The organism is Pseudoalteromonas sp. 2CM28B (genome assembly GCF_023161935.1).
Genome location: NZ_JALNTH010000008.1, coordinates 173,014 through 227,056 on the forward strand (window position 1 = coordinate 173,014; position 54,043 = coordinate 227,056).

Here is a 54,043-nt window from a genome sequence, read left to right on the forward strand (position 1 = left end):
GACTCAACAATTAGCCAAATCAACAAAGGTTTACGTATCGCACGTAAGCAACTTGCCCCAGATATGTTAACTCTGCCAGTACACGCAGCAGAATAAGAGGTTGAAGATGAAACTGTTTACTCAAATGACAAAAATGGCCCTTTTTGCTGCAAGCCTAAGCTTTGCAGGCGCTAGTGTGGCAGCTGAGCCTATGGACTTAGACTCACTATTAAAAACACTTGAAGAAGGCAAATCGGCTCAAAGCGCGCAAAACAAGCAACGCGAACAAGAATTTATGGCGCGCCAAAACGAACAAGTGCAAATGCTTAACAACACACAAGCAAAACGTAATCAAATGCTTGCTGAGTCTGAGCGCTTAGAAACACAGTTTGAAGAAAACGAAATTAAACTTGCTAACTTAACAGAAACACTGTCTAAACGAATGGGTTCTTTAAAAGAGCTATTTGGTGTGCTTCAGCAAGTTGCTGGTGATTCTAGCAATAAGTTCGCTACTTCTGTGGTATCAGCTGAAATTGCGGGTCGTAGCACATTTATGGATGAGCTAGCACAAAAAATGGGCTCTACTTCAAAGCTTGCCTCTATCGAAGATATTGAAAAAGTATGGTTTGAGCTACAACGCGAAATGACAGAGCAAGGTAAAGTAAGCCGCTTTACTACCGATGTAATTGTACAAGGTGGTGAAAAAGCACAACAAGAAGTGGTACGTGTAGGTGCTTTTAACTTAATCTCTAACGGTAAATACCTAGAATTTAACCCAGTAACAAATACCTTAAGCGAGTTAAATCGCCAGCCTGTAGCACGTTTTACTGCAACTGCAGAAGAGTTACAAAATGCAAAAAATGGTGTTGTGCAGTTTGCACTTGACCCAACGGGTGGCTCAATTTTAGGTTTATTAGTGCAAGCACCAGATACCGAAGAGCGCGTACACCAAGGTGGCACAGTCGGTTACGTTATTTTAGGTGTAGGTGTTATTGCTTTACTTATCTCACTTGAACGTTTTTTCTCATTACTGATTATGGGCGGTAAAATTCGTCGTCAACTTAAAGATGATGTAGCACGCGATGACAACCCACTTGGCCGCGTAATGAAAGTTAAAGATCAGTTCCCTGATGTTGCCCACGACACATTAGAGCTTAAATTAAGCGAAGCTATTTTACGTGAAATGCCAAAAGTAACGCGTAATTTAACGCTTATTAAAATCATCTCGGTGGTGGCACCACTGCTAGGTTTACTAGGTACAGTAACCGGTATGATCAACACCTTCCAAGCAATCACATTATTTGGTACAGGTGACCCTAAACTAATGGCTGGTGGTATTTCGCAAGCATTGGTAACAACGGTGCTAGGCTTAGTTGTGGCAATTCCTACGGTATTTTTATACACCCTACTTAATACACGCGCTAAAAATATTTTGCTTACTATTCAAGAGCAAAGCGCAGGTATTATCGCACAGCGAAGCGAGAAGGGAGCATAAACCATGGTGCTATTGATTGACTCAATCAATGCTATCCGTGATTTTCTCGACACTGGTGGCCAAGTCCTCTTGGTCATCGGGGTGTTAATCTTCGCGATGTGGTTATTGATACTCGAGCGATTTATTTATTTTTTCAAAGGTTTTCGTAGTTACAAGCAAAACGTAAAAGCGCAGTGGAAAAACCGTGCAGAGCGCAATAGCTGGAATGCTGAGCAAATACGCCAGGCGATGATTTCACGTGCTTCAATGCGTTTAGACACTAACTTAGCATTGATAAATGTAATGGTTGCATTGTGTCCGCTACTTGGCCTGTTAGGCACAGTAACGGGAATGATTGAAGTATTTGATGTAATGGCAATTACCGGTACGGGTAGTGCGCGCTCTATGGCATCAGGTGTTTCTAAAGCAACTATTCCAACCATGGCAGGTATGGTTGGCGCACTTTCGGGTGTATTTGCCTCTACGTTTTTACAGCGCAGAGCCAAGCGCGAAGTTGAACTACTTGAAGACAGCATGGTTTTAGACCATTAAGTAACATTTTGATAAGCGGCTTATAGAGTCGCTCATCCTAGGAGAATAAAAATGAGAGCCCCGTTAGGAAACCTATTACAAGAAGACGAAGCAGAAGAAATTAACATGACCCCAATGTTAGACGTTGTATTTATCATGCTTATTTTCTTCATCGTTACCGCCTCGTTTGTTAAAGAAGCCGGTATTGATGTAAACCGCCCAGAAGCCGCAACAGCGGTTAAAAAAGAACGCGCTAATATTTTAGTGGCTATTTCTGATACAGGCGAGATTTGGATTAATAAACGTCAAATCGATGTACGTGCAGTGCAAGCCAATATCGAACGCTTAAAAGCAGAAAACCCACAAGGGAGCGTGGTTATTCAAGCTGATAAAAAAGCCACCACTGATATGTTAATCAAAGTAATGGATGCGTCGCGTGCTGCAGGTGCGTTTGATGTTTCGATTGCTGCACAAGATGCGTCTTAAGGGTTAGCCATGTTGCGATATTTAGTAGCATTAATAGTAGCGGGTGTAGTGACCTTTATGCTGTTTTTAGGCATGCAGGCACTGATCACCGGTGGTGAAGGTGCCATGTCGGAGCCAGTAAAAGGAAACGTTTTAGACTTTGTACGTTTGAAAAAAGAAGAAACAGTACAAAAGAAAGAGCGTAAACCGCAAAAGCCACCTACACCAAAAGAGCCACCACCGCCTATGGAGTCGCCGCAAATGCAAAATAATGATGCAAACGCGGCCAGCAATAATTTTGATTTTGGCGCGGATGTAGGCAGCGATGTTGACCTAGCGGGTGGCTTAGCGCTTGAAACAAGTGATGGTGAATACCTACCCATTGTAAAAGTAGCTCCAGTGTATCCGCGTCGTGCTTTGTCGCGTGGTATTGAAGGCTATGTAATTGTTGAATTTACAGTAACTAAGCAAGGTACTGTACGTGACCCGCAAGTAGTAAAAGCGGTCCCTGAGTCACTGTTTGATAGAGCAGCGATGGATGCCGCACTTAAATTTAAATATAAACCGCGCGTAGTAAATGGTGAAGCCGTTGAAGTGGCGGGTGTTCAAAACAAAATATCTTTCCAAATTAATGGTTAACTTATCTTAATTGGATGAAATAGCGAGGCGATTATGAAATTACTACCTACAGCTAAAAATTTAAAACTGGCATTATTTTGCACTGCCGCGATCAGTGCAAGTATTGTTGTGCCAAGTACGCTAAGCCTTGTGCCGGGGCTAAACGTAGCAACTGCCCATGCAGAGCAAGAACAAAAAACAAAGCGTGTACCCGCACTGCGCGAGAAGGTCTATAGCCAGCTTGCTCGTGCGCAAAAGCTCGCTGATGATGGCGATGTAAAAGCCGGGCTTGAAGCACTTGATAGCATTCAAGAGCGAGCTTCAAGTATGAACTCGTATGAAATTGCGATGATGCATAACTTTTATGGCTTTATTTATTACAACGAAAATGATTTGCCAAAAGCCATTGCCTCGTTTGAAAAAGTGGTAGCCGAAGAGGCTATTCCTGAGTCATTACGTTTAAGTACCACGTTTAGCTTAGCGCAGCTTGCAATGGCAAACGGCGAGTATAAAAAAGTTATCGCGTTTTTAGATAAGTGGGATGAAATAAATACCAAACCTATTACAGAAGGGTATTACTTACTTAGAGCGCAAACTTACTACCAGTTAAAAGAATACCCAAAGGGGCTTGAGTACATTAATCAAGTTATTGCTCTTAGCGACAGCGAAGGTAAAACCCCTAAAGAAAACTGGCTGGTACTACAGCGCGCTATGTATTACTCACTTAATCAAACAGATAAAGTAGTTGCAGTGCTTGAGCGCATGGTTAAACTTTACAATAAACCAGAGTATTGGGTTCAGCTAGCTGGTATGTACGGAGAAACCGGTAAAGAGAAAGAGCAACTAGCAGTAATCGAAGCGGCGTATCAACAAGGCTTTTTAAAAACCAAGTCTGATTTAAGACAATTATCGCAAACTTACCTTTATAACGGCCTGGCATACAAAGCAGCTAAAACAATGAGTGATGCGATAGAAAAAGGCATTGTAGAAAAATCAGCGAAAAACTATGCCTTTATTGCAGAGGCCATGATTCAAGCTAAAGAAGATGAAAAATCGATTAGCTACTTTGCAAAAGCGGCTGACCTATCAGAGCATGGTAAGTACGATCAACGCCTAGCAGAAGTGTTTGTTAACACTGAGCAATACGAAGAAGCGGCTGATGCTGCGCGTAAGGCGCTTGATAAAGGCGGCCTTGATTTTGAATCAAACGCTTACGTTGCGCTAGGTATGGCACAGTACAATATGCAAAATTTTGATGCGTCTATTTTAGCGTTTGAACAAGCCCAAAAGCATGATAAATCACAACGTTTAGCAAAGCAGTGGATTAAATATGTTAAGCGTGAAAAAGTGCATGCGCAAACACTTAAAGCCGCGTTACTTTAACTTTATACCCTAACGCTATTTTACAAATAAAGAAGCGTTTACCTATTTCATAATCGCAACACCAAAACCGCCTTAGGGCGGTTTTTTTCGTTGTTAAAGTGTTTAAGTTGTTGAATTTAAATTAATTACTATTGTCATCTTATGGTTACTAAACTGTAACTGCTTTGTCATATCTCTACAGTATCTTATTTGCATCCGATAACTCAGGTCACCTTAATGCATGAGTATCGTGCCTTAAAGTGACTTAAGTTTTTACTTAATGCACTAACAAAATAATTAAATACTTTAACGGAGTGAACAATGAAATTATCTGATTTATTTAAGGTCAGCCTAGTAGCAACTGCAATGACACTAGCTGGCTGTGGCGGCGATATCGAAATTACACCTACTGTAAACGATAACAGCTCGTCAACAGATAACAGTGTTAATAATTCAAACAATACAACTGGTTCAACAACTGAAGAAGAAGCTGTTTGTGCAAGCTACGAATCAGATGCAGGTACGGTAACAGGCGTAGTAAGTGGCATTGATTGTTTATACAACGACTCGTTTGCAAGCAAAACAATTTCTATCACAAGCAACATTACTTTCGCTGAGCTACCTGATGGCGGTGTTCACGTTTTTGAAGATGCATTACAAATTGGCGAAGACGGCAGCACTGTAGATGGCTTTGAAGTACCAGCAAATGGTCCAACAATGACTGTTGAACCAGGTGCCGTTTTAGCATTTGGCTCAGGTGAAGCAATTGTACGCATTGCACGTGGTGCAAAAATTCAAGCGGTAGGTACTGAAGAAAAGCCGGTTGTATTTACTTCTGCAAACGCGTTTGACCGTTTTGATACAGCAGGCGAAGGCGCACGCTACGCAGATTGGGGCGGTATCATCATTAATGGTAACGGCATTACTGACCAATGTACTGATGCAGAGCGTGACGGTGGTACGTGTAACGTAGCCTCTGAAGGTATTACAAGCTACTTTGGTGGTAACGATAATGCAGACTCTAGCGGTAATATTAAATGGGCTAAAATTTGGTACGCAGGTTCAGGCCCTCGCGTTGGTGGTGAAGGTGATGATTTGAATTCACTAACACTAAATGCAGTTGGCTCTGGTTCTGAGTTTGATTACCTACACATTCACCAAGGTTTTGATGACGGTATTGAAATTTTTGGTGGTGCTACAACGCTTAAACACGTAGCGGTAACAGATACACAAGATGATTCGTTTGACTTTGACGCAGGTTGGCAAGGTAAAGCTCAGTACTTATTTATTCAACACGGTACTGTGACACTAAACGACGGCACTGTTGTTAACATGGGTAACAATGGCTTTGAGTCTGATGGTGTTAAAGGTTCGTCTACCGAGCAAGTGTCTCCATCTAACCCAACGGTTGCCAATGTAACGGTTGTAACTACAGATGGTAACTCGGTACGTGATGACGACCCTTCACAAGCTTACAAGTTTGATGACCAATTTAATTCAAGCATTTACAACACAGTTATCGTTAAGCAAAACGCAACTAACACGCAATGTATTGAGTTCTCAGGCGACGGTGAAGCACAAGCAGATAAAATCTCATTCACAAGCTCTGTAATGGCGTGTTCTGCAAACTTTACAGATACAGATACGTTTGCAAGCGGCCCATTAGAAGGTCAAACAAAAACAGCGTGGTTTGAAAATGACGGTGCTAACCAAATCTTAACTGATGATGTTGCAGTACTTGCAGATAACGGTTTTGCAACGAACACAGCAGCTGCAGAAGTAACGGTTACTGCAACAGATTTAAGCACAAGCGATTCATTTTTTGAAAGCGTAAACTACATTGGTGCGGTATCGGATCAGGATACAGACTCTAGCTGGTATAAATGGGTTGAAGCGGCTGTTACAGCAGCAAATGCTGACTAAATAGCACACCATTATAACCTCTGATTAAAGGCGCCTTGTGGCTTGTTATTTAAGCGTCAGGCGCCTCTTTTGTATAACCTGATTAGGATTATCTCATGTCTAAAAAGCATAGACTCAATCAAATTACCTGGGCAATTGGTTTAGGTTTAGTCGCTCATTCGACTAGCTTAATTGCTGCACAAGCCGATGAACAGTTAACAAACGAACAAGAAATAGAAGAAGTTGTTGCTGTAGGTACGCGTTTACAAGGGAGCGCTGCGGCAGTTGTAGAAGAACGTAAAAACCAAGCCTTTGTTGCCGATATTTTAGGCTCTGAACAATTATCACGCACGGGCGACAGCGACGCAGCATCTGCGCTTCGTCGAGTAACAGGCCTAACGCTTGTTGATGGTAAGTTTATTTACGTTAGGGGCCTTGGTGAGCGTTACTCTAGTGCGCGTTTAAATGGCGCTTACATCCCAAGCCCAGATTTAACCCGTAACGTTATTCCGCTGGATATTTTCCCTGCAAGTATTATTGAAAGTATGGCTGTTCAAAAAGCTTACTCTCCAGACATGCCAGCAGCGTTTGGTGGCGGTAATATAGATATTAGAACTAAAACCGCACCGAGTGAATTTACAGCAGGCATAGAAGTGGGTGCAGGTTACGATACGGCATCAAGTGACGGCTTTACCTACAATCGTAACGAAAATGGCATTCCAAGTGAGTTATCGCAGGCGATTTCAACATACCGTGGTGATTTTAGTATTGGCAATATTGTTAGTAGTGAAGGCTTTGAAGATGGCGATTTAACGCGTGCAGAACAAGCAACCGCTGTTAATAACGCACTTTTAAAGTCGCTTCCTCGCGATTATGAGTTAAAAGAAGAGTCGTTAGACCCGCGTTATAATATTAAAGCCCACTATGGTGATAGTTTTGAAGAGAGCTATTTTGGCGGCAAGGTTGGGTTTTTACTGGCAGGTGCTTACAAAAACGAATGGGATTTTGAAGAACGTTTTAGCTCAGTTATCACCCAAGATTTAGAAAACGAAGAAGGCAATGTTGATTGTACAACGTCGTTAGCGACCAGTGAAGATGTGAGTAACTCGTGTTACAACACAGTCAAAAATTCGCAAGTGACAACTGAAACCGAAAGTTATAACGGTTCATTGAGCTTGTCATACCGGTTAGGTACGCACAGTATTTCTGCTCAACAGCTTTACATTATTGATAATGAAGATGAGTCTGAAATTGCTATTTCGCAAAGCCCTGCGGGTAGTTCTACGTTTAGTATTGCGGGTGATGGGATTGCAAACCGTAATCATGAGTTTAATTACGAAGAACGCCAATTAAACATTACTCAAGTTATGGGCCAACATACCTTTTTAGATTATTTTGGTATTGGTGCCGATTGGCAGTACACCGAAGCTAAAGCAACGACTGATATACCTACCAGTGCCGACTTTGAGTTTCGTGACACTTATAATAGTGATGGCAGCTATGCCGGCTCAACTATTACAGGGGATGATAACCGTGTAATTATGTCATACACCAATATGGAAGAGCGTGTTAAATCGTACGGTGGTAACTTAACGCTGCCGCTTAGCTTTGAGTCTATGGAAGTTGAGTTTAAAGTTGGTTACGATTTTTCTGACAGAGCTCGAATATTTAATACCTCAAGCTTTGCTATAAACAACAGTGGCGGCTCAGGTATTTCAATAAACGACGGTAGCACTGATGCGCTTAATAATAGTGGTTTTTTAACTGACGACTTTATTGATAATAACGCTGTGTTAGTTGACTTTAATGAGCCAACAGCCCCTGATGCCGATGATTACATTGCTGCGCAAAAGGTGGATGCAGGTTATGCGTCTTTCGATGTGTTTTATGATCAATGGATAAGAATAAGCGGTGGTATTCGTTATGAGGAATTTAAACAATCTTCTATCGGTACATCGAGCCTTATTTTTGATGAAGACGATTTAAATACCTTTTACGATCCAGATAAAATTCAAGCAGGCTCTGTTATTACCGATGATTGGTATCCGGCACTGTCTGTTACCTATGTAGGTGGCGATGATTACCAGGTGCGCTTAGGTTATGGTGAAACAGTAGTTCGCCCTGATTTTCGTGAAGTAGTGCCTGTTACGTATTATGACCCTTTGACCGACATTAGAACGTTTGGTCGTACGGGGATTAAAAGTAGCCCAATTAAAAACTACGACTTACGTTATGAATATTACGGACAAGCCGGTAATTCATTTAGCGTAGCGGCGTTTTATAAAGATATTACAGCGCCAATTGAAACAGTTTTAAACATTGGTGATGAAGATTACTCAGCATCGTTTATAAATGGTGAAACAGCAGAAGTTTATGGTATTGAAGCTGAATGGCTACAAGACTTAACATTTGTAAGTGAAGGCCTATTTACTAGCGGTAATATCACATTAAGTGATTCTGAAGCGTCTATTGACCCAGCACTGGCGGGTACATTAACTAATCCTAAAAAACGTATGACAGGCCACTCTGAATATGTAGTTAATTTACAATTAAACTACGATTCGTTAGATGGCATGCACAGCAGTTCATTAGTTTATAACGTATTTGGTGAGCGAATTTTAGCAGCGGGTGTTGCTAATAGAGATGACGCGTATGAGCAGCCATTTCACTCACTTGATTTAGTTTATACTTATTACCCTGATTTTAATTCTAAGATTAAGTTTAAAGTTAAAAACTTACTCGATGAAGATCAAGAGGTAACACAATCAGACATTATAGTGCGCTCAAAAGAGCAAGGTGTAACGTTTGATTTAAGTTACAGCTACGAGTTTTAATTTTCTTCCCAAGGAAGGGGGATATAATAAAACCTAACTACCGATTAGCCCTGTATTTAATACAGGGCTTTTTTATGACTATGAAAAATATTTAAGTTTCGCTTTATTCACTAGTTTTAGGGCGCTTGGGGTGTTAGGTTAGCTTTATACTAATCAACTTAAATATCTAGTCATTCTAGTGTGCTAAATAAAGCGCTAAAGGCGTTATAAATTTTTGATGCAGAACAGCTACATATAAAAATTTATGGCTTGTTATCTCGCTATTAATTTGCCGCTATAAATGATTAATAACTTAATATGATTGGTTTTAATAAAAATTAATTCTCACGCAATGAATTTTAATTTTTAATGTATTAAGGCATCTTTTATGAATCAAACAGTGGAAAAAACAATGAAAAAAGTAGGATTAGTCGGTTGGCGTGGCATGGTTGGCTCTGTGTTATTAGAACGTATGCAGCAGCAAAGTGATTTTGCACATATCGACACCACCTTTTTCACCACCTCACAAGCTGGGCAACTCGGCCCTGATATTGCTGGCGACGCAAAACCGTTATTAGATGCAAGTGATGTAAATGAACTTGCTAAAATGGATATTATTGTTACCTGTCAAGGTGGTGATTATACCAAAGCGGTTTACCCTAAATTACGCGAATCGGGTTGGGATGGTTACTGGATTGATGCAGCTTCTGCACTTCGTATGGTTGATGACAGCATTATTGTACTTGACCCTGTAAATAAAGATGTCATTGAACAAGGTTTAGAGCAAGGCGTAAAAACTTTTGTAGGCGGTAACTGTACCGTATCGTTAATGCTACTTGCTTTAGGTGGTTTGTTTGAGCAAGACCTAATTGAGTGGGTAAGCCCAATGACTTACCAAGCGGCCTCTGGTGCCGGCGCTCGTAATATGAAAGAGCTTATAGCACAAATGGGCGCTATTCATTCAAGTGTTGCCGAGCAACTAGATAATCCAAGTTCAGCTATTTTAGAAATTGATAAAATAGTGAGCGAAAAAATGGCTTCAAGCGATTTACCACAAGACCAATTTGGTGTGCCGCTAGCCGGTAGCTTAATTCCTTGGATTGACGTACCAATGCCAAGTGGCCAGTCTAAAGAAGAGTGGAAAGCTCAGGTTGAAGCGAACAAAATTTTAGGCTCTTCTAAACAGCCTGTGCCAATTGATGGTTTATGTGTACGTATTGGTGCAATGCGTTGTCATAGCCAAGCAATGACCATTAAATTACGTGAAGACATTAGCGTAGAAAAAATTGAAGAAATTTTAGCTTCGCATAACGAGTGGGTTAAAGTTATCCCAAATGAGCGCGAAATTAGTGCAACTGACTTAACCCCAGTTAAAGTAACAGGTACTTTAAGTATTCCTGTTGGTCGTATTCGTAAATTAGCCATGGGTCCTAAATACATTAGCGCATTTACCGTGGGCGATCAGCTGTTATGGGGCGCTGCAGAGCCACTTCGTCGTATGCTTCGCATCATTGTAGACGGTGAATAATTTCTGCATTTAAAAGTGTATATTAAAAAGGGGTTAGCGTATTGCTAACCCCTTTTTTAGTTATTTTAGTTAAGTGACATTGCATACTACTTTATTTTTTCCTTCGTGTTTTGCTATGTATAACGCTTTATCTGCTAAATCTATCGCTTTGTCTATTTGAATAGTAGCACATTTAATGCCTATAACGCCAAAGCTTGCTGTAACATTTATAAATTGTTGTTTGTATTCAATGGGCTTGCTTGCAAGAGTAGTACGTAGAGTATCGGCAAATTGCTTTGCTTTTAGCTCTGAATCTCTGGCTATCAGTATTACAAATTCTTCTCCGCCTATACGGGCAAATATATCTTCTTTATTTAAACACGCTCTTACCCGTTTTGTTGCTTGGATTAGTACTTCATCTCCACCTGCATGGCCGTATTCATCATTTATATTTTTAAACGAGTCTATATCCCAATATATAAGTGATACGTGTTGTTCGCAGCTTAATTTATTTTCAAGCTTTTTCTGGCCAACGTCGTAAAAACCACGTCTGTTTATACATTGTGTGAGTACGTCGGTCATGGCGAGTTTTTGCATTTCTTGCGCTAAATCTGAGGCCATTATAAAAATAATAAATACAGCCATACCAACATGTGCAGTTGGGACTGTTATAAAATTAATGAGTGTATATAAATCTAAGTAAGCTTGGTTAACCTGGCTGCCTTGCATTAGTGCGATGGTGGCCGCAATAAATAAACATACGCCGCACAAAGTGTAAGTAATGGCAGCCCCAATTTCAGCGGGTAGCGACTTAGGTTTATGTTTTATTATAATGACGGCGTTTATTAGCAGCAGTAAAATATCGTAATAAATATATAAAGACATAAACAAACCAACATGAACGTTCACGGCTTTATAATAATAAACTGCAGCTAACGTAATCACGGCTAATGCTAACAAATAATCGATTTTGATAGGGCTTCGGGCACGTATACTGTGTCCCCATGTTCCCAAAATAACAGACCCCATAGAAAAGCTAACAGCCAGTAGCCAATATAAGGTTTCTGATTCGAAGTAGGGCCGCAATAATATTGTACCCCATTGACACGCAGAGCACATAAATGCGCAGGCCCAAAATAACGAATATGATTTTTTCCCTAACGTATACCACGCCATTAAAAATATAACTGACCAAACAATACTGGTTAGTAAAAGAGTAATTAAAATAAAAAAGACTGGGCTCATAGGTTATATGTTCTTGTGTTAGTTACTTTTTACTGTAGTTGAGGTTGCTTGGGAATTCGAGTAAAGCTATGTATTTAAAAATTCTATTTGTAAATATTTATGTATTGTGTGTACCCACAACTCCTATGAATTGCTTTTTTTGGTATAGCTTTTGCTCGTACTGATCTATTACACCTTTATTCGCTCGGTTTTCGCTGTTTTGTGGGTACTTAATTCACTTATGCAGGTATTTTTTACTTATGCCGAGATGTTAAGCCTTCACATAAGGATAGATAATGGCTTCTACTTTTAAAAATACACGTAAAAAATGGTTTTATGCTTTAGTGTTTACAGCCTTGGGGTTAATTTTACTCAGAGCTTTAGCCCCTTATGCGGTTCAATATTATGTAAATCAGCAGCTTGAACAAACCCAAGGCATAACAGGGCATGTGGGTGATGTTGATTTGTACTTATACCGTGGCGCTTACGCTGTTGATGAGGTAGAAATTTACGCGGTAGATGCCACGCAGGTGCCTAAGCCTTTACTGTCTATAGATACACTTGATTTTTCGCTTGCGTGGTCTGCTTTATTAAACGGTAATTTTGTCACCAACATGGCTTTTACCCGCCCAGAAATTGTTATTTATGATAAAGACCCAACTACCGCAGAACAAAACCAACAGGTGAAAGATGAAACCACGTGGGTAGGCCTTGCTAATGATCTCGTGCCTTTTTCGATTGATACGCTACGTATAGACAATGGTAAAGTAACCTTAGTTAACGCCACCAGCGAAGGAGAGCAGCCTACTTACGTATCAAATATAAACGCTAACATTAACAATATTACCAATGCACAAAACCTCTCTAAAACTTTAGTTACGAGTTTAAAAGTAGAAGGGCAGCTAATGGGCGAAGCTAAGCTGTCTTTAAATGGTAAATTGGATCCTTTTAGTGATGAAGCTAATTTTGATTTTAATGTTGAAGTGCAGCGTTTTTCGGTTAAAAACCTCGAAACTGTTTTTAAAGTGTATACCCCATTTGACATTGAAGCCGGCGGAATAGATGGCGCAATGGAATTGGCCGCTAACAATAATAACTTAAATGGATATGTAAAAGCGGGTGTGCACGATTTAAGTGTTTTTTCGTGGCGCGAAGATATAGAAAAAGATGATGACGGTCTATTTACCGCTATTTTTGAAGGCAGTATTGATTTACTCAGCTCGTTATTAGAAAACGACGAGTCAAAGCTGGTGGCTGCTCGGGTGCCCATAGACGGGCAGTTAGATAACGCTGATGTATCTACTTTTGAAGCCGTGGTTTCGGTATTAAAAAATGCGTTTTTTGAAGCATTTAAAATGAAGGTTGATAATGTTATTTCGTTTGAAAGCACGCAAGAACAACAAGGTGAGTAACTAAAAGCCCTTTTTATTAACTCAATACAAAGGGCTTTTTAAGTTTTAGCAAGTAAAATAGATCAGCTATTTATTGGAGTTGGTAATATCTGAGGTTTTACTTAATAACGTTTTTAGCTCAGCTATTTGCGCTTGTAGTTCAACCACTTGTCCTTGCGTTGCAGGAAGTGAGTTATTATCCGCTTTTAGCTCACGGGCATTTCGATGCTCCTCGCTCATTACTTCTAAAATGGCACCTACCATCATGTTTAAAAACACAAACGCAGTTAAAAAGATAAACGTGAGGTAGTAAATCCAGCTCAGCTCGTACACCGTCATGGTTTCGTACATAATGTCGGTCCAATCTTCAAAGGTAGCTATCCTAAATAGCGTTAACATTGAAATGGATACATCTTGCCAAAGTACCGGGTTAATATCGGCAAACATCATACTGCCCATGGCTGCGTAAATATAAAAAATAACAAACATAAGCAGTGCTATATAGCCCATTTGCGGAATGGCTTTAAGCAACGAATTTACAAGCAAACGCAGCTCTGGGATCATAGATACTAAACGCAGTACCCTAAATATACGCAGCAATCGGGCAAGTAACATAGTTGATCCTGCAGCTGGGTATAAGCTGCCAAGTACAATAATGGTATCGAATATATTCCAGCCCTTTGAAAAGAAGTCTTTTATTCCTTTACTTGCAATAAAGCGAATAATGAGTTCGATTAAAAAGAAAGCTGTGATCCCTACATCCATCCAATTTAGAATAAATTCTACGGTGGGGTGAAGAGAATATGTATGAGCACCTACGGTGAGGGCAGAAACAACAATGACAGCTATAACAAATGATTGAAATATCTTGCTTTTGTCTATACGCTGAAACAGCTTTTGTAACTGCGACATCATAATTATGGGTCCTATGCAAAGTCAGGTTTTTATGACGCTAATATACAATAATATTGTTGCTTTCGATAACGAAAGTGTAAGGAATTCTAATGTTAATCAGTCAAATAACTAAAAGCGCATTGCTGTTTGTGGGATTTTCGGTACTTGCTGGGTGCAGCTCCGACGCTCGCTTTCACGAAATTCAATCAGCACGTTTAGATGAATGTAATTATAAAGCCGATAAAGAATATTACGAGTGCCTTGAAAATCAAGATAAAAATTTTGAAGAGTATAAAAAACAGCAAAGTGAACAAACACAATAATTTATGACTAAAACACAAAAATTGCGCGATAAACAAATACGCCAAGCCCTCACCAACGCCTGTGAGCAAATAAAAACGACTCATTATGGTTTTGCTTATTTAACACACACCATTGATTTAAAAAATGAAGCAAAGTCACTAAAAATAAGCTGCTATTTTGAAGATGATATAGCCTATAACGACACCGAAGCGCATTTTCCTCAGCTAGTCGATATTATTCACGCTGAGCTTAGCAAAATAAACTTACCGGTAGCGGCTAAGCAAATAGCGTTTTTAGTTGATTAACATTGGTTTGCCTAGCTATGGACGTTATAATTACCAAAATTATTTTTAGGATGTAAAGCATGGCTGTTCCATCGCGCTCGCAACTCACACCAGGTACAACCGTAAATATCGTATTAAAAGAAGATCAACGCAGCGGCACATTAACTCAAGGTGTAGTTGAGCGTTTATTAACTAAATCACCTAATCACCCGCATGGTATTAAAGTACGCCTAGAAGATGGTCAAGTCGGCCGAGTAAAAGAGATTTTATAATGACAGCGTTAACAGAGCAGGAATTTTGGGATTTAGTGACCACGCCTGAGTTAGGGCTCGACCCACAAAGCGTAAGCGACAACTTAAAAGCTAAATTGAGCGAGTTAACCGACGAGCAGCTCATTGCTTTTGATAAATTTTTTGGTATTCACATGCGCAAATGTTTTACCTGGGATTTATTTGGTGCTGCATTTGTTATGGCTGGCTGTAACGACGAATACGGTTTTAGCGAATTTAGGTGCTGGCTCATCTCCCGCGGGGAGACGGTATTTAATAACGCATTAAGCAATGCCGACTCACTTGCACAGTGCTCCCCTGTGTATTATTTAAATGAGCAACCTTACCCTTATATTGATGAATACGACTTAATAGCCGGTTTATTATTTGAAGAGCGCAACGACGACGAATTACCTTTTGTACCCTCAGGCGAGCAACCGGCAGGTAAACGCTTTAAAGACAAACCCAAGTTTTTAAAACAAAGCTATCCGCAATTATTTGCAAAATACTGGCAGTAAAGTCACTCTTAGTGGCTTATTTAGTAAATAAACCACTTTGTTTTATTACTCGTAAAACATAACTACAACACTGCATTACATAATGCTAAGTGCTGCGTCCTTTTTTTAGATTAAATCTCTGTTATAGTTATAAAAGTTAGCGCCGCACGTTACTTATTACGAGGATACGCCCACTTAATGAAAACCTTACTTTGTTTTTTAATTTCGACAACCTTTATTAGTTCATCTGCATTGGCTGCGCCGAGTAATAAAAGCCGTTTTATACCGTTATTAAAAACAATGCTTGGCGATTACCAGGTGGTAACTGCTAACTCCTCTCTGTGTGTGGATAGTCAGTTGAGTTTAATTAACCCAGTTTACCCAGACGCGGGTTTTAAATTAGGCGAGCATATTGCGTTTGAAAGTTTACACAACGGCACCCGTACAACTAAAAAGCCAAATTTTTGTTTTGTAACTAGCTCGTATAAATACAAAAGTGATGGTGTTGATAACAGCTTAAAAATGAGCCGCTGTATTGACCCCAATAACGAAAAAACCATCAGACAAAGCATTAAGTTTACCAGTGTTACAACGCTCAAATATACGCAGAATACCCCCGCAGTAGAGTGCACATTTGCAAGACAGGTTGATTAACTTACTTGCAATGAATTTGCGGTATATCGTGCCAGCGCGTTGTGTATTGGGGCGATAAGTAATCTCTGTTCATATGCCAGCCTTGATTTAGTTTGCTGCTGGCTAGGGTGAGTATGCCTTTTCCGTAGCGGTTGTTTATTGTATCAAGACACTGCATTAATTTAGGGTTATCAGCACTTTGGCTAAATAAATCAGTTTGCTGATACTGCACCGAGGTAAGCTCTAAAGCGCCTACACCACATTTATAAAACCGTACACCTGGCTGGTAAATATGAGTAAATACTTCTGATACAGCATTGGCCATTACGCAGGTATCGTTAGTGGGGGTGGCAAATTTATATATAAACGACTTTTTACAATAGCGGTCTTCGTGTTTGCCAGTGGCGGCAAATATATAAAGCTGTTTTGCTAATGAGCGCTGCCCTCGTAGTTTGCTGGCAACCGTGGTTACGTGGTTAATAAGGGCGGTTTTAAGTGCAGTTGGCTCACTGATCCTCTCACCAAAGCTGCGAGTAGAATATATTTCTCGCTTATCTTGGCGTACATCGTCCCATGTTAAGCACGCTACACTATTTAGCTCACTTACGGTACGCTCTACCACCACACTAAATGCGCGGCGCATGGTTTTAGGGTTTTGCTGTGCCAGATCCCACGCGGTATGTATGTTCATTATATTAAGCTTTTTAGCTAGGCGCTTACCTATGCCCCATACATCGGCGCAGCTCATTCTTTGTAAAATTGCTTGGCGGCTTTGCTCGTTATTTATAACGGCCACCCCATCAAACCCGCTTAGCTTTTTAGCTGCATGGTTAGCGGCTTTTGCCAAAGTAGGGGTTGGGCCAAAACCAACACCCACAGGGAGTTTAGTTTCGCGCCAAACGGTGCGCCTTATTGTATGCCCGTACTCGTGCCAGCTTTGTATAAGGGGGGTGTAGCCATTAAAGTGCAAAAACGACTCATCAATACTGTATATGTATTGTGTGTCGCAAAAGCGGCCAATTACGTTCATCATTTTGGCGCTTAAATCGGCGTACAACTCATAGTTACTCGAACGTACAACCACCTTGTGTTGCTCAAGCAGGTGCTTAACTTTAAAATAAGGGCCAAATTTAGGAATGTTTAAGCGCCGAGCAATCGGGCATACCGCACATACGCAGCCATCGTTATTAGTTAAAACCACCACAGGTTTAGAGCGAATAGCGGGGTCGAACACTTTTTCGGCACTGGCATAAAATGCAACGGCATCGACTAAGGCGTACATTTTAATAGCTCAGGGCTTGGGCGGTGCATTCTAATTGATAGTGTAACCACTCCCTCTAACTGAAACTCATCAGCTGAGGTTAGTTGTACCGGCTTATGTAAAGGCGATGCAGAGAGTAACCGCGCATTGGTTTTATCTAATAGCTTACACACGAATAAGCCATTTAAGTTGGCAACAATAACATCGCCGTTATCGGCTTGCTCAGCACGGTCTACAAGCAGTAAGTCGCCTTCAAAAATCCCCACCTCTTGCATGGAATTACCCGAGGCAATACCAATAAAGGTGGCGTCGGGGTGCTTTATTAATAGCTCATCAAGAGAAACACCGAGCTCGGCGTATTGCGCCGCGGGCGATTCAAACCCACACACACCGGCTTCTATATAAACGGGAATAACAAACATAACACAACCTAAAACGCATATACTGTATAAGTGTACAGTATATGCGTTTTGTGTAAGTTATGCCAAGAAATGAAAGACAGATCACGCCATGTTTTTGATCATTTGTTGCGCGATATCTAAAAAGTCTTTGATTTGCTGCGGGTTTAAGTTTTTACACATTTGATCATTTATTTGCTGCTCAGAGGCTAATAACTTATCAAACAATGTATTGCCTTGCTCGGTAAGCGACAAAATAAAGCAGCGTTTGTCGTGCTCACTTGCTTGCTTATTAATAAGGTTTAAGGCAATAAGATCTTTAATTAAGCGGGCAATTTGGGCTTTGTCGCGCTGTGTTTTAGTCACAATGTCGTTAGCGGTACAGTTAGATGTACTGGCAATAATGTGTATACAACGCACGTGCATAGCATTAATACCCAGGTCGCCTGCGTTAATAGCCTCGCGAATTGTTACGCGGTAATTTTGCATCAGCTCAAATAGGGTATTTGATAAAAGCGTGTTCATAAGCTCTCTAATGGTTGACAATATCAATTAGTTTGTTATGGTTGATTTTATCAACCAATGGGGCGTTGTGCAATGCTTGCTTTAAAAAGCAGTTAACTATTTTGTTAAACGAGGTGATTTTAAATGAGTAAACAAGTTCGCAAAGCTACGGTACTAAGTACTGAACAAATAACACCGCATTTACAGCGCATTGTTGTAGGCTCAGATGAGTTTTCGGATTTAACGCAAGCGCATATTGGCAGCTATGTAAAAGTGCTTATTCCCCAAAATGGCAAAGTTGATTTTAATTTAAAAACCGCGTGCATGCGCTCTTACACAATAAGAGACGTTGATGATGCAACGGGCGCGTTAACGCTCGACTTTGTAATAAACATGCACCAAGGTCCGGCTACGCAATGGGCTATAACTGCAAAAGTAGGTGACGAGGTTGGCATAGCGGGCCCAGGTCCTAAAAAGCTTGATAATTACCAGCATCCGCATTATGTATTACTAGGCGATTTAACCTCAGTTAATGCAATAAAAGGGTACATGCAGCAGTTACCCGCCAGCGCAAAAATTGACGCGTTTGTGCATGCCCCTACTGAGCAAGACATTATTGATTTACAAACGCAGCGCGATGTTAATTGGTTAATTACAGATACACCGGATACCGATATGCTCAGCGCGCTTAACAATTTGCCACACACGAACGAGCCACCTATTGTATTTATGGCATTAGAGGCAGGGCTAGTGCGCAAAGCAAAAACCTTACTTACCCAGGATTGTAATATACCGCGCAGTAATATAGTTTCCTCTGGTTATTGGAAAAAAGGCGTAGACTCAGAGGTTTATAAAAAAGAGCGCCAGCAAAGCCCTGAGCTTGCATAAATACCTTAGAGCAAAACAGCCTAACGCTATTTTGCTTTTATCCGTTACCTAACTTGAATTGAATAAATAGCAGACCCATTTAAGTGTTTTATGCTGATGATGAAGCCCATTATTAGCATGCATTTTAAGGAGCTGCTATTTTGTTATCTTCCATTCCCTTTTCGTTATTAGAGCTTGCCCCCATGATCAAAGGGGACAGCGTTTCTCATACGCTCAATAAAACCACCAAATACGCCCAGCGCGCCGACCAATTAGGGTTTAACCGCTTTTGGCTGGCCGAGCACCACAATATGCCTGGTATAATTTGTGCTGCCACCTCTATATTAGTAGGTCACATTGCAGGTAAAACTCAGCGTATACGGGTTGGCTCTGGCGGAATAATGCTGCCGAATCATTCGCCCTTAGTTGTGGCTGAGCAATTTGGTACGTTAGAGAGTTTATACCCTGGACGAATAGATTTAGGCCTTGGCCGCGCCCCTGGTAGTGATCCAGTAACCAGCCGTGCGCTAAATAATGATATGAGCCGCGCAGAAAACTTCCCAGGGGAGGTAACAGAGCTGCAAACATTATTAGGCCCATACAATGGCACACACCCTATACGTGCTATTCCGGGGGAGGACACAAACGTACCGCTTTGGTTATTAGGCTCAAGTTTGTTTAGCGCCCAATTGGCCGCGCAAAAAGGGTTGCCTTATGTATTTGCAGGGCACTTTGCTCCGCGTTTTGTACACGATGCCATCGCACTATATAAGCGAGAATTTAAAGCCTCAAATGTACTCGATAAACCCTATGTAATGCTTGCCTTACCGCTGGTAGCAGCAGAAACCGATGAAGAAGCGCAGTACCTCTCTACCACCTCAAAGCAACGCGTGCTTGAATTAATACGCGGCAAAGAGCTGTGGCTAAAGCCACCGGTAGAGAGTATGGAAGGTTTATGGAGTGAGCAAGAGCGCGCCCACGTAGAAAACTTTTTAAGCTTAAGCGTTGTTGGCGGGCATGTGAGTATAAAACATAAATTACAAATGATAGCTAAAGAGCTAGAAGTGGATGAGTTTATATTTACCAACGATGTTTACGACAGCGAAAAACGCCACCGAGCTCTAGAAATTTTAATGGAAATAAAGCATTAATTAAAAAAGGAAGTGTTTAGTTAAGCAAGCGTACACACAAGCCTTGCTACTATGTAGACATCATTAAAAGTGAATACAAACTTATTAACTTTAAGTGATGTCTGAACAAACGCTATCGATAATTAAACATACTTAGGTTGCCAAGGATAAGGCCCATTTTGCATTATTTATCGTTCTGTTTTTTCAATCAAACTGATTTAAACAATCAATTTTAAGACATTACTTTTATTTTTTATAATGTAGTTATTAACCAAACATCATTAAATTAAAGGAAGGTACACCGTGAACGCTCTAACAACCGCATCGGCTAATTCAGTTACTCATACAGCGCAGCCAAAAGTTGCTCTGATAGCTGAAGGTGGCGGACAACGAGGGATATTCACAGCCGGTGTTTTAGATGCATGGTTAGAGCAAAACTACGACCCATTTGATTTATTTATTGGCACCTCTGCCGGCTCGCAAAATTTAACAAGCTATTTAGCGCGCCAAAAAGGTTACGCTAAACGCTTAATTAGAGGGCTTTCGCGTAACAAACGCTTTTTTCAATTAGGGCGTGGTTTAATGGGCAAGCACATTGTTGATTTAGACTGGTACTTTGAAAAAACCACCGAAGTAAACAGAGCCATTGATTTTAAAACAGCAAAAACCAGCTTAGGCGAGCGTGAGCTGCTTATAACGGCAACCAATGCACGCGACAGAAAAGCCTATTACCTTTCACCTACAGGCGAGGGTAAGCAATGGCGCGATTTGTTAAAAGCATCGAGCGCGTTACCTTTTTTGTATAAACAAGGCGTTAAACTTACTCCTTGGTTAGGTACAAAAGCGGCAAACGAAGCGCATTTAGCTGCAGAGCAATCAAGTGAAGATTTTTATTTAGATGGCGGCTTAGCTGCGCCCTTGCCTGTACGCGAAGCTTATAACCGTGGCGCACGAAAAATCGTGGTAATAAGAACCGTTGATGAGCATTTTCAGGCGCAAACTGCATGGGTTCAAAAGCTTAGAACATTTGCATGTGCATCAGGCTACTGCCCAAAAACACTTGATTACTTGATTCAACACGAGCAAGCATACCTAGACGAGCTAACGTTTATTGCCAACCCGCCTAGTGATGTAGAAATTATACAAATTTTTGCAGACGAAAAGCTACATAGTAAATTATTAGGTAGCTCAAACGACGATTTACGCTTTGATCATAAGCTAGGTGTAAAAGCAGGCCGCGCTTATTTAAAAAGCCAAAACGCACGTATAGTAGATTACGCACACAGCTACGCTATGTAGCTGTGTATTAACGCTTAAACTTAAATTACTACTTAAGTTTAAGCGTTGGTAAAGTGCAGTGGAAAAATTAAAGCGATGCTTTTTTTAAATTTATAGATGGCTTTTTATTGCTAATCGCCGCGCCTAATAAAATAAGTGCTAAAGCAATAAATACTGACCAACTAAAAGGAGCCTGCGAGGCGAGTATTAAAATAAAGGTAGAAAGCACCGGCGTTAAAAAACTTAACGAGGCTAATAGCGAGCGGTTACCGAATTTTAAACCATGATCCCATAAATAAAATGCACCTCCCACTGGGCCTAACCCTAATAAAATAGCGCCTAGCCATTGTGAAACAGGCAAACTAATAACGGTTGTTTCAAAATAAAAATGTGCACAAAGGGCAAGCACAGCCACAATAAGCGAAAGCCAGCCTATGTCATCTACTTGGCTATTAAATTGCGACATTAAATAAGAATAACTAGACCACAGTACTGCGCAGCATCCTGCAAAAAAATACCCTAAGTAATACTCACTATTGATAGATAACCCACTGCCATCGGTAATTAAACTAAGCGTGCCTAAAAACCCCAGTAATCCGCCTAATATTGCTTTAAATTTAGACCAAGGGGTAGCCACAAATACACCCAGTAATAATGGCCAAAGGTACACAATTAAACTTACCTCTATTAAAGGGCCGTATTTTAAAGCCATAAAATAACAAAAGTGAAAACCAAATAAGCCGGTAACACCTATTATCATTTGTTTTTTAGAAAGCTTTGGAGGGGTTAATAATGGCTGTTTTGTAGCAAAACGTTTTACTAATAAAATAATAAAAGAAAGTGCAAAGCACATAAAAAGTAACTGAAAAGCCGGGAGCGCTTTGGTTAAATTACCTAGTAATGCTAAAAGCCCCCACGAAAATATTGCTAAAAACCCTATGTGTGTTGCCATTAATTACCCTCCGTAAATACTATGTACTGAGTGTATCAATATAGGTTTTTAGAAATATGCTAAAAAGACGGTGTTATTGTTTGCTCTGACGCTATTTAACCTACGCTCTGCTTGAGCTTGCTTTATTATCTCGTGTTTAGGTTATCTATATTACTGCTTTGCAAACGCTTTAGGTGGCTGTCCAAAATATAAATTAAACCGGCGGCTAAACGCAGAGGCATCGTTATAACCAATGCGCTCACCTACTAAAGCAATCGGTAAGTCTGAATGGGTTAAAAGGGCGCGAGCGTGCTGCATTCGCAACATAGTTAAATATTGCAGCGCACTCATAGTGGTACTTTTTTTAAACACAGTTTTAAATTGTGTAACGCTTAAACAGGCTATATCGGCCAGCTCTTTTAACGTGTAGGGGTAGGCTAAATTTTGCTTAACAGTGGTTATTACATTATCTATTCGCTTATCAATATTACTGTGGCTGCTTTGCTCACAAAGTAATAAGTAAAATAAATCAAAAGTTGAATTAGTAAGCTTTTCATCGCTAACAACGAGCAGTTGCTGCTCTATAAACTGTAAGTAACTTAATAAACGGCTATCTATTGAGATTTTAGGGCATAAAAGGTTAATAAGGTTTTCAGGGAGCGCGTCTAAATCTGCCACAATAAAACGCGCGGCTTCATCGGCCGTAAAGGCATGCACTACGTTTTTCTCTATAACGATACAACTGCCCGTACTCACCGTTGTTTTATAGTCATTATTTAACGTTATAAAAATTTCCCCGTGTAGGGGTAAAACGAGTTGATGATAATTGTGCTGGTGGCGCTTTATATCTTGCGAATAATACCGAATAGAAAGCTTATTCATTGCCTACTCCATTAGCTAATACATAAACCGAGTATTGTCTAACATACTTTAAGTAAAACATGGCGTTAATTAAACCTAAGTAGATGACAATAATATACTGGTTTCGCTATTTAAAATGCCTTCTATTTCGCGTACTTGCCTGAGTACGCCATCAAACTCACCTAAATTTGCCGCCTGTATTTCAGCCACTAAATCCCAAGCGCCATTGGTTGTATGTAACTTTGTTAGCTCTGGTATGCCGCGCATGGTTTTAATTACCTGCGATGTAGATTTACCCACCACTTCCACCATCATTATTGCTCTTACAGCTTCGGTTTCTATGTGTTCGTGTACACGCACCGTAAAGCCTAATATAGCGCCGGATGAGACTAAACGGTCTAAGCGGTTTTGCACTGTCCCGCGCGACACCTTTAAAACATCGGCTAGGGCTGAAATAGAAGCGCGGCCATCTTTTCGTAATTCGGCTATTAATGCGTTATCTAATGAGTCGTAAATGTAAGGGGTCATAAAACGCCTTGGGTTATGTGTTTATTACAAATTACTAAATTTGTACTTTAATGCATAGCAATTTGATAAAAAATACTATTATTTGTATAAACTTTTGGCATTTTAAGTAACACCTCTGGTCTATAAACTTATTTCAATTAATTTATTTAGTCATTAAAGAGGTATTTATGAGTCATTTTATCGCACAACCTAAACAAGGTGTTCCATTCGTTAGCGTACAGGCAATGGCCAAACTTATAAATAAAGTCGGAATAGAAAACGTATTGCTTGAGCTTACTCAAAGATTAGAACACGACTTTGCTCGCTGGGAAGAATTTGATAAATCGCCACGTTATGCGGCGCACTCTCCTGATGGCGTAATAGAGCTTATGCCCGTAAGCGACGGTAAAATGTTTAGCTGTAAATATGTAAATGGTCATCCAAAAAACACCTTTAAGGAACTTCAAACCGTGGCCGCATTTGGTATTTTGTCGGATGTTGATAGCGGCTATCCAGTTATGATCAGCGAAATGTGCTTACTAACAGCCTTACGTACAGCGGCTACATCGGCGCTTGTGGCAAAGTATTTAGCGCCTAAGCACTCAACAACGCTTACATTAATTGGTAATGGTGCACAGTCTGAGTTTCAGGCATTAGCTTTTAAAGCCGTATTAGGCATTACTCACATTCGTTTATACGATATTGATAAAAATGCCTCACAAAAAGCCTACAACAACTTAAGTGGTTACGGCTTAAATGTAACTCTATGCAATAGCGCAGAAGAAGCCGTACAAGGCGCGCACATTATTACCACCTGCACAGCCGATAAAAAAAATGCCACTATTTTAACCAGCGATATGATCCCCCAGGGCGTGCATTTAAATGCCATTGGTGGCGATTGCCCTGGTAAAACAGAGCTTGATTCACAATTATTAACGCGCGCAAATGTGTTTGTAGAGTACGAACCGCAAACCAGAATAGAGGGCGAAATACAGCAAATGAGCGAAACCTTTGCCGTAACAGAGTTTCATAAAGTAATTAATAAACAAACACCTGGGCGTACAAGTAACAACGAGCTTACTATTTTTGATGGGGTAGGCTTTGCAAGCGAAGACTTTACCGCGCTGGTGTATATTAAAGACGCGCTGGTGGCTGCGGGTGAGTTTGAACTACTTGATTTAATTACACAACAAGCTGATCCGCGTAATTTATTTTCGGTACTTAATAGTACACAACCATCAAAAACACCTAAGCAAGAGCAAGTCGCATGAGCCACATAAAGCAAGCCCCAACAGCGGTGGTGATGGTGCGCCCGCATCACTTTACATCTAACCCACAAACCATGTTAGACAACACGTTTCAAAGTACCTGCAACTCACAAAATCAGAGTCAGCTTGCCTTTGACGAAGTCACTAATGCGGTTAAATTATTACAAAACGAGGGCGTAACGGTTCATCTTTTTGAAGACGAACATACACACACGCCCGATTCTGTGTTTCCAAATAATTGGTTTTCTACCCATCAAAGTGGCGAGCTAGTTATGTACCCAATGTACGCAGAAAACAGAAGGTTAGAATATCGAAAAGATATTATTGATTTTTTGACTAATCACTATAAAGTGTTGTCTGTGACTGATTATTCATTTTTAGCGAAAGAAAATGCATTCTTAGAAGGCACAGGATCGCTTGTTATTGACCACCCGCATAAGCTTGCTTATGCAGTAGAATCTAAGCGCACTACTAAAACCGTGGTTAATACAGTGTGCGAGCAATTAAAGCTAAAACCTGTTGTATTTAACGCATACGATGAGCAAGGTACTGCGGTTTATCATACTAATGTATTAATGTGTGTAGCCACAGAGTTTGCCATGATCAGCTTAAATATGGTGCCAAATAGTCAGCACAAACAATTAACTAGCCATTTTATACAAAGCCATTTAGAAGTAATAAACTTATCTAATGAGCAAATAAGTAGCTTTTGCGGCAACGCAATAGAGCTACAAGGTACAAATGGTCGTATTTTAGCACTCTCACAAACGGCGTTTAATGCACTTACAACCGAGCAAAAAGCAGCAATACAAAAAACAGCTAAACTTGTTCCGTTACCTATACCAACCATAGAGTCGGCGGGAGGTTCGGTTAGATGCATGATTGCTGGCATACACCTGCAAAGTAAATAACCTACCACTAAGTCAACATCCAAAGGCAGTTTAGCTGCCTTAATCTATGGCTAACATGCATTATTAAATGCCAATTACTCAACTACGCGCTGAGTAAAAACATAATAAATACAAAAGGATTAGCCCATGTTCGATACCGTAGTAAAAAGTGTAAATGGCCTATTATGGGGAGAAGGCCAAATACTAATCTACATACTACTGTTTGCAGGTATTTGGTTTTCGGTACGTTTAAAAGCAATTCAAATAGTAAAATTTAAACACATGTTTAGCCTGTTAAAAGGCAGTAGCAAGTGTAAAAAAGACGACATTTCATCATTTCAAGCATTGTGTACTGGCTTGTGTGCCCGTGTAGGTACAGGTAACTTAGCTGGGGTCGCTGTTGCAATTTCGCTAGGCGGAAGCGGCGCCATATTTTGGATGTGGGTTATAGCCATACTCGGCATGGCAACCGGCTTTGCCGAAAGTGTATTAGGGCAAGTGTATAAAGTACGCGATAGTAGTGGCGAATTTAGAGGCGGCCCCGCCTATTATATTCAACAAGGTTTGGGCAGCCGTGCCTTTGCTATTGTGTTTGCCGCGTGTTTATTTTTAGGTTATGGCTTTACTTTTAGTGCTATGCAAACCAATACCATAACCGACGCCCTTAACTATGCTTTTCAAGTACCTACCTTTTATTCTGGATTAGTTATTACCGTATTAGCAGGCTCAATTATATTAGGTGGCTTTAAAGCCATTGCCCGCTTTGCCGAGCGAGTAGTGCCACTAATGGGCATATTATTTGTAGCCGCGGCGGTTATTATTACGATTATGAATTTACCGCAAGTGCCTGCCATGCTTAAAGATGTGTTTTTATCAGCGTTTGGTTTACAAGAAGCAGGCGCAGGAGCAATGGGCGCTGCCATTAAAAACGGTATACAACGCGGATTATATTCTAACGAAGCCGGCGCAGGTAGTGTGCCGCATGCTGCAGCAAGCGCAAGCCCAATGCCTAATCACCCAGTTACACAAGGGTATATACAAATGCTTGGCGTGTTTTTCGATACAATTGTACTTTGTAGCTGTACCGCGGTAGTTATTTTATTAGCCGATGTAGATATAAGCGGCGAAATGGAAGGCATACGTTTAACCCAAAGCGCCATGACTGCACATTTAGCACAAGGCGGTGTGTACTTTGTTGCTGCAGCCATAACCTTATTTGCTTTTACCTCGGTAGTGGCCAACTATGCTTACGCCGAAAGTAACCTGCATTTATTTAAGCTCGATAACAAAGTAGGGCGCACAATTTATACATTACTTTATTTATCAATGATGCTGTGGGGGGCATCGGCATCTCTAAAAGAAGTCTGGGATTTAGCCGATATAGCATTAGGGTTAATGACAGTGGTTAACGTAATCGCTATTATATTGCTCACGCCAACTATTTTGTCTGTTAATCGCGACTACAACACACAACGAGAAAAAGGCATAGAGCCCGAATTTAAAGTAAAAGACGTAAAAGTACAGGGTAAATGCGAAAGCGGCATTTGGGATTGATTCCCGTATTTTAAGCAATTTTAACGATAAAAAGCGGTTTTATGGCAACATAAAACCGCTTTTTAATTTTGCATAACTATTCAATTTTGGGTTATGTGAACAGCACTAAAATATAAGAATAACAAGGTAAACTGATTTAATGATCGACATTCACGCAGGTAAAACAGCAGCAAAAATTATTAACGAGCAGGGCTTTAAACCCGAGTTATTTACCTCTTTTTTAGGGGCAAGTGGCGGGCCTAAATGGTTTACATTATTTGGCTTAGACAAATATATTTTTGGTGAATTTTTTAAAAACCGAACCCAACCACTTAACTTAATTGGTTCATCTGCTGGCGCATTTCGATCAGCCTGTTTTGCGCAAAACGACCCCGTTACTGCCATTGAGCGTTTAGCAAAATCGTATTCGCAAACGCGGTATTCTAGTAATAAACCAACACCCGCTGAAATTACACTAAAAGCCCGCGCATTATTAGATGATGTATTTGGGGAGCACGGCGTAACCGAAATTTTAAATAATCCTATTTTTAAAGCGCATTTTATAGTGGCAAAATCGAATGGGTTTATTGCCAGTGAAAATAAATTAATTCAACTTCTAGGTTTATCAAAAAGTTACATGCTTAATCGGGTTAACCGAAGATTATTAGGCTCGCAGTACGAGCGATTTATTTTTGGTGCGCCAAACAGCAATTTATCAATAACCGACAGTTATAATTTTAAAACCCAAAACATACCACTTAGCCAAACAAATTTAAAAGATGCCTTACTTGCATCAGGCTCTATACCCCTTGTTATGCAAGGCGTAAAAAATATTGCAGGCTCGCCACCCGGTATTTATCGCGATGGCGGAATAATTGACTACCACTTTGATTTAAAAATTAATAACCCAGGCTTAATTTTATATCCGCATTTTAATAGCGAGCCAAAAGCAGGGTGGTTTGATAAAAATTTAAAACGTAAAGTGGCACCACAAAATTACGATAACGTTGTGATGATCACCCCATCAAAAGAATTTATAGCCGGTTTACCTTACGGAAAAATTCCAGACAGAAACGACTTTAAAGATCTTGATGCAGACACACGTATTAAATATTGGAATACCGTTTTTAGTGAAACTGAAAGGTTGGCTGAGGAATTTGATAAGAAATTAATGATTAAATAAATGTATGAATTAGAAATAACAATAAGTTAGGTACTGTTTATAAGTAAAGGCAGATTCGATAGGGAAATATATCCAATCTCATAAATAAAAATTTATAAAATAATCTTTGTCAAAAAGTAGTTTGAGCTTAATTTGATTGCTAATGTATTGCTCTACTAATATAGATAAGCGTCATAAGATATGGTGTAATTTTTAATTAAAAAAGCTAATTATTAATACCTAAATAACTAGCTTTATTATTTATATAACGATTTGGTGAAATAAAATTTCACGGTTTCATTTCTATAAAAAAATTTTTAGTATCGACTAATTCTTACCTATAAAAATTTTTATTCACTAAAATTTTTATCAAGTTTATTAACTAGAGAGCGAAAGTCATTAGTTAGAATTTCCTCTGAATTTGGAACTAAAACTATTGCTTGTGAAAAATATTTACCTTTAAGTAGTTCATCACCATTTTTTTCATGTAATAGTCCAATTGGGAAGTAAGTTAAAGCAAGGTTTAAGTTTTTTCCTTCAATTGAAAGTTCATCTGGGCCAATATACTTTAATAAACGAGCTAGTGAGTTTAATGCATATAAACCGGTGGCAGTATCATTAAACAAATAAGCTTTATGGGCTTCATTGATTTCATTTTTTAAATATGAAGATGTTGAGCTATTTGCAAACGCATTACTTATGGATAGGGTGAAAAATATGAAAAACATCAATATTTTGAAAGTAGTCACTTTTTATTCCTTTAAATAATTAACAGTATTAAAAATATACAACGTTGTAAAAGAATTTACAACTTATCAATCATGGCTCATAAGTTACGTTATGTTAAATTAACTGGTTTATAAGAAAGCGAGCGTGATTTATACAAACCAGCCCGCTTTTAGGAGAGTAATTAGGTGTTAATTTAGCTCAGAATCTACCCAAAATTTAGTGCCTTTTAGTACTGCTTGAAGTGCAAGGCCATTTTCGGTTAAAGAATATACGGTAACTTGGTCGGCAATGGCTTCTGCAACCAGTGCTCCACCTTTATCTTCGTATTTTGCTGCTGCATCTGCATTTCCGCCAAAGGCCCAACCGTGTTCAATAAATCTATTTACTGCCGCTTGGTTATGAAAAACCATAACAACGTTAAAATCTTTAACGCCTAAACCAAGCCCTAAACCGGCTTCACCCATATTCATGTAGGTTGATTTACCCGTTAAGTTATTTTTTACTACACCGTACCCGCCACCAAAACTAGCTAAAACGACATTTACGTTTGCGTTATCAAATACGGCGTAACCGGAAGAATTGGCAATTTGTTTTTTAACATCGGGTTTTTGTGCGTATAATTTGTCGAGGGTATTGTTTTTCATGCTTTGTACTAAAGCGCGTTTTTCGCTAGGTGAAGCACTACCTGTAGTAGCACAACCTGTTAGTAATACACTTATTGTAAGTAGGCCTAACACTATAAATTTTTTCATAAAACTTTCCTTAATAAGATTCATACCAATGCACAACAATGTTTAAATAAATATACTTTCACTATGTCCAATACTAGACAGTATCGGACTTTAACGTTAAGCTGTAAGTCTATTATTTTATTGAATATTTATACATTATGCTTGTTGCTTTAGTTGATACGTTAAAACAATTAAGATACCAAATTGCTCATCTTGACGACGGTACTCTAAACTCAGAATACCCAGAACTTGCATCCTTTATACAGCAAGTTGGCTTGACTGTAACTGAATCAAAGGACGATCTTAAATTTTTATACCAATTTTTATATGTGTACGGCCGAAAATCTGAGGCAACATTTAATCGTTTTCGTAATGAGCTTGAACGATTTTATTTGTGGTCTTGGCTAATTGCCGAAAAATCTGTATTTAGTTTAAAGCGCGAAGACATTGAAGCGTATGTTGATTTTATGGCTGAGCCAGATAAAAAATGGGCATCAACTTCGGTGCAATGGCGTTACAAAGATGAACAAGGTATTCGTCGATTAAATCAAAATTGGCGCCCTTTTATATTAAAAGAGTCAATTGCGAGCCAGCAAACATTAGCGGCTATGTTTACTGCGCTAAATGTATTTTATAAGTTTTCTATTTTAGAAGAAAAAACGTTTGCTAACTTTGTGCCTGTAGTGAAAAAAAATAGCCCCTATTTGGTAGTTCAATCTCAAATTCAGATCCCAGACACTTTAAGTGACATACAATGGGAATATGTATTTGGCGTAACACGCGATTTATGTGAAAAAAAACCAGAGCTTGAACGTAACCTATTTACGCTCGCGTGTTTAAAAGGGCTATATTTACGTATATCAGAATTATCAGAGCGCCCGCAGTGGTCGCCAGTTATGTCACACTTTTGGCAAGATAATGACGGATTTTGGTTTTTACGAATTATGGGTAAAGGTAATAAGCTACGAGATGTTACGTTAAGTGATGATTTTGTTGAGTATTTAAAACGTTACCGATTATACAGAGGGTTACCCGCCCTACCTCGCGTTGATGAATCTGAGCCATTGGTGCATAAAATTCGTGGCCAAGGTGGGATGACCGTTAGGCAAATTAGGCGTTTAGTGCAGCAAAGTTTTGATTTAGCTCAGCAATCGTTACTTGATGACGGGTTTAAAGATGATGCAGAACAACTTGAAGCGGCCACTGCCCATTGGCTTCGTCACACGGGTGCAACACATGATGCGCAAACTCGACCGCTAAAACATTTATCGGAAGATTTAGGCCATTCTAAAATTGCGACAACCGATCAAATTTACATTCAAACAAATATTAAAGAGCGAGCAAAATCAGGGGTTAAAAGGAAAATTTAATGGAATACTTAGTAATAGCATTTATTGGTTTTTTATTTTTAGTTTATTCAATTTCAATAAGGCAGTTAGAGCGCACAGAAATAACAGGCCCTATGTTTTTTGTTATTGGCGGCATGTTTTTGGCGTTTTTACTTCCTAATGAAGGCGAAAAACTAAAAACAGGAATAGATTATTTATTACCTCTGATAGAGCTAACACTAAGTATATTTTTATTTTCTGATGCGGCTAAATCTAAGTTAGGTGTATTGAGGCATAGTTTTCAATACCCTAGCCTATTATTATTTGTTGCCCTACCCTTAACTTTATTGTGCGGTATTGGTGTTAGCTTATTTTTATTTGCAGAGTTGTCGTTAATTCAATCGGCACTGTTGGCAATTATACTTACACCAACCGATGCCGCTTTGAGTAAAGGGTTATTGCAAAGTACACAAGTCCCCGAAAAAATTAGAGAAGGTATAAATACCGAAAGCGGATTAAACGATGGCTTATGTGTACCCGTATTTTTAATTTTTATTTTATTAGCTAAAAACCCTGACTCTGCTATTACTGCTTCACATACATTAGGTGTGTTTTCAAGAGAGCTTGGCTTAGCATTATTGATTGCTGGTTTTTCTATAGCGATATTTATTCCGGCATTAAATTTTGCAATGCAGCGCCATTACTTTGCAAAAAGCACCAGCCCATTTTTACTTTTAGGTTTTGCGATGGCGGTGTTTTCTATCACTCAATATTTTCATGGCAGCGGTTTTATAGCGGTATTTATTGCAGGTTTGTTATTTGATAAATTTTCTAAAACTGATATTCGCGCTGAGCTAATAGAGGATTCAGAGCACATTGCTGATTTTACATCGTTAATGATTTGGTGTTTATTTGGATTTGTTTGTGCGTATTTAGTAATCCCCAAATTAAATACTAATATAATTGTGTATGCCTTACTAAGCACTACATTAATTAGAATAATTCCGGTTATGTTATCGTTGCAATTTACAGCACTTAATTGGAAGGAACGTTTTACTTTTGCATGGTTTGGGCCACGTGGTTTGGCATCTATTGTTTTTACTTTAATGGTAATAGACACGCAAATAGAAAATAAATACGATATTGCCACTATTGCAATGACCACTATTTTATTTAGCGTATTTATACACGGTATAAGTACAAAGCCAATTGCAGATAGCTTCGTTAAAAAATCTAAATAGCGTTTATAAAAATTAGCGAATTTATTGCTTTGGTATAAACACGTTTTTAGCTTTAAAATAAATCACTTAACTAAGCGAATTGGTATTAATAAAAAAGGCGTAACTTATTTTTAAGTTACGCCTTTTTTATTTTTAACTTTTACTAGCTAAGTACCTGTGCGAGCAACTCTATAGGGTGCTTTGGTTTAAATTGCTCAAAGCGTTTTACTTGGCTGCGGCACGAAAAACCGGTAGATAAAAGTTGCTCTGGTTTATTTTTATCTACTATTGGTTTCCAACTCATTTCGTACAGTGCACGGGAATTTTCTTGGTTTTGTGCTTCATGGCCATAAGTACCGGCCATGCCACAACACCCGGTATTGGTTGTATTTAGGGTTAAACCAATATCAGTAAAAATTGTTTTCCATACACTTGCCGCTTTTGGTAAAGCGGTTGTTTCTGTACAGTGGCTCAATAATGTAAATTCAGTATCGGTTTTTTGTTTAGCCGATAATGATTTAAACGATTGAGTTTGTAACCATTCATGGGCAAGTTGTACATGAAACTCGCCGCGATTATTTTCTAAAATGGTTTTGTATTCATCACGATAACACATAACTAACGATGCATCTAAACCAACCAAAGGCGAATTAATATCAGCGAGTTTATTTAAAAACTCTGCGCCATTTTTTGCGGTTACTTTAAACTCATGCAAAAACCCTTTTACGTGTTGGGCTTTACCATTAGGTTTAAACGGTAATATCATCGGCTTTTTACCCAGCGCGGTGATAAGTGTTATAAAACTTTGCACTAACTCGGCTTCGTAAAAGCTGGTAAACGGGTCTTGCACTATTAGCACATAGTCATTTTGTTCATCGCTTGAAAGTGAATTTAATAGTTCAAAATTAAATTTATGTGCTTTTGCTACGCGCTTTTCAAGTGAAGGCACACTTAATTGGGGGGTATCTACATACCCTACTGTTTTTTTAATTAAACTACTTACTAAGTTTGTTTTAACAATTGGGTTGATCACGCGTGCAAATTTAGACATTACAGGCGCCGAACTTTCAATGTTAGCGACTAAATAATCTTTAAGTGGGCGCGCGTAATAACTGTGATAATAATTTAAAAAGCGTGCTCTAAAGGTAGGTACATCCACTTTAATTGGGCAAGATGTTGAACACGCTTTACACGCTAAACATTCATCCATTGACTCTTTTACTTCGTGAGAAAAATCGTAAACACCTTTGTTTTTTTCACGGCTATGAACAAAACGCTCCCACCAGGTAATAACTTCGCCTTTGTTAAGCTCTTTTTCTACTTCGAGCAAATCAACATTTTTAGACTCTTGAAGTCGTAACCATTCTCGCATTAATGTTGCGCGGCCTTTTGGCGAATGCCTGCGATCGCCGGTTACTTTATATGAAGGACACATGGGAGAATTTTCGTCGTAGTTAAAACAAATGCCGTTACCATTACAGGTCATTGCATTGTTAAAACTTGTTTTTACATCGATAGAAATTTGCTTATCGAAGTACGAACGTTTTTGCCCATCTACACTAACTAGTGAGTCCTCACTTTCTATAGGAGTACATATTTTCCCAGGGTTTATTCTGTTATTAGGGTCGAACGCTGTTTTTATTTTACGTAGTTGTTTAAATAAATGCTCGCCAAAAAACTCAGGGCCGTATTCACTTCGGTAACCTTTACCATGTTCGCCCCACATTAAGCCACCGTATTTAGCGGTAAGTTTTACAACTTCGTCTGAAATTTTACGAAGCAGTTTTTCTTGTTCTGGGTCGCACATATCTAGCGCCGGGCGTACATGTAAAACACCCGCGTCAACATGGCCGAACATACCGTATTGTAAATTATGGCTATCGAGTAATGCTCTAAATTCTACAATGTAGTCGGCTAAGTTTTCTGGCGGTACGGCGGTATCTTCAGCAAAGGCCAATGGCTTTTGGCTGCCTTTAACATTACCGAGTAACCCGACAGATTTTTTACGCATTGCATAAATTTTTAAAATGTCACTTTTACTGCTGGTTAATTGATAGCCAATGACACCATTGGTTTGATTTGCTACGCACTCGTCTAATAATGTACAAAGTGTGTTTACTTTGTCTTTTATATCTTCAGGTGATACTGCATTAAACTCAACCATGTTGAGTCCTTGCATATCTTTATTTGGTACATCGGTTATTAAGTCCGATACTGAATGCCAAATAATATCTTCGCGAGCCAGGTTTAATACTTTGCTATCGACTGTTTCTACCGATGTTGCACGCGCATCAACTAAAAAGGGAGAGTGGCGAAGTGCCGAATCAAAACTGTCGTATTTAATATTTATCAGTGTTTTAAATTCGGCTATGGGAGTTAAGTTTAATTTAGCTTCAGTAACTATACCTAGTGAGCCTTCTGATCCGGTAATTAGCCTACTCATATCAAAAGTTTGTAAGTCATCACTTAGCACATGCTCTAGGTCGTAGCCGGTTAAAAAGCGATTTAAGCGTGGAAATTTTTCTAAAATTGCTTGGCGTTCATTTAAAGAAATTTCCAATACTGTTTTGTAAAGGCTACCGATTAATGATTCTTGTTCGGCTATTACTTTAGCTTTTTCTATGTCTATTGGTGATGTCACCATTGGGCTGCCATCGACTAAATAGGTAGTAAGTCCTAAAACATGGTCGCTGGTTTTACCGTATACTAATGAACCTTGACCTGATGCATCTGTACTGATCATTCCGCCAATGGTTGCTCGGTTACTGGTTGATAAGTCGGGTGAGAAGAAAAAGCCGTACGGTTTTAAAAAGTCGTTTAATTGATCTTTAATTACACCTGTTTGTACTCTAACCCAACCTTCCTCAACGTTAATTTCGAGTATTTCGCGCATGTAGCGAGACAAATCAACCACTATTCCTGGTGTGAGTGATTGCCCATTAGTACCTGTACCACCACCACGAGGGCCAAAAGTAAGCGACAAAAATGGGTCGCGAGATGCTGTTTGCAATGCCAGTTGAATGTCTTTTTCGGTTTTAGGAAAAATAACACCTTGTGGGATTTGCTGATAAATACTGTTATCGGTAGAGGCGGTTAAACGTGTTGCATAGCTTGCATCGGTGTCTCCACTAAATCCCTGATTTTTAAGTGTACTTAAGTAGTTTGCGACAAGCTCGGTCGCTGCATCTTGCTGTGTAATTGTTGCTATCATGACGGCGATAATTTAAGGCATTTGTGTAATTATATCATGGTGATGGCTAATAGAAATTGAAGATTTTACAGTTTGTAACACTCTTTTTATCGTATTTTGAGGTTCTGTATTTATAATCAAGTTAAACCAATGTGTAGAGATTTATATGAAAAAATTACTATTACAGATCATAGCTGTGTTGTTTATTTTGCTGGGGCTATTTTTTGCTGTAGTTCCAGGCCCCTCCCTGATATTTTTTATGGCGGGGTTACTGTGTTTTTCGTTTTATTACCCAAAAGCCACGCATTATTTAAAGCTTTGCCAAAAAGCCTTAACTAAATCGTGTAATTATTTAGATAAAAAATTAGCACGCTAAATTATGCCACATACAAAAATGCCAGCTTAATAGCTGGCATTTTTATTTGTTACGGATATTGATGATTACTTAGCAAGTTTGTCTGCTAGGTATAACCATGTTTCTAGTACTGTATCTGGATTTAGTGAAACAGAATCAATGCCCTGCTCTACTAACCATGCTGCAAAGTCTTCATGATCTGAAGGACCTTGACCACAAATACCTACATACTTGCCCTTTTCTTTAGCGGTTTTAATTGCCATAGAAAGTAGCTTTTTAATCGCAGGATTACGCTCATCAAATAGATGTGCGATTAGGCCTGAGTCACGGTCAAGGCCAAGTGTTAGCTGAGTTAAATCGTTAGAGCCGATAGAAAAACCATCAAACATCTCTAAAAATTCATCGGCAAGTAATGCATTTGAAGGAAGCTCACACATCATGATTACTTTTAGACCATTTTCACCACGTTTAAGGCCATGCTCTTCTAGTAATTCGATAACACGTTTACCTTCTTCAAGGGTACGTACGAATGGGATCATGATTTCAATGTTGGTCATACCCATCGTGTTTCTTACGCGTTTAATTGCTTCACACTCAAGGGCAAAACAATCACGGAAGTCTTCAGAGATATAACGTGCAGCACCACGAAAACCAATCATTGGGTTTTCTTCTTCAGGTTCGTACTGCTCACCACCTACTAAGTTTGCATATTCGTTTGATTTAAAATCAGACATACGAACAATTACACGCTCTGGTGCAAAGGCACAGCCTAGGGTTGAAATACCTTCTACTAATTTAGAGATATAAAACTCTACCGGTGATTCGTATCCGGCAATAATGTCGGTAATTTCTGCTTGTAACGCAGGTGATTGGGCATCAAAATTTAATAGCGCTTTAGGGTGAACACCAATCATGCGGTTAATTACAAATTCAACACGGGCAAGGCCAACACCTGCATGTGGTAAACGTGCAAAGTCAAACGCGCGGTCTGGATTACCTACGTTCATCATCACTTTCATTGGCAGTTCTGGCATTTTATCAACGCGCGACGTCAGTATTTCAAAATCTAAAATACCTTCGTAGATGTAACCTGTATCGCCTTCAGCACATGATACCGTTACTTCTTGGCCTGCTTTAATTAAATCGGTTGCGTTACCACAGCCAACTACCGCAGGAATACCGAGTTCACGGGCAATAATTGCTGCGTGACACGTACGCCCACCACGGTTTGTAACAATAGCCGCGGCGCGCTTCATGATAGGTTCCCAATCTGGGTCGGTCATATCGGTAACTAAAATGTCGCCTTCTTGTACTTGGTCCATTTCTTTAATTGAATCAAGTACACGAACAACACCACTACCAATTTTATGACCAATTGCGCGGCCTTCAGCAATTACATTGCTTGTGCCATTTAATTGAAAACGCTCCATAATATTGGCATCTTCGTTTGAGCGAACGGTTTCTGGGCGCGCTTGTACTATGTACAATTTGCCATCGTTTCCGTCTTTTGCCCATTCGATGTCCATAGGACGACCGTAGTGCTTTTCGATAATTACAGCTTGTTTTGCAAGTTCTTGGACTTCTTCATCTGTAATTGAAAATTTGTTTGAAAGGCTTGGCTCTACGTCAACAATTTCTACTTGTTTGCCGTGTGCCTCATCTGTTGAGTAAATCATTTGAATGGCTTTTGAGCCAATATTACGACGTACTACTGATGGCAACCCTTTTTGTAATGTTGGTTTATGAACATAAAATTCATCAGGGTTTACTGCGCCCTGTACAACCATTTCACCCAAACCGTAGCTTGAAGTAACAAATACAACGTCTTCAAAACCAGACTCTGTATCAATACTAAACATAACGCCTGATGCTGATTTATCTGAACGTACCATACGCTGAATACCAGCAGATAGTGCAACACCACGATGATCGTAACCTTGGTGAACACGGTACGATATGGCGCGGTCGTTAAATAAAGAAGCAAATACGTGTTTAATAGCGACCATTACTGAGTCGATACCACGTACGTTAAGGAAGGTTTCTTGTTGGCCTGCGAATGATGCATCTGGCATATCTTCAGCGGTGGCTGATGAGCGTACTGCAAATGATACATCGGCTGATGTATCGCCATGAAGTTGGCTGTATGCGTCGCGAATGGCTTGGTCTAGGTTAGGTTGGAATGGGGTATCGATAATCCATTGGCGGATATCGGCACCGACTTTAGCGAGTGTATTTACATCATCAACATCAAGTGTATCTAAAATGTCGTGAATTTTTGCATTGAGTCCAGATTGCTCTAAAAACTCATTGAAAGCGTCGGCTGTAGTGGCAAAACCACCCGGAACCTGTACACCTGCGTTAGCGAGGTTTGAAATCATTTCACCCAGTGAGGCATTTTTGCCGCCAACACGAGGAACATCTTGCATACCAAGCTCTTGATACCAGAGAACGTATTCTTGCACGGGTCTTTCTCCAAAAAACAAATTGTAGTTGTAACTGTGAGAGTTAAGAAAGAAAACCTTTTATAAAGGTCACCTTCATTCTACACTGGCATTAGACCTCACGTAAACCGTGAGTAAGCCATTTTAGGGATTAAACGTAATAAAAAGGTTAACTATGAGAACTGCTTTTTATATATCAGACGGCACTGCTATTACCTCCGAAGTGTTTGGTCACGCGACTTTGTCGTTATTTCCGGTTGAATTTAATCATAAAACTATTCCTTTTGTAGAAACAGAAGAAAAAGCAAATGAAATTAAAGCGTTAATAAACGCAACTGCTGCAAAAGAAGGTGAGAAGCCATTTGTATTCTTTACCTTCGTAAATCACAACTTAAGTGAAATTATTAAATCGGCCGATGCAATCGCGTATGATTTTTTGTCTACTTACAGTGAAAAAATAGAAAAAGAGCTTAATGTTGCGCCAGTGCCAAAAATGCATCGTACCCACTCTATTCATGAAAAAAGTTATGACTTTAGAATAGATGCGGTTAACTATGCCCTTATGAATGATGATGGCGGAAATATTAAAAACTTTTCTGAAGCCGATATTATTTTAGTAGGTGTTAGCAGAAGCGGTAAAACACCAACAAGCTTGTACTTAGCCCTACAGTACGGCATAAAGGCTGCAAATTACCCAATAACTGAAGACGACTTAGAGAGTGAGGGACTACCTAAATGTTTACTCCCTTACAAACATAAGTTATTTGGGTTAACTATTGACCCTGAGCGTTTGGCTGCAATTAGGCATCGTCGTATGGCAAATTCTAAATACGCATCAATAAGACAATGCCGAATTGAAGTGCGTGAAGTTGAAATGCTTTATAAGCGACATAAAATTGCATACTTTAATTCTACCCATCATTCTGTAGAAGAAATATCTGCAAAAATCCTAATAGACAGTAACCTTGAGCGACGTAAGTACTAACCAACTAATTTACTGATTTGTTAAAAAAAGCCGCTATATGCGGCTTTAGTTTATATTTATTACTTACGAGCGTCTTTTAATAAATCAGCTACTAAAAAGCCTACTTCTAATACTTGGTCTGCATTTAGACGCGGGTCACATTGTGTTTTGTAACGTTGCGCTAGGTCATCATCAGATAAACCGTATGCACCACCGGTACACTCTGTAACGTGCTGGCCAGTCATTTCTAAGTGGATACCACCTGCGTATGAACCTTCAGCTTTATGTACAGCAAAAAACTGGCTAATTTCGCGCATGATATTATCGAAGCTACGCGTTTTATAGCCTGATGTCGCTTTTTCAGTGTTACCGTGCATTGGATCCGAGCTCCAAATAACTTTACGGCCTTCTTGCTGAACGCGTCTTACAAGTGCTGGAAGTTTTTCTGGCAGTACGTCGGCGCCCATACGTGTAATTAGCGTTAAACGACCCGGAATGTTATCTGGGTTTACAGCATCAATTAAACGAATTAGGTCATCTGGGTCCATTCCTGGGCCAACTTTAACACCAATAGGGTTTTTAATACCTTTGAAAAACTCAATGTGTGCATGGTCTAATTGACGCGTACGCTCACCAATCCACACAAAGTGCGCAGAACAGTCGTACCAGTCACCTGATAGGTGATCGCGACGAGTTAGTGCTTCTTCATAGCCTAGCAATAACGCTTCGTGAGACGTGTATAAGTCGGTTTCTTTAAGGCTTGGCGCAATAGTAGAATTAATGCCACATACTTCCATAAATTCAAGAGCGTCTTGAATTTTGTCAGCAAGCTGTTGGAATCGCTCTTTTTGCGGATTAGCGGCTACAAAGCCCATATTCCAGCGATTCACTTGATGTAAATCTGCTAAGCCACCTTGTGCAAATGCACGAAGTAAGTTTAATGTAGCTGCACTGTTGTGGTATGCCTTCATTAAACGTTGTGGATCGGGAATACGCGCTTCTTCTGTAAACTCAAAGCTATTTACAATATCACCACGGTAAGATGGTAAAGATACACCGTCAATAGTTTCTAAATCTGCAGAGCGTGGTTTAGCATATTGGCCTGCCATACGTGCAATTTTAACAACTGGGCATTTACCGCCGTATGTTAAAACAACAGCCATTTGTAAAATGGTTTTAAATGTATCGCGAATATTAGCGGCATTAAAGTCGCTAAATGATTCGGCACAGTCGCCACCTTGAAGTAAGAATGCACGACCTTCACATACATCTTCTAATTGTTTAAAGAGGCTTCTTGTTTCTTCTGCAAAAACAAGTGGCGGAGCACTCTTTAACTGGCTTTCTACTGTTTTCAGTTCTTCTTGATCTGGGTACTGTGGCTGCTGCAGTATTGGCAGTTCTCTCCAGCTATTTGGGTTCCACGATTGCATGTTCTTTCCTCATTCCTACTTTACCTGATATAAAGAAATTAACGTATGCATGGCCCTAAGTTCAAGGACTATATTCACTATTTACCAACTAATTTGTTATGAGTTAAATATATATAAGGTTATTTGTGATTTTAAGGCTGCTCAGGCTTAGTTTTAAGCGTGTTTTAATTTTACTATTTTTATTTAAATACAATAAGTTAAATATATGAAGGCGTTTTTTTAACCATCCCAAACCAAATTGAATTCAAAGCCTTAAAGTTAACAGTTTCGACAGGAACACATCATACTTAAAGTGAGTTAAATGTAATCTTAGCTTTACAGTGGTAATTTAATTAAATCAACCAATTGACTAGAATTTATTTTGAGTGTGTGTTATGTGGCTCGGGGGTTGTGCAAGGCTATAGCAATAAGTCCACTTTATTCTGTACAGCTGTGATCAGGTTATTAGGCGATGCCAGTATTCTAATTAGGGCTACTAAAAACAGTCTGTATGAACGACTACTTTAAATATTAAGTTGTATAGAGTTCATTTTCACAGAGCAGCCATCCCCATCACAGGAGCCAAGCGGTGTATTACAAGTATCACTTATAAGCAATTATACAATGAGTGCCCAACACTATCTAAAGTGTCGAACCAAAAAATTGATTGCTGGCCTTAAACTAAAGGCTCAATAACTATTTTACACAGAGCGATAATATATAAAAGTATACATCGCCCTGGTAATTACCTGTGCTACAACAATTTTTCCCATATAGTTTAAATACTCATAAGTGTATTGATCACGCCTGGGCTCACTAATTCTTTCTGTTATATGCAAATATTCACGCACCGAATTTCACAAACATAAGCAAACAGATTTAAAGAACACATCATACTTAATTTCAATTGAATGTAATCTTAGCTTTTGTAAAGTAAATAAACTTTAAAAAGACAAAGTAAAAGGTTAAACTTAATAATTACATAAGTAAGATGTGTTCTCAGGGTGGTTATGGTTTCTAAAGTACAAATAAGAAGTCAGTTTGATTTAATGAATGAATTAATATCGTTATTGATTGATGAATTACGTGTCTGTGAATATTCAAAGGCTGAATATTATCAGCTACCAGATATAAATAGTGTTGATGAAAATATTATTCCCGAGTCAATTCCTGTAAAAAAATTAACCGGCGAAATTGCTCATAGGGCAATTTTAAATTCGTTTACTGATATTTATAAAAAAGAAAGTTTAAGTAGTAGAGTACTCAAGCGTCATCCTGGGCTTTTGGTTCTAAAAAATGCAGATGTCGCAGCATTAACTAGCCGAATACAACAAGTTAATAAAGCTAAGGCTGCTTTTAAGGAGTGTGTTTTGGCTATCGATAATAACGATGCTCGATTTGAAGCTGTTCATAACGCGGTTCCAAATTTAATCACTCTTGCAGCCTATCGAAAAATTCATTTTCAAAGTGAGTCCCCTTTTTCAGTGCGATTTACTTGGATGCATAAGCATGCCACTAAAACTCTAACTAAAAAAATGGCACTTGAAATGCTCGACAAATCCGCCGGTTATAGAAATCCAAGAATGATCGACCAACAAAAATGGCAGTCCCTCGTTGCACAAGAGCAAATGCGAGTAGCTAGTTTAGGTGAAAAAGAAAAGTTAAGAATTCGCCGCCCTACCCGAGTAAGTCCCCAAGTTAATGTTAGGTACACCGCAGAAAATAGGTATCACGTAAGTGCTGCATTGCCGTTTATTTTAATTAACCCACAGCCCGATGTTAAGTTAGGTACTTTGCCAGATTATCAAAAACCAGAGTCTCACCCGAGAAAAAAAGAGTATGACTTTTTAGTGGATAGACTTTATTTAGAACAAGTAGATAAATAATTATGTTAAAAAGGCCACACAGTGTGGCCTTTTTGGTAAGTAGTCTAGTATTTTAACCGTTGTTATTTTTCGACTATTTCTTCTATTTTATCTTCATCAATTAAAACTGCGTTTTCAACAATTCGTTTACCACCTTGAATCTCAATACGCTTATTGTGCTTATTGAGCGTGAGTATCTCATCACAAAACTGATCAGAAGGATGCATTTCATAGGTGTAATCAATAATATTACCGGTTTTATCATCTTTTACATTAGTAATGCTGTATTCTGAAATAGCCCCTTTTTCAATCAAATCTTTCATTGTTGTGGTCATATCACGGCGTAATGCTTTTAATTTGTTTTCTGTGATATCGTCGGTTGAATAAATAGAGCCGTATTTTTCCATAATAGATAGCAATCTAAAATGATACGTTTTACCAGGTGCGGCATAACGCCAAAGGTGGTATAAACGCAGCATCATCCAACGCGATAAACCACGTTTTAGCTCTTGCGCACTGTTAAAGTAATACCCTTTGTATTCAAGGTTATCAATCATGTTATGAACAAATGCATTTAAACATGCAACACATTTAACGTTGCCGCCTTGGCCTTTTTTACCACTAAAGTGAAGAGATGATAAAAAGTTCATGTTTGACTCATAAAAAGAGTCATCAATATCTGTATTTTTAGTATCAGTAGCCGAGTATTTAAATGAAAGTTTAGAACCTTGAAGTGCTTCCAATGATTCTTTAATTTGTGGGTATGGCATTGATTGGCCAACCGCTTTAAGTTCTTGGGCTAATTCGTTCATCGAAAAAACCACGGCATATTGAATACCGGACTTAAAATTGATTTTTACGATTTTACCTTTCGATGCAAGTCGAATTAACGCGCGCTCAACTTTTTCTTCTCTATCCGATGGCCACACTAAATATTCTACGTCTTCGCCATCTTTACGCGTGCTTACAACGGCCGGTGTAATTTTTATTTCGCCGTCATATAAAATACCATCTACTTTTTCGGATATTTTACGCGTAATAATTGTTTTTTTAGGTGCTTCTTCCAATGGCAATTTTTTATGCCCAGAACGTACAAAACGCCCCCATAAATCATAGTGGTTAAACGTGTTTGAATAAGCACGTAACCCATGAGCGGCATTTTCGATAGAAATTCGCACATCTTTGTTATCTGTAAATAGTGCTAAACTTTCGTTATCTATTGCACTTTCCACCCCGTGTATTTGGCCCCTAAGTGTATCGGGCAAGTTATCTACCGAGATGTTGACCTTTCGGCTCATTGTTCTGATTTCCATTTTTTATTGCGACAGCTAATAACAACACATTAAGCAACAAAAGTTAAATGTTTAAGTTAGTATAAAACTGATCCGAGTATAAATAAACGTAACGGATCATTATTATACTAAGTAGTGAGTGATAAGCTTAATTTCAGATCACTATTTTACTAAGATAAGCCTCTCAAGCTAAATTTTTACTAACTCAATTTATTTTTTGTCCATTAAAAGCGCTATTTTTAAACTTTTTACACGACAAACGTTAGTAAAATAAATACCTGCTGTGGATAACAGCACTTCGAGTTAGCATAGATCTGATCTGTACTTACTACAGATCAGATCTATACCAATTAAACGCCCTGTTCTTCGTAAGCTTAAGTGTATAACTTTATAATTTACTTAGTAAAAAACTGATCTCACACAGTCATTTTGTACATAACTTATTGAGTAAGTTGTGCATAACTCTAATAATTAAATAAGGCTTAGTAAAAAGCTGATCTGCATGTAGATAAAGATCTGATCTTAACCAAGTATAATGGTGATCTGCTTTTTTTAACATTATTTATAAATATCATATAGTTATATAGCTATTATACACCCTTAACCTTTATTACCTTATATATTTAACCACCTTTAAACTTCTTTATTTATACTAAGCAATCTTAAAGGTGTAAAAATATTTTTAAATGTCTTGTTATTAAAATGCATGTCGCCTTAAATAGTTGTTTACAGCTATTTGAATGGACATTATACTAACTGCCTAACTTTGAGGAAGAAAGTATGTCTATCAATAATAACGCGCTAAGTACTTACCGGCTTTTAAAAGCAACAGCCGAAGTTGCTGAAAAATCTTTAAAAGGACGCATACAACACTATCGCGCTCATCTTAAATCAGAAGAAAAAGAATTAAGAACTTACACCCAAAAAGCGGCAGCAGATTTATTAGGGTGTAATAATCGTACCTTAAAACGTCGTCATGACAATGGTGACTTTGATGATTTAAATATTAAGCGTGGTGCAAATGGGCACTATGCGTACACGTTAGTTAATATTTTTGCGATGGCCGATATCATGGATATTCAGCCAGATCACCGCACTACTAACGATAAACTCCAAGTTATTGTTATTAATTCACTTAAAGGTGGTTGTGGTAAAACAACCAGTATGGTTAATATTGCTGCAGCGTTGGCGACGACTAATATCAAACGTTATCGTATTGGTATTATTGATTTAGATCCTCAAGGTTCGTCTTCTAGCTTTTTCCCTTCTAACGATCACGACCCTGTTACGGTAGGCGACTTAATGCGTGATTGTATTGATTTAGACGAAGGCGAAACCTGGCCAGAGTTTGTTTCTAGTGCTTTTGTGACTACGCATATTCCAAATATTCGTGTTTTACCCTCAGGTATGGATGACTTTTACTTTGAACACGAGACTGCAACACTTTTAAAAGACACCTCTAATTACGAACAAACACGTCATTATCATAAGCTTTTAGAAAAGGTTATTGAGCCGGTTAAAGACGAATTCGATATTATTTTAATCGACACAGCTCCTACACTTAACTTTATGTTTTATAATGCTTTAATGGCCTCTACGGCGATGCTTATTCCGGTTCACCCTGAAGCTGTAGATTTTGATGCTAACAATAAATATTTAAAGCGTTTAGGTGAGATTTACCACACAGTAGCGGCACTTGGTCATGAAGGTTGGGACTTTATGCAGTTTTTAGTGACCAATTACGTTAAGGGTAATCATTCACAGCGCGATATTGTTAAAGATGTACGTAGTGCGTTTGGCCGCCAAGTAATGAGCTACCCAATTAATCACAGCTCGGCAATTACGGCTAGTTCATCGTCTTTTAATACCATATTTGATCAAAAAGCATCGGATAGTTTAGCAAGTCGCGAGTCTTTATTACGCGCGCAAGAAAATATTAAAGATGTTGTGGACGAATTAGAAATGCTTATTCGTTCTAATTGGGAGTCAACCCAATCATCACTTAACAACACTAAGTAAGGATGTTACATAAAAATGGCTACAAAACGTAAAAACGACACCCGCTTAGATCCATTTGCAACTGCCGTAGGCAATAGCAGCCTCGATGCATTACTTGAGCAAGCAAGCGCTGGTGATGTAATAAGAATGCCTGCGCCAAGCGACCCTACACGCGAAATAACCTTAGTGTGTAAAGTTATTGCTCATGCAGATATTGAATCTAGCACCACGGTTTACGGTAAAAACCGCCGTGTACAAGCGCTATTAAACGAAAAGTCAGTTTCTGATATTTTACCTGCAATCAGTGAAGATGGACGAAATCAACACCCTGCTTTACTTTGGGATCAGGGAAATACTAACTTAGTACTTGCCGGTTCACGCCGTCGAAAGGCATGTATTTTAGGTAATGCCGATTATTTAGTTTTAAGCTCTCCTGATTTTACCGATCAAGACGCTAAAATTTTAGCTGTATCTTCAGATCAGTACATAGCCCCAAGCCTTTGGGAGCTAGGGCAAGCTTATCAACAAACTAAAAACGATCTTATTGAGCAAGGTAAAAAAGGCTCTTATCGCGAAATTGCCGCTATTGAAGGTGTATCGCACACCGCAATTGCAGATGCCATTAAAGCGTACGAGCAAATCCCCGCTGATGTTATTTCACTTTACCCAACGGCTAATCACGTAGGCAGAGAAGTCGCTAAAAAGCTTGTTAGTGCAAAGGAGCGCGACGAGCAGGCGTTTAACGCCCTAGTTAGCGAATTACATACAGACGATGAGATTAACGCCATTACAAGCGACGACAAACGCGCTATGGCAATTACTAAACGTTTAACTACCGAGCCTAGCGTGGTTGCTAAACGTGAAGCTGTATTTGAAAACAACTTTATAAACGTACAACGTAATTTAAAAAGTGGTGACGTATCTATTAAAATAGATAATAAAGTATTGACTGACAAACGCTTAGAACAACTTACTAAGCTGTTAAGCGCGTTTAATTAGCCCCTTATTACTTAGTAAAATAGTGATCTTAAAAGCCTGTTAGGTTAGTTAAATTCTGATCTAATGGGCTTTTTACTTAGTAAAATCCTGATCTTTTTTGCTATTTATAACCTATAAATCCCTCATTTTTGCTCTAAAGATCACATTTTTACCAACTGAATTTAGTTTTTACGACTATTTGATGCTGGATCTTAATTTGTTAGTAAAAAACTGATCTGTAAAGCCCCGGCATTGTTAATAAATTGTTTGTAACATGTGTGTTTGCTGTTTACCTATTCTCATATTGGCAGATAAAGTGTCATAAAGTACGTATAAACCGATTTTTTACTAACCTAGCAGCTCCAACCAGTTTATATAACGTTAATATTGCTTTTGCTGTGCGCAGTTAAAGAATATACTGGCAGAATTATTTTAAAAATTTAATACTTAGAGTGACATGTCTGCTAACTTATCAAAAAATGATTTACTGGCTATTTTTGAAGAAATAAAAAATGAGCAGGCAACCTTGTTCCCTCTTTCTGAGCGCTTTATAAAAAAGCTGTTTAGGCCAAACGTGCTCGATAAAGGCAAAGAGTATTATAAAAACGGCCAAATTAGTTGGTTAGAGCACAGCAGTGATTTTGCTGTTATTGATTCAACGGTACACGGCGACACCGGATCAGCATTTAACCAACGCATTGAGATCAATAAAGTACCTACTGGTTACTCTGTTGATACGCATTGTACCTGTAATGCTAAAACCAAATGTAGGCACTTAGCCGCTGTATTATTTAAACTTAAAATAGAGCACTCAGGTGAATACGGAGAAGACTACTTTATTAACGATTGGTTTAGTGAACTGACAGCACTTAAAAGTGTTGATGCTAAAGCTCCTTCGCAAGTTCTTTTATTTGTATTAGACATTGAAAACAATAAAGTATTTTTAACGCCAAAAATTGCCAATTACGACAAAAATAATAATTACACGCTTGGGCGCAATTTAACTGAGCAACAATTAAATAGCTTTGTAACGCCAAACGATTTGCTCGAAAGTGACTTTAGACTCTTTAGTTGGATTCGCTCGCAAAATGCAGTGGGTAATTTAGAGCTAAAAGGTCAATGGGGCTTTAGCGCTTTACAGCAATTAATTGCCACCGACCGTTTATTTTTACAACGCTCTCGTGTTGCTATTAAAGCGCAAACTGGGCAATCGCTTAACTTTAATTGGCAGCAACAAAACGAGTTATCGCAATTAATTATTGAGCTTGAACACAGTAAAAATTGGGCATTGATAAAAACCACGCCGCCCGCTTATTTAGACCTCGATCACTTTAAAGTAGGCCGGATCAGAACACAGCTTAGCGCCGACGAAATAGCACATTTACAATCAATTCCCGCACTGCACGATGCTAATTTTGATCGCATTTATAAACAACTTGCCGACAATTTTGGCGCCGGTGTTATTCCGCATCCGAATAACGAACAAGTCAATGTTAAGCAACTTGGTAATGCTGTTTTAAAAGCCACTATGGATGAGCAAGGGCTTAAAGTTTCGCTATTATTTAAATATAAAAATAAAAATTATTTAGCGGGAGCAGCACCAGCGAGTTTAATAAATAGTGCATTTGAAAACACAGTAACAAATGAGTTAGTAAATTTAGGTTTTGAGTTTTGTAAAGGGGGTTTACAAAGTGAGTTTATATTTAATAAACAATCACCTATACATTTACATTGGCTTGTTTACGAAGTATTCCCTGGCTTTAAAAAGCGTGGCTGGCAGGTAACTCAAACTAAAGTAAATGTAGCCGACCCCCAAGGGCACGTTACACTCGATGTAAACCGTGCTGCAGGTCACCAAATGCATTGTAAAGTGCAATTAAGCGATGCCAAAGCCGCTGTACTTTTTAATACCGATGATGCCACGTATCAATCGTTAAATCGTCAAAGTGAGCTGTTTTATTACTACCCTGTTGGGCGTCAATTTGGTGTTATTAGTAAAGCCGCCATTAATTTACTGACCGAATTTAAACAACGCTTTGAATTTGTAAAAACACGCGATGAATTTAATATCCCGCTTTCTTATTTACCTGAGCTGGTAAAGCATACCGCTGTCACTATAGACCTTCATGATGACTCTCTTGAGCGTTATCTTGATGAATTAAACAACACCGAGCAGGTAATGCCAGTGGTGCCCTTACACGGTTTAAATGAGTCGGTAACACTACGTGAATACCAGCAACAAGGCGTTGATTGGCTTAGCTTTTTAAAGCGCCACCAATTAGGTGGCATACTTGCTGATGACATGGGGCTTGGCAAAACGCTACAAGTTATTGCCTTTTTAGCCAGCAGTTTTAATCGCCCGCAAGCGGGGCCTACTCTTATAGTGTGCCCTACAAGTTTGGTAAGTAATTGGCAAAACGAAATAACCAAATTTGCTAAAAGTCTTAAAGTAACCACTATTTTTGGCTCGCAACGTAATGAGCCTTTACAACATTTAGCGCAAGCGCAGTGTATTTTAACTACTTACCCATTATTAAAGCGTGATATTGCTTATTACTCGCCACTTTATTTTGAAAATATTATTTTAGATGAAGCGCAATATATTAAAAACGATACTGCACAAGTCTCGCGCTTAGCTAAGCGTTTAAATGCCGACTTTAAGTTATGTTTAAGCGGTACGCCTATCGAAAATAATTTGTTTGAGCTTAAGTCGTTACTCGACTTTGCAATGCCTTCATTACTTGGCTCGCAAGCCCACTTTAAACAGCACTTTCAAACACCTATTGAGCGCGAAGCCGATTCAGAGCGAGCTGAGCAACTGAAAGCGCTTATTATGCCGTTTATATTACGCCGCACAAAAGCGCAGGTAGCTCAAGAGCTGCCACAAAAAACAGAGCTGTTAAAAGAGTTTGAGTTTGAACCTAAACAAAAAGATATGTATCAAGGTATTACGCGCGCCTTAGAAGAAAAGCTCATCGACTTATTTGCTGAGCAAGGCGCACAAAAAAGTAAGCTCGCATTTTTAGAAGCGCTACTAAAGCTAAGGCAAATTTGTTGTCATCCAAAATTAATTGAGCCAGAAACACAAGCAGGTTCAGCAAAATTAGAATGGCTAACTACGCATTTACCGTTAATGCTAAGCCTTGGTCGTAAAGTGATTATTTTTAGTCAATTTACCTCTGCGCTCGATTTAATTGCAGAGCGTTTAAACGATATAAATATCAAATTTAGTATGCTAACTGGGCAAACGCGTCATCGCGACAAAGTTATTGACGAATTTACCAGTGGCAAAACCTCGGTGTTTTTAATCAGTTTAAAAGCAGGCGGTACTGGGCTTAACTTAACTCAAGCCGATACCGTTATTCACTTTGATCCATGGTGGAACCCTGCTGTTGAAAAACAAGCCACCGATCGTGCTTATCGTATTGGCCAAACAAATCCAGTGTTTGTTTATAAATTAATTATGAGCAATTCTATTGAGCAAAAGGTATTTAAAATGCAGCAAGATAAGCAAGCGCTAGTTGATGCATTATTTACCGATAAATCAATGAGCTTTACTTCGTTTGATGAGCAGCAAATGTTATCGCTTATAAAAAGCTAATTTTTTTACTTAGCATGTGAACTAATTTAACCAAACGGCGTCTATTATATTGCTTGTTGAATAATTGCAGTTATCACAAGCTTCATGTTGATTTCCCCTGATTGGTTACTAAATTTAGTAATGATTGAGCCAGCCCTTTTAGCTGGCTTTTTTTATGCCTGTAATTAACACCTTAAATTGCATTTTTTATAAATAGTTTGAACTAAATTTAAAAACACGCGTCTACTATTATGCTTGTTGAATAATTGCAGTTATCACAAGCTTCATGTTGATTTCCCTGATTGGTTACTAAATTTAGTAATGATTGAGCCAGCTCCTTTTAAGCTGGCTTTTTTTATGCCCACATTTTAGTTTTTAAATTATTTATATTTTTATGTGAACTTAATTTTGTGTGCAGCGTCTACTATTATGCTTGTTGATTAATTGCAGTTAACACAAGCTTCATGTTGATTTACCCCGTTTAATTACTAATTTTAGTAATGATTGAGCCAGCTCCTTTTTTAGCTGGCTTTTTTTATGCCCACATTTTAGTTTTTATAATTATTTATATTTTTATGTGAACTTAATTTAATGAGTGGCGTCTACTATTACGCTTGTTGATTAATTGCAGTTATCACAAGCTTCATGTTGATTTCCCTGATTGGTTACTAAATTTAGTAATGATTGAGCCAGCCCTTTTAGCTGGCTTTTTTTATGCCTTTAGTAAATGTTACGCCCCTACCCCCCACTACCTTTATTCGTTATGATGGCATGTCTCTAAATTTTATAAGTTTATTTTATGTTTACTCAGCTATTAACGCATATTGATTGGTTAAGTGCCAGCGCAGGGCTTGCAACAGGGCTCGTACTATATGGCCTAGTGTCGCTCCCTTCTCGTAATAAATTAAAACAACACATTAGCGAGCAACAGCAACAGTTATCGTTATTACAAAACCAGTACGACAATAAACAGCTGCAATACACGGCCTTATTTGATGAGCACGAGCTGCTCGAGCAATCACATCAAGAGCAACGCGATGAAGCGCAGCATTTTAAAACTCGCTTTAGCGAGCAAGAAAAACAAAGTGTTCAATACAATCATTTTTGGCGTAAAGCCGAAGGCGAACTTAGTGCCTTGCGAGAGCAATATAACCAGCGCGATATTGAGCTTAATAATATGCGAACTACGCTTGAGCAAAAGCAGCAAAACTTTACCGAGCAGCTTGCACAAATAGAGCAAAGCAAAAATGTGCTTAAAAAAGAGTTTGAAAACCTAGCTAATAAAATTTTAGAAGAAAAATCGCAAAGCTTTAAAACCCTAAATCAAGAAAGCATTGAGCAACTATTAAAGCCAGTTCAAGGGGAGCTAAAAGGCTTTAGAGATAAAATGGAATCGATTCACGTTGAAGACTTAAAACAACGTGCAGCCCTTAAAACTGAGCTACTGCACTTGCAAGCTAAAAGCCAAGCTATTACCGAGCAAGCCGATAAACTTAGTAATGCCTTACAAGGGCAAAAAAAGACCCAAGGTAATTGGGGCGAACTAATGCTCGAAAACGTACTCGACAGCGCAGGCCTGCGTGCGGGTACCGACTACAAACGCGAAGTATCGTTTAATACCGAAGACGGTCGACTGCGCCCCGACGTAGTGGTGTATTTACCTCAGGGCCGCCACTTAGTGATTGACGCTAAGACATCGCTAAATGCTTATACCCGCTACGTTAATGCCGAAAACGAGCTAGAGGCTAGCCAAGCAATTAAAGAGCATGTAAATGCTGTTACCGCGCGTATTAACGAGCTTGCCAGTAAATCGTACGATCGTCTCCCTGGTATAAATTCGCCTGAAGTAGTTATCATGTTTGTGCCTATAGAATCTGCATTTGTAGAGGCGCTTAAATATCAAAGCGATATTTACCAACAAGCTATCGAAAAAAACATTTTAGTTGCTACACCAACTACTCTGCTTACAAGCCTTAATATTGTTAAACAGCTGTGGCGCTTCGAAGAGCAAACCAAATACTCTAAAGAGCTGGCGAATCGTGCAGAGCGCTTTTACAACAAACTCAATGGCTTTTTAACGAGTATGGAAGGTGTTGGCAAACAACTAGACCGTGCAAAAGAAAGCTACGATAAAGCCTTTTCACAGCTTTACCGTGGTAAAGGTAACTTAATTAAACAAGCTTCAGAATTTAAAGAGCTAGGTGTATCGGTTCAAAAAGAGTTACCAAACGACAGCGTAGAAAAAGCCCAATTAGAGCTAGATTAATTCGATTTATCTCTACTGTTTTATACATTAAAAGGAAGGTTAATGGTTTTTCCCTTACTCAGTTCACAAAGGTTAGCGTTAACCCCTATAAATTATGAGGATAGAGACGCTATTTTTGCTCTTTTTTCAGACCAAGGTGTTACTAAATACTATGATCTGGCACCCTTTACTCAAGTTTCTCAGGCCGATAAGTTAATCGAATTTTTCAATATTCGGTATAAAAATGGAGAAGGGATCCGCTGGGCTATCCGTTTAAAAAATACTGATGAGTTAATAGGTACTTGCGGTTTTAATAGTTGGTCAGTACCAATGAAGCACGCATTTATTGGTTACGACCTTAATAGCCAGTATTGGGGTACAGGCTATGCTTTTGAGGCTATTCATATGATTATAAAAGCTGCCTTTGATGGATTGCTAAGTTGCGGTGCTTTAAATCGAATTCAAGCCGACACAGTACCAGGAAATAACGCATCAGAGGCGCTTTTAGTAAAGCTCGGCTTTTGTGAGGAAGGCACAAGGCGACAAAGTGGTTTTTGGAAAGGGCAATTTCACGACTTAAAATGCTTTGGGCTTTTAAGCGCGGAGTTCAATTGATGAAAACTGAAGTTGTAATTTATAACTTATTGCACGAAATTACTGCTCAATTCCCTGAAGTTAAAGCGTTGCTGAGTATATATGATGAAGATGAAACCACGTTTAAAATGGAGGCGTTTTCTAAAGCCACAACAAACGCTTTTGCTCTTGGCTATGTGGAGCAAGCCCAGCGTTATTTAAGTTTTATGGCTGAAAAGCTAGTAAGCGCCGAGGCAAAAGTAATTGAATACATAGACGTATATTACGTAGAAACATTATTTTGGGGCGCAAGTTCTCATACTATTGCGGTTTGATCTGACTCCATAAAAGTAGACACCTATTTAGGAGTCAGTTCTCATGAAAGTAAAAGCGTTTCGTAAACATACAG

At 39.0% G+C, this 54,043-nt stretch carries 47 protein-coding genes (1 of these 47 cut by a window edge); 33 read left to right on the top strand and 14 right to left on the bottom strand.

Annotated features, from left to right (window positions below; all coding sequences use genetic code 11):
• The 9 genes from MTN96_RS13580 to asd form a co-directional block, all read left to right on the top strand.
• On the top strand, positions 1–96 hold the 3' portion of the coding sequence (locus tag MTN96_RS13580) for a DUF3450 domain-containing protein (RefSeq protein ID WP_248531933.1). The gene continues 657 nt to the left of window position 1, outside the view; only the last 96 of its 753 coding nucleotides appear in the window; the start codon falls outside the window, past its left edge; its stop codon occupies positions 94–96.
• 10 nt (positions 97–106) lie between these two features.
• Positions 107–1,474 (top strand): MotA/TolQ/ExbB proton channel family protein, encoded by a 1,368-nt coding sequence (locus MTN96_RS13585; RefSeq protein WP_248531934.1) that lies wholly within the window; start codon positions 107–109, stop codon positions 1,472–1,474.
• A 3-nt stretch (positions 1,475–1,477) separates the two neighbouring features.
• Positions 1,478–2,005, top strand: coding sequence for a MotA/TolQ/ExbB proton channel family protein (locus MTN96_RS13590; protein ID WP_029772985.1), 528 nt, complete (start codon positions 1,478–1,480; stop codon positions 2,003–2,005).
• 51 nt (positions 2,006–2,056) lie between these two features.
• Positions 2,057–2,470, top strand: a complete 414-nt coding sequence (locus MTN96_RS13595) for a biopolymer transporter ExbD (RefSeq protein ID WP_004586342.1) — start codon at positions 2,057–2,059, stop codon at positions 2,468–2,470.
• Positions 2,471–2,482: 12 nt separating this feature from the next.
• Complete coding sequence (locus MTN96_RS13600; protein WP_029772986.1) at positions 2,483–3,088, top strand: energy transducer TonB; 606 nt, start codon at positions 2,483–2,485, stop codon at positions 3,086–3,088.
• 33 nt (positions 3,089–3,121) lie between these two features.
• Positions 3,122–4,450, top strand: a complete 1,329-nt coding sequence (locus MTN96_RS13605) for a CDC27 family protein (RefSeq protein ID WP_029772987.1) — start codon at positions 3,122–3,124, stop codon at positions 4,448–4,450.
• Positions 4,451–4,750: 300 nt separating this feature from the next.
• Positions 4,751–6,352, top strand: a complete 1,602-nt coding sequence (locus MTN96_RS13610) for a hypothetical protein (RefSeq protein ID WP_004586339.1) — start codon at positions 4,751–4,753, stop codon at positions 6,350–6,352.
• A gap of 95 nt (positions 6,353–6,447) precedes the next feature.
• Positions 6,448–9,165, top strand: coding sequence for a TonB-dependent receptor plug domain-containing protein (locus tag MTN96_RS13615; RefSeq protein ID WP_004586338.1), 2,718 nt, complete (start codon positions 6,448–6,450; stop codon positions 9,163–9,165).
• Positions 9,166–9,532: 367 nt separating this feature from the next.
• A complete protein-coding gene (gene asd, locus MTN96_RS13620) occupies positions 9,533–10,672 on the top strand; it encodes an aspartate-semialdehyde dehydrogenase (protein WP_039972138.1) in 1,140 nt (379 codons plus the stop codon).
• Between the two features lie 69 nt (positions 10,673–10,741).
• On the opposite strand, the gene MTN96_RS13625 is transcribed toward asd, so the two are convergent.
• Positions 10,742–11,896 (bottom strand): GGDEF domain-containing protein, encoded by a 1,155-nt coding sequence (locus MTN96_RS13625; protein ID WP_096043001.1) that lies wholly within the window; start codon positions 11,894–11,896, stop codon positions 10,742–10,744.
• A 275-nt stretch (positions 11,897–12,171) separates the two neighbouring features.
• Between MTN96_RS13625 and MTN96_RS13630 the strand changes: the two genes are divergently transcribed.
• Entirely contained in the window at positions 12,172–13,287 is a 1,116-nt protein-coding gene (locus MTN96_RS13630; RefSeq protein WP_248531935.1) for a DUF748 domain-containing protein, read from the top strand.
• Positions 13,288–13,353: 66 nt separating this feature from the next.
• Here MTN96_RS13630 and MTN96_RS13635 read toward each other — a convergent pair whose 3' ends face one another.
• Positions 13,354–14,181 carry an ion transporter gene (locus MTN96_RS13635; protein WP_248531936.1) on the bottom strand — a complete coding sequence of 276 codons (828 nt, stop codon included), beginning with the start codon at positions 14,179–14,181 and terminating at the stop codon, positions 13,354–13,356.
• A gap of 89 nt (positions 14,182–14,270) precedes the next feature.
• Here MTN96_RS13635 and MTN96_RS13640 point away from each other — a divergent pair, with 89 nt between their 5' ends.
• From MTN96_RS13640 to MTN96_RS13660, 5 genes are all read left to right on the top strand, one after another.
• Entirely contained in the window at positions 14,271–14,483 is a 213-nt protein-coding gene (locus tag MTN96_RS13640; RefSeq protein WP_004586334.1) for a hypothetical protein, read from the top strand.
• Between the two features lie 3 nt (positions 14,484–14,486).
• Complete coding sequence (locus MTN96_RS13645; protein WP_029772991.1) at positions 14,487–14,768, top strand: hypothetical protein; 282 nt, start codon at positions 14,487–14,489, stop codon at positions 14,766–14,768.
• 59 nt (positions 14,769–14,827) lie between these two features.
• Positions 14,828–15,019 carry a YwbE family protein gene (locus MTN96_RS13650; RefSeq protein ID WP_248531937.1) on the top strand — a complete coding sequence of 64 codons (192 nt, stop codon included), beginning with the start codon at positions 14,828–14,830 and terminating at the stop codon, positions 15,017–15,019.
• Positions 15,019–15,534, top strand: a complete 516-nt coding sequence (locus MTN96_RS13655) for a DUF4240 domain-containing protein (protein WP_004586331.1) — start codon at positions 15,019–15,021, stop codon at positions 15,532–15,534. Before MTN96_RS13650 ends, MTN96_RS13655 begins: the two co-directional genes overlap by 1 nt.
• Positions 15,535–15,711: 177 nt before the next feature.
• The gene (locus tag MTN96_RS13660) at positions 15,712–16,167 is read left to right on the top strand and encodes a hypothetical protein (RefSeq protein WP_248531938.1); all 456 of its coding nucleotides are present in this window, start codon (positions 15,712–15,714) and stop codon (positions 16,165–16,167) included.
• Position 16,168: 1 nt separating this feature from the next.
• Here the strand turns inward: MTN96_RS13660 and MTN96_RS13665 are convergent, their stop codons facing one another.
• The 3 genes from MTN96_RS13665 to MTN96_RS13675 all read right to left on the bottom strand — a co-directional run bounded on the left by MTN96_RS13665 (position 16,169) and on the right by MTN96_RS13675 (position 18,330).
• Entirely contained in the window at positions 16,169–17,428 is a 1,260-nt protein-coding gene (locus MTN96_RS13665) for a Y-family DNA polymerase (protein ID WP_248531939.1), read from the bottom strand.
• Positions 17,416–17,829, bottom strand: a complete 414-nt coding sequence (locus tag MTN96_RS13670; protein WP_004586327.1) for a S24 family peptidase — start codon at positions 17,827–17,829, stop codon at positions 17,416–17,418. Before MTN96_RS13670 ends, MTN96_RS13665 begins: the two co-directional genes overlap by 13 nt.
• A gap of 81 nt (positions 17,830–17,910) precedes the next feature.
• A complete protein-coding gene (locus tag MTN96_RS13675; protein WP_024032379.1) occupies positions 17,911–18,330 on the bottom strand; it encodes a MarR family winged helix-turn-helix transcriptional regulator in 420 nt (139 codons plus the stop codon).
• 123 nt (positions 18,331–18,453) lie between these two features.
• On the opposite strand from MTN96_RS13675, the gene MTN96_RS13680 reads away from it, so the two are divergent.
• From MTN96_RS13680 to MTN96_RS13690, 3 genes are all read left to right on the top strand, one after another.
• Positions 18,454–19,197: a siderophore-interacting protein gene (locus MTN96_RS13680; RefSeq protein WP_248531940.1), complete on the top strand. Its 744-nt coding sequence runs from the start codon at positions 18,454–18,456 to the stop codon at positions 19,195–19,197.
• A 140-nt stretch (positions 19,198–19,337) separates the two neighbouring features.
• Positions 19,338–20,327 (top strand): LLM class flavin-dependent oxidoreductase, encoded by a 990-nt coding sequence (locus MTN96_RS13685; RefSeq protein WP_004586324.1) that lies wholly within the window; start codon positions 19,338–19,340, stop codon positions 20,325–20,327.
• A gap of 282 nt (positions 20,328–20,609) precedes the next feature.
• Complete coding sequence (locus tag MTN96_RS13690; protein ID WP_248531941.1) at positions 20,610–21,605, top strand: patatin family protein; 996 nt, start codon at positions 20,610–20,612, stop codon at positions 21,603–21,605.
• Positions 21,606–21,672: 67 nt separating this feature from the next.
• Here MTN96_RS13690 and MTN96_RS13695 read toward each other — a convergent pair whose 3' ends face one another.
• The 3 genes from MTN96_RS13695 to MTN96_RS13705 all read right to left on the bottom strand — a co-directional run bounded on the left by MTN96_RS13695 (position 21,673) and on the right by MTN96_RS13705 (position 23,904).
• A complete protein-coding gene (locus tag MTN96_RS13695) occupies positions 21,673–22,536 on the bottom strand; it encodes a DMT family transporter (RefSeq protein WP_248531942.1) in 864 nt (287 codons plus the stop codon).
• A gap of 150 nt (positions 22,537–22,686) precedes the next feature.
• Positions 22,687–23,397: an AraC family transcriptional regulator gene (locus MTN96_RS13700; RefSeq protein WP_029772996.1), complete on the bottom strand. Its 711-nt coding sequence runs from the start codon at positions 23,395–23,397 to the stop codon at positions 22,687–22,689.
• Positions 23,398–23,472: 75 nt separating this feature from the next.
• Positions 23,473–23,904 (bottom strand): Lrp/AsnC family transcriptional regulator, encoded by a 432-nt coding sequence (locus MTN96_RS13705; RefSeq protein ID WP_004586320.1) that lies wholly within the window; start codon positions 23,902–23,904, stop codon positions 23,473–23,475.
• 167 nt (positions 23,905–24,071) lie between these two features.
• Between MTN96_RS13705 and MTN96_RS13710 the strand changes: the two genes are divergently transcribed.
• The 4 genes from MTN96_RS13710 (at position 24,072) to MTN96_RS13725 (ending at position 28,757) form a co-directional block, all read left to right on the top strand.
• Positions 24,072–25,154 carry an ornithine cyclodeaminase gene (locus MTN96_RS13710; protein ID WP_248531943.1) on the top strand — a complete coding sequence of 361 codons (1,083 nt, stop codon included), beginning with the start codon at positions 24,072–24,074 and terminating at the stop codon, positions 25,152–25,154.
• Positions 25,151–26,062 (top strand): citrulline utilization hydrolase CtlX, encoded by a 912-nt coding sequence (gene ctlX / locus MTN96_RS13715; RefSeq protein ID WP_004586318.1) that lies wholly within the window; start codon positions 25,151–25,153, stop codon positions 26,060–26,062. The genes MTN96_RS13710 and ctlX overlap by 4 nt, the downstream gene beginning before the upstream one ends.
• 126 nt (positions 26,063–26,188) lie before the next feature.
• Positions 26,189–27,595, top strand: a complete 1,407-nt coding sequence (locus MTN96_RS13720; RefSeq protein ID WP_004586317.1) for a sodium:alanine symporter family protein — start codon at positions 26,189–26,191, stop codon at positions 27,593–27,595.
• A gap of 139 nt (positions 27,596–27,734) precedes the next feature.
• On the top strand, positions 27,735–28,757 hold the full coding sequence (locus tag MTN96_RS13725) for a patatin-like phospholipase family protein (RefSeq protein ID WP_248531944.1): 1,023 nt from the start codon (positions 27,735–27,737) through the stop codon (positions 28,755–28,757).
• A 329-nt stretch (positions 28,758–29,086) separates the two neighbouring features.
• Here the strand turns inward: MTN96_RS13725 and MTN96_RS13730 are convergent, their stop codons facing one another.
• Both MTN96_RS13730 and MTN96_RS13735 read right to left on the bottom strand, forming a co-directional pair.
• On the bottom strand, positions 29,087–29,485 hold the full coding sequence (locus tag MTN96_RS13730) for a hypothetical protein (RefSeq protein WP_248531945.1): 399 nt from the start codon (positions 29,483–29,485) through the stop codon (positions 29,087–29,089).
• 168 nt (positions 29,486–29,653) lie between these two features.
• Positions 29,654–30,217: a YSC84-related protein gene (locus MTN96_RS13735; protein WP_248531946.1), complete on the bottom strand. Its 564-nt coding sequence runs from the start codon at positions 30,215–30,217 to the stop codon at positions 29,654–29,656.
• A 137-nt stretch (positions 30,218–30,354) separates the two neighbouring features.
• On the opposite strand from MTN96_RS13735, the gene MTN96_RS13740 reads away from it, so the two are divergent.
• Both MTN96_RS13740 and MTN96_RS13745 read left to right on the top strand, forming a co-directional pair.
• Entirely contained in the window at positions 30,355–31,566 is a 1,212-nt protein-coding gene (locus MTN96_RS13740; protein ID WP_054981980.1) for a tyrosine-type recombinase/integrase, read from the top strand.
• Positions 31,566–32,765 carry a sodium:proton antiporter gene (locus MTN96_RS13745; protein WP_004586308.1) on the top strand — a complete coding sequence of 400 codons (1,200 nt, stop codon included), beginning with the start codon at positions 31,566–31,568 and terminating at the stop codon, positions 32,763–32,765. The genes MTN96_RS13740 and MTN96_RS13745 overlap by 1 nt, the downstream gene beginning before the upstream one ends.
• A gap of 142 nt (positions 32,766–32,907) precedes the next feature.
• Here MTN96_RS13745 and MTN96_RS13750 read toward each other — a convergent pair whose 3' ends face one another.
• The gene (locus MTN96_RS13750) at positions 32,908–35,955 is read right to left on the bottom strand and encodes an FAD-binding and (Fe-S)-binding domain-containing protein (RefSeq protein WP_248531947.1); all 3,048 of its coding nucleotides are present in this window, start codon (positions 35,953–35,955) and stop codon (positions 32,908–32,910) included.
• A gap of 145 nt (positions 35,956–36,100) precedes the next feature.
• Here MTN96_RS13750 and MTN96_RS13755 point away from each other — a divergent pair, with 145 nt between their 5' ends.
• Positions 36,101–36,310 (top strand): hypothetical protein, encoded by a 210-nt coding sequence (locus MTN96_RS13755; protein ID WP_248531948.1) that lies wholly within the window; start codon positions 36,101–36,103, stop codon positions 36,308–36,310.
• Positions 36,311–36,375: 65 nt separating this feature from the next.
• Here MTN96_RS13755 and ppsA read toward each other — a convergent pair whose 3' ends face one another.
• A complete protein-coding gene (gene ppsA, locus MTN96_RS13760; RefSeq protein WP_054981983.1) occupies positions 36,376–38,751 on the bottom strand; it encodes a phosphoenolpyruvate synthase in 2,376 nt (791 codons plus the stop codon).
• Between the two features lie 154 nt (positions 38,752–38,905).
• Here ppsA and MTN96_RS13765 point away from each other — a divergent pair, with 154 nt between their 5' ends.
• Positions 38,906–39,715: a pyruvate, water dikinase regulatory protein gene (locus MTN96_RS13765; protein ID WP_004586305.1), complete on the top strand. Its 810-nt coding sequence runs from the start codon at positions 38,906–38,908 to the stop codon at positions 39,713–39,715.
• 59 nt (positions 39,716–39,774) lie between these two features.
• Here the strand turns inward: MTN96_RS13765 and MTN96_RS13770 are convergent, their stop codons facing one another.
• Entirely contained in the window at positions 39,775–41,124 is a 1,350-nt protein-coding gene (locus MTN96_RS13770) for a class II 3-deoxy-7-phosphoheptulonate synthase (RefSeq protein WP_024032363.1), read from the bottom strand.
• A 989-nt stretch (positions 41,125–42,113) separates the two neighbouring features.
• Between MTN96_RS13770 and MTN96_RS13775 the strand changes: the two genes are divergently transcribed.
• Entirely contained in the window at positions 42,114–42,989 is an 876-nt protein-coding gene (locus MTN96_RS13775; RefSeq protein WP_248531949.1) for a DNA replication terminus site-binding protein, read from the top strand.
• Positions 42,990–43,051: 62 nt separating this feature from the next.
• On the opposite strand, the gene MTN96_RS13780 is transcribed toward MTN96_RS13775, so the two are convergent.
• Complete coding sequence (locus MTN96_RS13780) at positions 43,052–44,266, bottom strand: hypothetical protein (protein ID WP_004586302.1); 1,215 nt, start codon at positions 44,264–44,266, stop codon at positions 43,052–43,054.
• Between the two features lie 774 nt (positions 44,267–45,040).
• On the opposite strand from MTN96_RS13780, the gene MTN96_RS13785 reads away from it, so the two are divergent.
• From MTN96_RS13785 to MTN96_RS13810, 6 genes are all read left to right on the top strand, one after another.
• Positions 45,041–46,279, top strand: a complete 1,239-nt coding sequence (locus MTN96_RS13785; RefSeq protein WP_054981985.1) for an AAA family ATPase — start codon at positions 45,041–45,043, stop codon at positions 46,277–46,279.
• Positions 46,280–46,294: 15 nt separating this feature from the next.
• Positions 46,295–47,257, top strand: coding sequence for a hypothetical protein (locus tag MTN96_RS13790; RefSeq protein WP_004586300.1), 963 nt, complete (start codon positions 46,295–46,297; stop codon positions 47,255–47,257).
• A 436-nt stretch (positions 47,258–47,693) separates the two neighbouring features.
• On the top strand, positions 47,694–50,837 hold the full coding sequence (locus MTN96_RS13795) for a DEAD/DEAH box helicase (protein ID WP_248531950.1): 3,144 nt from the start codon (positions 47,694–47,696) through the stop codon (positions 50,835–50,837).
• 778 nt (positions 50,838–51,615) lie between these two features.
• Positions 51,616–53,082: a DNA recombination protein RmuC gene (rmuC, locus tag MTN96_RS13800; RefSeq protein ID WP_055254232.1), complete on the top strand. Its 1,467-nt coding sequence runs from the start codon at positions 51,616–51,618 to the stop codon at positions 53,080–53,082.
• Positions 53,083–53,124: 42 nt separating this feature from the next.
• The gene (locus MTN96_RS13805) at positions 53,125–53,676 is read left to right on the top strand and encodes a GNAT family N-acetyltransferase (protein ID WP_248531951.1); all 552 of its coding nucleotides are present in this window, start codon (positions 53,125–53,127) and stop codon (positions 53,674–53,676) included.
• Positions 53,676–53,969 carry a hypothetical protein gene (locus tag MTN96_RS13810; RefSeq protein ID WP_248531952.1) on the top strand — a complete coding sequence of 98 codons (294 nt, stop codon included), beginning with the start codon at positions 53,676–53,678 and terminating at the stop codon, positions 53,967–53,969. Before MTN96_RS13805 ends, MTN96_RS13810 begins: the two co-directional genes overlap by 1 nt.
• The last annotated feature ends 74 nt before the right edge of the window (positions 53,970–54,043 follow it).

Excerpts from the sequence above, each read along its gene's own strand:
- MTN96_RS13585 (WP_248531934.1), top strand. The coding sequence starts at position 107 with ATGAAACTGTTTACTCAAATGACAAAAATGGCCCTTTTTGCTGCAAGC.
- MTN96_RS13590 (WP_029772985.1), top strand. The coding sequence starts at position 1,478 with ATGGTGCTATTGATTGACTCAATCAATGCTATCCGTGATTTTCTCGAC.
- MTN96_RS13595 (WP_004586342.1), top strand. The coding sequence starts at position 2,057 with ATGAGAGCCCCGTTAGGAAACCTATTACAAGAAGACGAAGCAGAAGAA.
- MTN96_RS13605 (WP_029772987.1), top strand. The coding sequence starts at position 3,122 with ATGAAATTACTACCTACAGCTAAAAATTTAAAACTGGCATTATTTTGC.
- MTN96_RS13610 (WP_004586339.1), top strand. The coding sequence starts at position 4,751 with ATGAAATTATCTGATTTATTTAAGGTCAGCCTAGTAGCAACTGCAATG.
- MTN96_RS13615 (WP_004586338.1), top strand. The coding sequence starts at position 6,448 with ATGTCTAAAAAGCATAGACTCAATCAAATTACCTGGGCAATTGGTTTA.
- asd (WP_039972138.1), top strand. The coding sequence starts at position 9,533 with ATGAATCAAACAGTGGAAAAAACAATGAAAAAAGTAGGATTAGTCGGT.
- MTN96_RS13625 (WP_096043001.1), bottom strand. The coding sequence starts at position 11,896 with ATGAGCCCAGTCTTTTTTATTTTAATTACTCTTTTACTAACCAGTATT.
- MTN96_RS13630 (WP_248531935.1), top strand. The coding sequence starts at position 12,172 with ATGGCTTCTACTTTTAAAAATACACGTAAAAAATGGTTTTATGCTTTA.
- MTN96_RS13635 (WP_248531936.1), bottom strand. The coding sequence starts at position 14,181 with ATGATGTCGCAGTTACAAAAGCTGTTTCAGCGTATAGACAAAAGCAAG.
- MTN96_RS13640 (WP_004586334.1), top strand. The coding sequence starts at position 14,271 with ATGTTAATCAGTCAAATAACTAAAAGCGCATTGCTGTTTGTGGGATTT.
- MTN96_RS13645 (WP_029772991.1), top strand. The coding sequence starts at position 14,487 with ATGACTAAAACACAAAAATTGCGCGATAAACAAATACGCCAAGCCCTC.
- MTN96_RS13650 (WP_248531937.1), top strand. The coding sequence starts at position 14,828 with ATGGCTGTTCCATCGCGCTCGCAACTCACACCAGGTACAACCGTAAAT.
- MTN96_RS13655 (WP_004586331.1), top strand. The coding sequence starts at position 15,019 with ATGACAGCGTTAACAGAGCAGGAATTTTGGGATTTAGTGACCACGCCT.
- MTN96_RS13660 (WP_248531938.1), top strand. The coding sequence starts at position 15,712 with ATGAAAACCTTACTTTGTTTTTTAATTTCGACAACCTTTATTAGTTCA.
- MTN96_RS13665 (WP_248531939.1), bottom strand. The coding sequence starts at position 17,428 with ATGTACGCCTTAGTCGATGCCGTTGCATTTTATGCCAGTGCCGAAAAA.
- MTN96_RS13670 (WP_004586327.1), bottom strand. The coding sequence starts at position 17,829 with ATGTTTGTTATTCCCGTTTATATAGAAGCCGGTGTGTGTGGGTTTGAA.
- MTN96_RS13675 (WP_024032379.1), bottom strand. The coding sequence starts at position 18,330 with ATGAACACGCTTTTATCAAATACCCTATTTGAGCTGATGCAAAATTAC.
- MTN96_RS13680 (WP_248531940.1), top strand. The coding sequence starts at position 18,454 with ATGAGTAAACAAGTTCGCAAAGCTACGGTACTAAGTACTGAACAAATA.
- MTN96_RS13695 (WP_248531942.1), bottom strand. The coding sequence starts at position 22,536 with ATGGCAACACACATAGGGTTTTTAGCAATATTTTCGTGGGGGCTTTTA.
- MTN96_RS13700 (WP_029772996.1), bottom strand. The coding sequence starts at position 23,397 with ATGAATAAGCTTTCTATTCGGTATTATTCGCAAGATATAAAGCGCCAC.
- MTN96_RS13705 (WP_004586320.1), bottom strand. The coding sequence starts at position 23,904 with ATGACCCCTTACATTTACGACTCATTAGATAACGCATTAATAGCCGAA.
- MTN96_RS13710 (WP_248531943.1), top strand. The coding sequence starts at position 24,072 with ATGAGTCATTTTATCGCACAACCTAAACAAGGTGTTCCATTCGTTAGC.
- ctlX (WP_004586318.1), top strand. The coding sequence starts at position 25,151 with ATGAGCCACATAAAGCAAGCCCCAACAGCGGTGGTGATGGTGCGCCCG.
- MTN96_RS13720 (WP_004586317.1), top strand. The coding sequence starts at position 26,189 with ATGTTCGATACCGTAGTAAAAAGTGTAAATGGCCTATTATGGGGAGAA.
- MTN96_RS13725 (WP_248531944.1), top strand. The coding sequence starts at position 27,735 with ATGATCGACATTCACGCAGGTAAAACAGCAGCAAAAATTATTAACGAG.
- MTN96_RS13735 (WP_248531946.1), bottom strand. The coding sequence starts at position 30,217 with ATGAAAAAATTTATAGTGTTAGGCCTACTTACAATAAGTGTATTACTA.
- MTN96_RS13740 (WP_054981980.1), top strand. The coding sequence starts at position 30,355 with ATGCTTGTTGCTTTAGTTGATACGTTAAAACAATTAAGATACCAAATT.
- MTN96_RS13745 (WP_004586308.1), top strand. The coding sequence starts at position 31,566 with ATGGAATACTTAGTAATAGCATTTATTGGTTTTTTATTTTTAGTTTAT.
- MTN96_RS13750 (WP_248531947.1), bottom strand. The coding sequence starts at position 35,955 with ATGATAGCAACAATTACACAGCAAGATGCAGCGACCGAGCTTGTCGCA.
- MTN96_RS13755 (WP_248531948.1), top strand. The coding sequence starts at position 36,101 with ATGAAAAAATTACTATTACAGATCATAGCTGTGTTGTTTATTTTGCTG.
- MTN96_RS13765 (WP_004586305.1), top strand. The coding sequence starts at position 38,906 with ATGAGAACTGCTTTTTATATATCAGACGGCACTGCTATTACCTCCGAA.
- MTN96_RS13770 (WP_024032363.1), bottom strand. The coding sequence starts at position 41,124 with ATGCAATCGTGGAACCCAAATAGCTGGAGAGAACTGCCAATACTGCAG.
- MTN96_RS13775 (WP_248531949.1), top strand. The coding sequence starts at position 42,114 with ATGGTTTCTAAAGTACAAATAAGAAGTCAGTTTGATTTAATGAATGAA.
- MTN96_RS13780 (WP_004586302.1), bottom strand. The coding sequence starts at position 44,266 with ATGAGCCGAAAGGTCAACATCTCGGTAGATAACTTGCCCGATACACTT.
- MTN96_RS13785 (WP_054981985.1), top strand. The coding sequence starts at position 45,041 with ATGTCTATCAATAATAACGCGCTAAGTACTTACCGGCTTTTAAAAGCA.
- MTN96_RS13790 (WP_004586300.1), top strand. The coding sequence starts at position 46,295 with ATGGCTACAAAACGTAAAAACGACACCCGCTTAGATCCATTTGCAACT.
- MTN96_RS13795 (WP_248531950.1), top strand. The coding sequence starts at position 47,694 with ATGTCTGCTAACTTATCAAAAAATGATTTACTGGCTATTTTTGAAGAA.
- rmuC (WP_055254232.1), top strand. The coding sequence starts at position 51,616 with ATGTTTACTCAGCTATTAACGCATATTGATTGGTTAAGTGCCAGCGCA.
- MTN96_RS13805 (WP_248531951.1), top strand. The coding sequence starts at position 53,125 with ATGGTTTTTCCCTTACTCAGTTCACAAAGGTTAGCGTTAACCCCTATA.
- MTN96_RS13810 (WP_248531952.1), top strand. The coding sequence starts at position 53,676 with ATGAAAACTGAAGTTGTAATTTATAACTTATTGCACGAAATTACTGCT.